The sequence below is a fragment of the Serratia sp. 2723 genome, from assembly GCF_050434425.1.
Taxonomy (GTDB): Bacteria; Pseudomonadota; Gammaproteobacteria; order Enterobacterales; family Enterobacteriaceae; genus Chania.
Genome location: NZ_JBNDIN010000006.1, coordinates 1 through 57671 on the forward strand (window position 1 = coordinate 1; position 57671 = coordinate 57671).

Genomic DNA, 57671 nt, shown 5'->3' on the forward strand with positions numbered 1-57671 from the left:
CACATTTGGCAATAAAGAGATAATCTCAGCAAACTTGATCGCCCACTCATCCAAAGTGCGCCACCGAATTTGCAAACCCACTCGAACGGTCCCCTCAACCACAGGGAGAGGGAGCTGATAGTCCCTGCACATTTGGCAATAAAGAGATAATCTCAGCAAACTTGATCGCCCACTCATCCAAAGTGCGCCACCGAATTTGCAAACCCACTCGAACGGTCCCCTGTGGGAGAGGGTTAGGGCATTTCGTTTGGCGTTAGCGCATAGCTCCGTATTTGCTTAGCAACGCCTCTATAATCGCCTCGCTTTCTGCATCTGGCTCACCGCGATAATCGCTGGGCCGGAAATGCATCTGAAACGCCGCTACCAGATTCCGCTGCTGCTTGGTATCCCATGTGGGATCAACGCCATAGCCGTAGCGCGCCAGCTTTTCCAACAGTGATGCCATCGCCACCGGCTCATGCTTATCACGGCCTGCCAGGTAACGTTCCACCTCCCGCTCATCCGGCCAGGCACCAATACCTGCCTGCGCCAGCTGTTGCCATGGGAAGAGTGGACCAGGATCCTGCTTGCGCTGCGGGGCGATATCGCTGTGCCCTACCACGTCCGTCGGTTGCAGCGCGTAACGCTGCACAATATCGCGGCCAAGTTGGATCAGTAACGCAATTTGCTCTGGCGTATAAGGCTGCCAGTCTGTCTCCAACAAGTTACGCGTAAAGCCCCGATTGACGATCTCAATACCGATCGAGGTATCGTTCAAATTGGTACGCCCACGCCAATTACTGGCCCCGGCATGCCAGGCACGCAGCGTTTCGGGCACCAGTTGATACGCCACCGGTTTACCACCCTGCTGTGGCGGATGGGCGGGCAGCAAGTAATGGGCGCTGACGTGCTCGTCCGTCAGCGTTTTCAGCGAGGAGTGAAAGTCTTCTGCGGTGTAATGCATCACCAGGAAGCGAATACGCTGATCGGCCCCCGGTGCCTGATGCAGGGTTTCCAACTGATAGCTACCGTGATCCACCAGCGTGCTGGTGGATTGCTGTTGGCACCCCGTCAAAACTCCAATGGCGGCGATCCACAACCACTTGGCCACAATATGCTCCTTTCCGCAGTGATGCGCCGCCATCAGGGGATGACCGAGTCTGGTACAGTCTCAGCCGCTTGCAAGGTTTGCATCAGCTTGCGTCTATCGTAATAACACTTGCCCCACGACGCCAGGCAGGACGCCCCTAGCGCGCCTTCAATCGAATCATAAATGGGATCGAACTCGCCGCTAAAGAAACTAAACAACACTCTTCCTAGCGTGGCGGCTCCCCCAATCAGCAACCAGGTCATCAACTGGGTTAGTTGGCTGATTTTCAGTTGCCGTTCACTGCTTCCCTGCTCGGTATTTTTCATTTCACTTCCTGGTTATCTCACGTTATTCCCGTTTAGCGGCTGACTTTTACCGCGGTGCCACTGACGCTGACCATCAGCATGGTGCTGTCTTTACCCACGGTTTGATAATCGATATCGATGCCGACTACCGCGTTAGCACCCAATTCTTTGGCCTGCTCCTGCATCTCCTTAAAGGCCAACTGGCGCGCCTTGCGCAGCTCTTTCTCGTAGGCACCGGAACGACCACCAACGATATCACGCACGCCAGCAAAAAAATCGCGGAAAATATTGGCACCCAGAATCGCTTCGCCGGTGACTACGCCGAAATATTCGGTGATGGTAAACCCTTCCAGGGTGTGGGTAGTGGACAATTGCATCAAGAACTCCTTATAAAATCAAATCATTGCTGCATTATGACAGCTAATTTAAGCGGATGTTCTGTGGCACTTATTCTCTAAGTAAAAACGGATAGATTACGATGGTGGGGTACCATTGCCGTAAACAATTGAAACTGGTGTAATCAGGCAGGCCGAACGATGTTGAACTTTCGGCCCGTATAAGGAAGGCAACCCCTTGGTCATATGGAAACTAGCCAATATTTACCGAACCACCGCCAATCAGTACACCACCACAGCTAACTGCATCACCCGTTCGCGCCGCGGGTTGCCCATCGATAAAGACACTGGATGATCCCCCGCTGATATTTCGGTCATGCCCATGTGAAGCCAAAACGTCGCCTTTCCGAGCTAATGGCAGACCATCAACCTTCACCGTTGTGGAGCCAGTGATGACGGGTGTAGGTGGATGACTACCGTGGCCGGTATCTTTATCACCCAGTTTAACGGTATTGCCCATAGTTTGAGTTCCCTCTTAACTAGTTTTATGACTACATTGTAGCCATCCAATGAATTACCACAATCACTTATTCGTGACTATCTGACGATAACGACTTTCTCATCAATGATGGAAAAGTAGGGGTTATATGAATAAACTATTCTTTTCTCTTCATTCCTTAGACGTAAGGGTGAATTTAGTTAATTCATTTTATTTATATTAGGATTTGTGGTGCTATTTAAAATTACCACAAACCCTATTAAATCTTATCTGACCAATGTCACTTTCCCATCTATTATTGAAAAATACGGGTTGTAACTAAAAGCAGCTTCGCCTTCCGTTTCTACAAACCGGAGTGGAGAGTCCTGATAATAACCTGTAGTTAAACGGAAAAGCCTCCCATCACAGTAAGTCTTTAATCTATAATCATCCCAAACAGTAGGCTCGATAGTGAATTTTTTGTCAACAACGTGTTGAGGGAAATCCGTGGAGATAAACATCAATTCCGGTGAGACTCCTTCTGCTGCCCCCATTTCCTCACTCGATATTTTTGTAATTTTCTTCAAACCTTCAATATTCTGATTTTTAATCAATACCATCATGTTTTCATAGGCTTTCCTGATCTCTGGTAGATCATTTTCTGAAACAGGTCTGGCTTTAACCCAACTCCACGCAGGTAATCCATCCAAAATTAGCAAGCTTGTAGCTTTATACAACCCATAATCATCTTCATTATTTGTATAACCTTCAATGATTTTTGAGTTAAAAGCCCCTCCATTATAATGTGAAGAATTAGCAGCTGACATTTCCCCTTTCTCATTAACGCTTAATTTAAACCGTGCAATCTCAACACTAGAATCCTTGCTATCTTTGTTTACAACCACTTCACAAGAGGAGTCTTGAAAAAGTGTTTTCGGATCTCTTGGATTTCTAGGGCCCGCTAAAAGTTCAATTTTATTCACACCATTAGCTAAAAACGCGGTTAAATTAAACCCTGCAGACATAGTTCGTTGATCCGCCGAAGCACTGTCAGCTGCAGGAAGATTATTTACCCGTAAAATACAAGCACTTTTGTTTGATTTGAAAGAAAATAGATACTTTTCACTACTCATATCTTTAGCCTTAACAGAAAAAGAACCAATAAAACAGAAACATATCACCATACTAGCCAAGGTTGATTCGATACTTTGAGTCTTTCTTTTCCAATTTGTCATGAATAATCCACTCCTTTTCAGTGTTGTTGCCTTGGTCAGCTTTTTTACTACTTGAGTTCTCTTCTGGGAAAGAGCCTGTTGGCCTGTCAGATTTTTTAGATTTCCTAGATATCCCAACCGTATAACTAACATATACCTTAGCCGTTATCCCATTATGATAAAGCACCAATTCCATTTTATCTTTAGTCGGATTATCTAAACCTAAGCACCCTTCTGCAACCGCTTTCCCTCCAATAGTTAATGCACCATTGGCGATATAGAAACGAACACCAGCACGCACATTTGCTTCCAGAGTCAAGCTAAGCTTGGCTTCTACACTATCCGTTTTTTCCCATTCCCATTCATTTTTCGCATCTGACTTAAAAGCAAGTTTAAGATCGATCGCACCTTCAGCAACCAGTTCAAACTTCATTCCAATAAATGCCGCATTCCCACCTTCGTTATAGGCCTGCTCTTTCGACATTAATCCTTCTCGAACGGCTGCTAACAGCACATCCATCTTATACCATGCTGCAAAAGCCTGGAGCAGATCCAGCGTCATTTTTAAGCCTATAAGTGGAGCCAGCCCTAATGACACTTGTCTTTCAATATAGACAAGTCCGGAGGACGCATCTTCTTTTAACTCCCCCCCACCTTTGATTTCCAGCTTTGGACAAATAATTTCCGTATATAGTATGGTTATTTTCCCTTCCCCTCCCTTACCTGTTGAAAGGGCTTTTCCAACCACATCAAGGGTCTTTTTAGCTTTATCCAAAAAGGGAAGGTTTGTAGCTTTTTTCTTAAACTCTTGCTTTAACTTCGCTGAGTAATCATGCGTTTTACTTCCTAATTTGCATGATAGTTTTCCCTCAATCTCAAGCGAATCGGTTATTTCATTTTTAGGCAGTCTAGTCCAACCACGATGTCCTCGCTGGGCAACACCATTTTCCGCATTCAATACCCGCTGCTGTTTCTTTAACTCCCTATCTGTAAATTCCTCAATTTCTTTTGCCGTACCTATCACCAAGCTGACTTCCCATTTATACTCAGGGTAAATATTAATATATGTCCACAATGCATCTTTAGGAGCAAAGTTGAACATCTGTGATAGGCCATCCAAGAAATTCAATGATTTATTAACAAAAGGCTCTCCGCGACACTGCCCCACACGTAATGTATATGATGTGGTTGGTAAGAGACTCAGCGTATTTTTCGCCAAAACATAATCTATCAGAAAGTCAATTGAGTCATACTTATCAAAAAAACTGATTTTATCAGGATTATAATGCGCCTGATAATCAGTGAGCCCCTTATTGAATGGCTTCAGAGACCCAGCCTCAGCATTATTGTATATCGCTCCCTGAGGGCAAAGTGGATTGTGTGAAACACATTGCTTACCAACTAATGAAAGTGAGAGAGGAACGGTTTTCTGTCCTTCTGCGATAGCATTGACCACGCTAACAAAGCCATTTTGTTTATAGGTAAATGTTCTGTCCTTAACTTTGAGAGTAAAGGAGTGAATACAAGTATCCGGGTTTTTACAATTACATTTTGGTGAACCTGCTGGCAAACTGGTCATAAAACATCCTTATTATTATAGGGGAACGTCACCCAATTCCTGGATCAGCAGCGTTTCGGCTTTAAATCCGCCTTCTTCGCCAGCGGCGCAGAGAACATGTCTGAAATTGCTGGGAATAGTTTCCAACGCCAGACAGCCCCGCTGGTAGAACAAAGAAAACAGCCCACGGATACTCCGATCGTCCACAATCCCTTGCTGTTTCAGCCAGCGGAAGGTTTCCGCTATCGTTGCGGCTTCGATTTTCCTATCGTGCCCACTCCAGGCTTCGATCTTCTCAACCAACCCGTCGATATACCTTTGCTCAAACAACAAACTCAACTCATCTAGCTGTTCACGGGATATCCGCATCATTTTACGACGAGAGCTACTCCCTGATGGAAACTGTTCCCTCAGGGCGGTAAAACGCTCATCACGCAACTCTCCTTTCAAGTGGGTTGCTATCGCATCCACCGGCCCCAGAAATGTATGTTGCTCCCAAGGAGAAAGTACCTTCAGTAACGCCCAGATATTACGCGGATCGTAAAAACGGAAAAAAACCGGTTTTTCCTCATCCGGGATTTGTACATGGAGATATTTACGCAAATGTTGGCGCAACGCTTTCATCTCGGCTTTGCTTTCCAGCCAGATCCCCCAGGGGGTGTCCCGATTCATCAACCACTGGCGGCTACCTTCATTCATTTGCACCAGATAAGGGGCTAAACGCCCAATATCTTCTGCAATGGGCTCCGCATACAAACTGGCGTTAGGCGGATCATAGAGCTCCAACATGGCAAATAATTCTGGTTCCGCTGCGGCATCAACAATCGCCCAGTTCATTGCCTCGTTCATCCTTGTTTATCCTCCTGCGGGCAATGCGCAACAAATAACGTCCCCTGAGCGGCTGCCGCTTTCAAAATTGCCGGGTCCGCCGGTATCGCCAGCTCCCCAGGGCTGGCACCAGAGTTAAGGTTAATGGACGGCCCTTTAATATCGACTCCACCAGCATGTACTACCACCAAACTGCCGCCAACCCGCAGCGTCAATTTGCTACTGCTCTGCAACGTCAGATCGCCATTGCTGTCCACGCTGAATACGCCACTGATTTTCTGCGCCAGATCGCCCTTTACCTGTACACCTAAGTCACCTTCCGTCATCGCCAGGCTGTTGCCGGTGATTTTCTGATGCTGATTACCTTCTACCGTGACTTTACGATCGTTGGCAACGGCCAGTTCTTCATCATGTCCGATACTGCTGCTTCGGTTGTATTCCACCCGCTCATCTTTAGAATTGAGCACCCGTATTGCCATGTTCTTTTGTGCATGAATGAAAACTTCTTCTTTATCTTTCTCATCCTCAAAACGCAGTTCGTTAAAACCCTCACCCTTATGGGTTTGTGAACGGATCGACATCTGTGTTTTGGTTGCCGGTAAATTACCCGGGGGTAGGTTGTTAGCGTGATAGGTGCGCCCGATAATCACTGGCTGGTCCGGATCGCCATTCAGAAACTCGACTATCACCTCATGGCCAATACGGGGAATGGCTGACATTCCCCACCTTGGACCCGCCCAAGGATGTGATACCCGAACCCAACAAGAGCTTGTGTCATCGGTTCTTCCTGAAAGATCCCAGAGAAAACGAACCTTGACCCGGCCATAGGGATCACAAAAAATCTCCTCACTCTCGGGCCCAGTGACAACCGCGATCTGCGCGCCATCAATGCGCGGTTTCGGCAGTGAAAGTGGACGCCAGGTCTGATTATTGGGGATAAACGCAAACTGGCTCGTAACGGTAGTACCCTGTCCCCCAGATGCGGTTTCCAATGCTTGAGGTTGTTGCCCAATATGGGTGGCCTGGGTGATTTGCCAACGTGTATTCAGGGTGTCTAACGGATGGTTTTCCAAGGTAAAACGCACTCCGGGCTGCAGTGCCGCGCAATTACTCGCCCCCTCCCCCTGATGCGCATCGTTACGCAGCGCATGTAATCGCCAACGTGCAAAGGACTCCCCTGGGTCTGCCTTATAGCGACCAGGATAGTCATAATGAAAGTATCGGCCTGGCTGATGCTCATCATCTCGAGCACGATCGCGATATTCTGCCGACCAAAGGGGATTTTTAAAGGTGTAGTCTTTTAACAATACATCAGAAGGTCGCAGACTCTCCCGGTGCTTAAACGTGGTAACACAGAGCTCATCGAATGAGCTTTGTTGTTGATTCGGGTAATAGGGCAATGTCGGCCCATCATTCAGCGCGGCACAATCATCGGAAAAGACTAGCGTGTGTGCGCCATCGTTATGCTCAAAGAAATAGTAAATGCCTTCTTCAGCAGCCAGACGATTGATGAACTCCAGATCGCTTTCATTATATTGGACGCAAAACTCCCGCACGGCATGAGGGAAGCGCAAAGCATGGGCATAGTCGTTAATTCTATTTTTCTTTAACAAGGTTTCCAGGATTTGCAGAAAATCTTGTTGCTGGAAGATACGTGAATTTCGCCCTAAACCAGCTCGCCAGAGTGCGGGGCGGATGCTGAGCCGATAACGTGTTTGATGCAGTCCTGCATCCCCTTGTTCAATAGAGGTGACAATCCCATTGACGATGCGCTGTACTTCGGTATCACGCCAAATAGTCAGGGTAGCGACATTATCCAGAACTGAGCGAAACTCCACACAGGGCTTGGCACTGGCGGCGTCAAGTTCGAGAGTAAAAAGGCTGGAGAATTGCTCATGTAGAGTAAATCCCGATACGACGAATGTTTCGGCTGGCAGATCACCGACATTTAGGGTAAATCGCAGACCTGTTGCATCCTTGCTTGTATTCAACATATGATTTCCCTTTATAGAAAACGCGACAGCATCAAACGCGAAATAGCCTGGCATTTCCCACAGGCAGAAGATAATATACGAAGCAAAACAGTAGGGTAACGAGGAGCGAATAACAGGTCAATGACTCACCGCCCCCTCATAACCTGCCAGAAAAGCCGTATATATTATAATTTTCGTTAAACTGTATTTTTACACTAATAGGAAGGAGGAAAAACGAATTTTACTCTGGTTTAACGCCGTAGCAAAATTCCACTTTCTTTAAATAACAGCACGTTAATTTATGATCATCAAAAAATATCTATTTTGCGACACCGATCTGTGTGTGCTGCATATTTTTCAACCAGCACAACCTTGCTTTCTCTACTCAACTCACCCACAGTTGACAACTGCATCAAGAACTCCCCATAAAATCAATCCATTGCGATACCATGAAAAACCATTTAAGCGGATGTTCTGTGGCACAATGGCACACAGCACCAATGCAAGGACCAAAAACGCCTTTATACTGTAGGCTAGTTCCGTGGTTTTCGGTCTTCATGGTTGAGAGACTTTTACATAAGGTTATGAGATGAAAACAAAAACGCTTGCTGTTGTTTTACCCTTGGCCCTGTTCTTAAGCGCCTGTACTACCGTCGATCCGGCCTTTAAGGATGTTGGCGTTCACACTGGCGCCTGCGTGGAAGGTGGTCCGGATACGGTGGCCCAGAAATTCTATGACCTGCGCATTCAGCAAGGCCCAAGCACCGCGCTACCGGACAGCAGCCGTCTGGCACAGTTGCAACCTTACCTGAGCCAGGTGCTGTATCAGGATCTGGTCAGTGCTGCTCAGCACCCTGGCAAACACACCATCACTGGCGATCTGTTCTCTGGCAATGCCCAGGGACCAACCAGCGCAACGGTTGCCAGCGCTTCCACCATTCCTAACACCGATGCCAAAAATATCCCGCTGCGTGTGCAGCTGACCCACCAAAAAGAGGGTGCCAGTGCAATCAACTGGCAGGACGAAGTGCTGATGGTCCGTGAAGGCACCTGCTGGGTAGTTGACGACATCCGCTTCCTCAACATCCCGGCACATGCCGCCAGCGGTACGCTGCGTCAGGTGCTTGAGAACCAGTAACACCAAAATGGCAGCCGGGTATAGTACCTTCCCGGTTGCCAGTTCCCCCTCAGTAGCGCTCAAAACTCCATCACCTTGAGAAAAATAGCTAGCTATCTCACAGAGTGCGCGACAAATCCGCCATTCAGACAGCGCTCACGGTATCTTCTGCTATTATTTAGTCATTCTGCGACGTACTAATAAATTTTAACTCACAAAGATTGCATAAGTATTCTGTGGAAGTTACCATTCCCGGCATCAATGTCTATTCAATTTCAGCGCATGAGTATTCAACTAAAAGATATCAACTGCTTTTACGGCGCACATCAGGCGCTGTTTAACATTACACTGGATTGCCCTGCCGGCGAGACTCTGGTGCTGCTTGGTCCAAGCGGCGCGGGTAAGAGTTCACTGCTGCGGGTGCTTAACCTGCTCGAAATGCCACGCTCTGGCCACCTGCAAATCGCCGGTAATCAGTTCGACTTTAAACAGTCACCGGGGGAGAAATCCATCCGCGAACTGCGCCAAAACGTAGGCATGGTCTTCCAGCAGTACAATCTCTGGCCACATCTGACCGTGGTGCAAAACCTGATCGAAGCGCCCTGCCGCGTACTTGGCCTGAGCAAGGCACAAGCGATGGCGCGTGCCGACAAGTTGCTGACCCGGTTACGCCTGACTGATTTTGCCGATCGTTTCCCGCTGCATCTCTCCGGTGGCCAACAACAGCGCGTAGCCATTGCCCGTGCGCTGATGATGGAGCCTCAGGTTCTGCTGTTCGATGAGCCTACGGCCGCGCTGGATCCGGAAATTACCGCACAGATCGTCAGCATCATTCGCGAGTTGGCGGGCACCGGTATTACTCAGGTGATCGTCACCCATGAGGTTGAAGTCGCGCGTAAAACCGCCAGCCGCGTGGTGTATATGGAAAATGGCCATATCGTCGAGCAGGGCGATGCCAGCCACTTTGCACAACCGCAAACCGTAGAGTTTGCCAATTACTTATCACACTAATAGCGATATTTGCTGTTCTCAGGGAGTTTGCGATGAAAAAACTACTAATCGCCGCCGTTCTGGCTGGCATCAGCGTTTCTGCCTCAGCAGCCGAAACTATCCGTTTCGCTACCGAAGCTTCCTACCCTCCGTTCGAATTTGTCGCGGCGGATAACAAGATCCAGGGCTTCGACGTCGATCTGGCCAACGCTCTGTGTAAAGAGATGCAGGCTGAGTGTACCTTTACCAACCAGGGCTTCGACAGCCTGATCCCAAGCCTGAAGTTCAAGCGTTTCGATGCCGTGATGGCCGGTATGGATATCACCCCTGAGCGCGAAAAGCAGGTGCTGTTCAGCAAGCCTTACTACGATAACTCGGCCCTGTTTATTGCCGAGAAAGGTAAAGTGGCCGACGTGGCCGCACTGAAAGGCAAACGCGTTGGCGTGCAAAACGGCACCACGCACCAAAAATTCCTTACCGATAAACACCCGGAAATCACCACCGTGGGTTACGACAGCTACCAAAACGCCATCCTGGATCTGAAAAATGGCCGTGTTGATGCGGTATTCGGTGATACCGCCGTGGTTAACGAGTGGCTGAAAGAAAACGCTGCACTGACCGCAGTGGGCGATAAAGTGACGGATAAAGACTACTTCGGTAGCGGTCTGGGCATTGCCATGCGCCTGCAAAATACCGAACTGCAGGGCAAATTCAACGCCGCCCTGGATAAAATCAAGCAGGATGGGACTTACGAAACCATCTACAAAAAATGGTTCCAGCAGTAATCATTATCCATGAATGAAATCCAACCTTTAGCTAGCGCCGCCGGGATGACCGTCGGCCTTGCCGTTTGTGCCCTGGTCCTCGGCCTGATCCTGGCGATGCTGTTTGCCGTCTGGGAGTCATCCCGCTGGAAAGCGGTCAGTTGGCTCGGTACCGCCTGGGTGACCCTGCTGCGCGGCTTGCCAGAAATTCTGGTGGTGCTGTTTATCTATTTCGGCTCTTCACAACTGCTGATGGTATTGTCCGACGGCTTCGTCCTGAACTTCGGCCTGTTCCAGCTGCCGGTGCAGCTGTCCATCGATAATTTCGAAGTCAGCCCGTTCCTGTGCGGCGTTATCGCCCTGGCCCTGCTCTATTCTGCCTACGCATCCCAAACGCTGCGTGGGGCGCTGAAAGCGGTGCCACAGGGCCAGTGGGAGTCCGGCCAGGCTCTGGGACTAAGCAAGGTAGCCATCTTCTTCCGCTTGATCATGCCGCAAATGTGGCGTCACGCGCTACCGGGGCTGGGCAACCAGTGGCTGGTGCTGCTGAAAGATACCGCGCTGGTGTCGTTGATCAGCGTTAACGATTTGATGTTGCAGACCAAAAGCATTGCCACCCGCACCCAGGAACCCTTTACCTGGTATGTGATTGCGGCGGCGATCTATTTGGTTGTCACCCTGCTGAGCCAGTACATCCTTAAGCGGATCGAACTGCGGACAACGCGTTTTGAGCGGGGGCCAGCCTGATGCTTGAATTCATCCCCGAGATCATCAAAGGCTTGCATACCAGCCTGTCGCTAACGGTCGTCGCACTGATTGTTGCCTTGCTGATGTCGCTAGTGCTGACGGTGATCCTGACGTTAAAAACCCCGGTGTTGACGCAGTTGGTGAAGGTCTACATTACGCTGTTCACCGGTACGCCGTTGCTGGTGCAGATCTTCCTGATTTACTACGGCCCTGGCCAGTTCCCGGCAATCCGTGAATATCCCTGGTTGTGGAACCTGCTGTCGCAACCCTGGCTCTGCGCGATGATTGCATTGGCGCTGAACAGTGCGGCCTACACCACCCTGCTGTTCCATGGAGCGGTACGCGCTATCCCGGCGGGCCAGTGGCAATCCTGTGAAGCGCTGGGCATGTCGCGCCAGCAAACACTGCGTATTCTGCTGCCGTATGCCTTCAAACGTGCCTTGTCATCCTACTCCAACGAAGTGGTGCTGGTATTCAAGAGTACCTCGCTTGCCTATACCATTACGCTGATGGAAGTGATGGGTTACAGCCAATTGATGTATGGCCGGACTTATGACGTGATGGTCTTCGGTGCCGCTGGCATTGTGTACCTGTGCGTCAATGGACTGCTGACATTATTGATGCGTATGGTTGAACGCCGCGCCTTAGCGTTTGAACGTCGTAACTGAGCCACGCCTCGCTTAACCAGCCCTGCCATGTGCGGGGCTTTTTTATGGCCAAAAATAATTTTCTAGTCATTTATATTGAATAGTAATTCACTAAATGGCATTGTTATCGGCATAGCCACTCACAATGCCATTGAGTCATTGTCAGAAAAAAAGGTGGCGAGACAACAATCAAATTTACGACAGGAGCCGTACCGATGAAAAAGCTGTTACTTGCCGCCACCATTCTCGCCGGGATCACCTTTAACGCTGCCGCCGCAGACACTATCCGTTTCGCCTCTTCAGCGACCTACCCGCCGTTTGAATCTCTGGATGCCAATAACCAGATCGTCGGTTTCGATATCGATTTGGCCAAAGCCTTGTGCCAACAGATGCAGGCCGACTGTACCTTTACCAACCAGGCATTTGACAGCCTGATCGCCGCGCTGAAATTCAAAAAATATGACGCGGTGATTTCCGGTATGGATATCACCCCCGAGCGCAGTAAGCAGGTAACCTTTACCCAGCCCTATTATGCCAACTCGGCCATTGTCATCGCTCAAAAAGGCAAGTTCACTTCGCTGGCGGATTTGAAAGGCAAAAAACTGGGGATGGAAAACGGCACCACGCATCAAAAATACATGCAGGACAAGCACCCAGAAATCAATACCGTGTCTTATGACAGCTACCAAAACGCCGTGCTGGAGCTGAAGAATGGCCGTATTGATGGCGTGTTCGGTGACACGGCGGTGGTTAATGAGTGGCTGAAGAATAACCCGGAACTGGCTGCCGTAGGTGAACACGTAACCGATGCGCAGTACTTTGGTACCGGCCTGGGCATTGCCGTACGCCCGGACAATCAGGCACTACTGGCCAAGCTGAATGCTGCGCTGGACGCGATCAAGGCGGATGGGACCTACAAGGCGATCAACGATAAGTGGTTCCCACAGTAATCCCCTCACCCCAACCCTCTCCCACAGGGAGAGGGAGCTGATAGCCCCTGCTTTTTTGCAAGTAAAGAGCCCATCTCAGCAAACTCGCTCGCCCCTCATTCAAGGCAAGTCACTACTATTGAAACACACTGGATCAGCTCTTTTTGCAAGTAAAGAGCCCATCTCAACAAACTCGATCGCCCCTCATTCAAGGCAAGTCACTACTATTGAAACACACTGGATCAGCTCTTTTTGCAAGTAAAGAGCCCATCTCAGCAAACTCGCTCGCCCCTCATTCAAGGCAAGTCACTACAATTTGAAACACACTCGATCGGTCCCCTCTCCCTGTGGGAGAGGGTTAGGGTGAGGGGCCGTTATTTCCGGACCAGCAGCGTCATCACTTCATAATGGGCAGTATGCGGGAACATATCAAACAGCTGCACACGTTCAACACGGTAATCCGGCAGCATCGCCAAATCCTTCGCCATACTTAGCGCATTACAGCTGGAATAAAGAATATAGCCCGGTGCCATGCGGTTGAGATAATCACACAGCTCGTTGCCAATCCCCCGGCGCGGCGGGTTCACCAAAACCAACTCAGGCACTTCCCCTTCAGCGGTGGCAAATCGGGTCGAATCCAGTGCCTGGAAATCCACCTGCTGCAAGCCGAGAGTTTGCGCCGACTGTCTGGCACAGGCAATCGCCTCTGCGCTGATTTCAATGCCGGTCAGCCTGGTTTGCGGCTGTGCGCAATGCAACCCGAAGCCGCCAACGCCACAGAACAGATCCCACATGCTGGCGATACCCAGAGCCCGTACCCAATCCCGTGCGGTAGCATATAGTTGGCTGGCCACCTGTGGATTGGTTTGAAAAAAGCTCTGCGGACGAATGTACAACGGCACCTGGTTGAATTGCTCTTCCAGCGCCTGCTGTTCGGTCAGCGGGATTTCATGCTCGCCTTCCATGATCGCCATGTGTACGGGTTGAATATTGACGGAGATCACCTTCAACTGCGGCAACTGCTGCTGTAACCAGGGCAAAGCCGCGCGTAGTTGCGCCAGCTTGCTTTCGGAACGCAGCACAAAGCGCAGCATCAGGCCGCTGCTGTAGGTGCTTTCCGTCAATAGTAAATATTTCAGCTCGCCACGTTTGCGTGCCACGTTATAAGGCGTTAACCCGGCGCGGGGGATAAAGTCTTTCAATACCGCGAAAATCGGGACAAAGCTGGCCGGATACAACGGACAATCACACAGATCTACCGGCGTGCCATCACGATGCAACATGCCAAGCAACGGGCGCTCAACGCTACCGCTGACCACCATTTTCGCCTTGTTGCGAAAGGCGCTCTGTTCACCCGTCACCGGTTCCAACCACTGCGCGACATCACGATCCGCCAGCAAGGATTGCAGATGATGTTGTTTTTCTTCCAGTTGCTGGGGATAAGGCTTTTCCAGCCACTGACAGGAACGGCAGGTGCCCGCCGAGTACAAAGCGCAATGCATGAATAGTAACCGTTAAATCAGGATGACCAATGAGGGCGCAGATTGTACCACCCAACGCAGACAAAAACTTATTTACCAGGCCAGCAGAAGATAAAACGCCGCCCGGTCAGGCGGCGTTTGAGGCTCGATTAATCGTCAACAGCATCAGCCACGAGCGGCCCTTTGCAGCTCACGCGCACGCTGTTTTTCCGCCCGTGCCATAAACCACCAGGCAATAAACCCGATAATCCCCACCACCAGCAGGATTAGCGTTGCCAAGGCGTTGATCTCCGGGTTAACCCCCATACGCACGCTGGAGAATACCAGCATTGGCAAGGTGGTGGCACCAGGCCCGGCCACGAAGCTGGCAATCACCAGATCGTCCAACGAGAGAGTAAATGCCAGCATCCAGCCCGAGATCAGCGCGGGGGCAATCATCGGCAAGGTGATCACGGAAAACACTTTCAGCGGTGTCGCGCCCAGATCCATCGCCGCCTCTTCGATCGAACGATCCAGCTCACGCAGGCGCGAACTGATGACGACCGACACATAGGCGGTACAGAAGGTGACGTGCGCCAACCAGATGGTGAACATCCCGCGCTCGGAAGGCCAACCAAAGGTATGCCCCATCGCCACAAATAGCAGCAACAGCGACAAACCGGTGATCACGTCTGGCATAACCAGCGGGGCAGTGAGCATAAAGGCAAACCCGGTCGAACCCCGGAAACGCCCAAAGCGCACCATCACCATCGCGGCAATGGTGCCGAGGATCACCGCCGCCGTGGCGGAAGCCGCCGCAATGGTCAAACTCAGGCCGACCGCGCTGATCATCGCTGAATCGTGGAACAGCTCGATATACCAGCGGAACGACCATCCCGCCCAGACGGTAACCAGCTTGGAACTGTTGAACGAGTAGATCACCAGCATCAGCATCGGTGCATAAAGGAAGGTGAAACCGACCACCAGAATCGCTATGCGCCACGGTGAACGCACTACCGGCAAGTTATTCATCCCTGCCCTCCCATTTCCTTGTTCTGGTGCTTGTGGAACCAGAGAATTGGTACAATCAGCAACAGCAGCATCACGGTAGCAACCGCCGAGGCGACCGGCCAGTCACGGTTATTGAAGAACTCCTGCCAGAGCACGCGGCCAATCATGATGCTGTCTGGCCCGCCGAGCAGTTCCGGGATCACAAACTCCCCCACCGCCGGGATAAACACCAGCATCGAGCCGGCAATAATGCCGCCACGCGTTAACGGCATGATCACGCTGAAGAAGGTTTTCAACGGCTTGGCCCCCAGATCCAGCGAGGCTTCAACCAGCGAGTAATCAAGCCGCGTCAGCGCGGTATAAATCGGCAACACCATAAACGGCAGATAGGAATAAACGATACCGATATACACCGCCAGATTGGTATGCAGGATCACCAGCGGCTGATCGATCACCCCCAACCACATCAGGAAGTTGTTCAACACCCCGTTATTCTTCAGTATCCCCATCCAGGCATACACACGGATCAGGAACGACGTCCAGGAAGGCAGGATCACCAACAGTAGCAGAATGTTACGGGTCGACGGTTTACTATGTGCCACCGCCCACGCCAGCGGATAGCCGATCACCAGGCAGCACAGCGTTGAAACCGCTGCGATCTGCAAGGATTGCAGATAGGCATCGATGTATAGCGGGTCATCGGTCAACTGCAGGTAGTTGGCAAAGTTCAGCGCAATATCGAGTTTGCCGTCTGCCCAACTCATCAGATCGGTATAAGGCGGTACCGCCAAGGCCAGCTCAGAGAGGCTGATCTTGAACACGATCAGGAACGGCAGCATAAACAACAGCAGCAGCCACAGCAGCGGCATCGCTATCACCAGCTTGCGGCCATGGGCCATCTGCAAACGTTGGATAAACGCCTTAATCGGGCCGGGGACTCTTGCCGGAGGCTCCGGCGAACGTTCAGAAAGCAATGTCATGGTGTTACTCCTCACTTTCTCAACTACACCGTCAGAACCACACAGCTGTCGGTTTCCCAACACAGGCGCACTTCATCACCCCAGGTCGGCATCCCTTTGCGGAAGCGATGACCGTTCTGCAACTGCGCACTGATCATCTGCCCACTAAGCAACTTGACATGGTAGATCGACAGATCGCCCAGATAGGCAATGTTCACCACCTCACCCACTGCGAAGTTGCAGCCGTCTTCCGGCACTTCCTCACACAGCATGATCTTTTCCGGGCGGAGTGCGACCTGAATGGGTACGCCGTCTACCACCGATGAATCAGGATCGACCTTAAGCGCATGCCGTAAACCCGGGCTTTGCAGTATCAATGCATCGTCCCGCCGCTCCTGCAACACGCAATCGAACACGTTGACCGAACCGATAAACTCGGCGCTGAAACGGCTGTTCGGGTGCTCGTAAATCTCTTCCGGCTCACCGATCTGCACAAACTTGCCGCGGTTCATGATGGCGATACGGCCAGCCATGGTCATCGCTTCTTCCTGATCGTGGGTCACCATGACACAGGTTGCGCCCACGCGTTCCAGGATATCCACCACCTCCAGCTGCATGCGATCGCGCAGTTTCTTATCCAGTGCGCCCATCGGTTCGTCCAGCAGCAACAGCTTTGGCCGTTTGGCCAGGCTACGTGCCAGTGCCACACGCTGGCGTTGACCTCCGGAAAGCTGATGTGGTTTACGCTTGGCGTATTCCTGCATATGCACCAGCGTAAGCATTTCAGTGACGCGCTCGTTAATTTCCGCGCGCGGCATCTTGTCCTGTTTGAGGCCAAACGCGATGTTCTGCTCCACCGTCATATGGGGGAACAGCGCATAGGATTGGAACATCATATTGACCGGGCGCTGGTATGGCGGCACGTGTGACATGTCCTGACCATCGAGGACAATTTGCCCTTCCGTCGGCTGTTCAAAACCGGCCAACATGCGCAGCAACGTAGATTTTCCGCAGCCGGAAGGCCCCAGCAGCGCAAAGATTTCGCCCTTGTAGATCGTCAGGCTGACGTCTTCTACCGCGTTCTGGCCGTCAAAGGTTTTGGTGAGGTTACGGATTTCCAGCAGAGGGGTGAAAACCTTCTGCGATTTGGTTTGCGGACGAGGGATAACGTCGTTCAATCGGGGTGCTCTCCGGCTAAAGCAGTACGAACAACCACAGCAATTGCCATGGCCCAAAATGGTAATGCAGGCGGGTTAGCCCCGCCTGCTTATCACCAGAATCGGGAGATCACTTCCCGCTTTTAACTTTAGTCCATGCCCGGGTAATAACACGGTCAAGTTTCGGTGACTGCACGTTCAACGTGAACAGCTTGGCACGAATATCTGCCGGTGGATAGACGTTCGGATTATCGCGCACCTCCGCGTTCACCAACGGCGTGGCGTCTTTCACCGCGTTGGCATAAAACACGTGGTTGCTGATATCCGCGATCACTTCTGGCTTGAGCAGGAAGTTCAGGAACTGGTAGGCCGCATCTTTATTTTTGGCATCAGCCGGCATCGCAAACATGTCAAAGTAGGTCAGCGCCCCTTCTTTTGGGATTGAGTAAGCCACATTGACGCCGTTTTTGGCTTCCTTGGCACGGTTAGCGGCCTGCATGATGTCGCCAGACCAGCCAATGGCCACGCAAATATCCCCGTTAGCCAGATCGTTAATGTACTGGGACGAGTGGAAATAGCGGATATTCGGGCGCAGCTTCATCAACAGATCGTTGGCCGCACCGGTGTAATCTTCCGCACTGGTGCTGTTAGGATCTTTGCCCAGATAGTGCAAGACGGTGGCATACACTTCGCTTGGCGCATCCAGGAAGGAAACACCACAGCTTTTCAGCTTTTCCAGGTTTTCCGGCTTGAGGATCAGATCCCAACTATCGACCGGGGCATCTTTACCCAGCACCGCTTTGACCTTATCGACGTTATAACCGATGCCGGTGGTCACCATCATGTAAGGGATACCGTACTTGTTATCCTTGTCGTTATGCGCCACCAGTTGCAGCATCTCGGGATCAAGGTTTTTGTAGTTAGGTATCTTGCTCTTGTCCAGCGCTTCGAAAATACCGGCTTTGGACTGGCGCTCAAGGAAGTTGGAGGAAGGAACCACCAGATCATAACCGGTGCTGCCCGCCATCAGTTTGCCTTCCAGAACCTCGTTGGAATCAAAGACGTCATACACCACCTTAATGCCGGTTTCTTTCTGGAATTTGGCCAGGGTATCCGGCGCAATGTAGTCGGACCAATTGTAGATGTGCAGCGTATTGTCTGCGGCCGACGCGGTGAGGCAAGCCGTCATCAGCAAGCCGCCAACCACACCCGATAACCACTTTTTACGTTGGGTGACCATCCGTAACTTCCTCCAAAACAAGGGGTAAATTTGTATCCTGAAATGATACAACGCCTTTGATTAGCCGAGCGCGATCGTTGCGATCGCGAGTGAATAGCTATGCAGTTGATTGCATGCAACTTTCTCACCTGCCAGCTCACGAGGTCACAAACAGGAGCGTGAGCCTTTAGCAAGATCAGCAGCATAACCGGAGTTGCCAGACGGTGCCAGCCTCCAGGGTAAAAAACGCCTTTTATCGATTAATTATGCACAGGTTCTGTATGTGATGCGGCAATAACGCCCTAAAAGACGAGAAATATCTGGCAATAAGGGAAGAAACGCAGAATATCTGTTTGTGGGGGAAAATCTGGGCTGCGTGCCGCCAGATCTGCGGCACACATAATGTACAGCGGAGATTAATGTAGCATCGGTTGACTGGCTACGGTAGCCGGGTTCTCTTCTTCATCACCCATAAACAGCAGATCGTTCGCCCTGGCTTCCAGGATCACCATTGAGATCTGTTCTTCGCCCTGTTGCATAAAGTGGGCAAACTGCTCATAGGCCACGCCCACGGCAATGCTCAATGGCTGACAAACGATCAGCTTTGGCAAGTTATCGTCTTGAATATCAACAAAGGCCTTGATGGTCAGCGAACTGGCATTGATTTGACTGAGATCGGCCACCAGCGGGATCAGGGCGGTTGGCTTGACTTCGGCCAACGCGGAAAACAGGATCACGTTATCCACCAGATCGAGCTTGGCATCAAATACACCGTCAAAGTTTTGCATGTGCGGCAGGTGTAACGCCTGGCAAGAGTCACATTCAAAAAACGAGATCCCCAACTGATCCAACCAACGTCGTAATAACGCCAAATCGGGGACGATGAGTGAATCCATAAATTACCAGCCTCACAGGGTTCAAAGACATGAAAAGGCGCATAGCTTACGGAATATTCAATCGAGATGCCACGATCAAAGCCGCTTAATTCACTAATACGACAACATCGCACGGCATATCCGCACCTGCTATCCCCCGTATACGCCTGGCGCGACAGAGGAAAGCGCCATTTATCACCCGCCAGATTTCAGACGAAACCCTGGCCGGGCTCGTTGCTCAATGTACTCGATCATCATGCCTGCAATATCCAACCCGGTGGTGGTTTCAACGCCTTCCAACCCCGGCGATGCATTCACTTCCATCACCAGCGGGCCACGATCGGCACGCAGGATATCAACCCCGGCAACATCCAGCCCCAGCGTCTCCACGGCCTTGATCGCCGTAGCGCGTTCCTTGCCGGTGATATGCACTTTACGGGCCGTGCCGCCACGGTGCAGGTTAGAACGAAACTCCCCAGGCTTTGCCTGGCGTTCAATCGCTGCAACTACCCTACCGCCAACAACCAGGCAGCGAATGTCACAGCCGTTGGCTTCGCGGATATACTCCTGCACCAGGATATGGGCGTTCAGGCCACGAAAGGCGTCGATCACGCTCTCCGCCGCCTGGCGAGTTTCGGCCAATACCACGCCGATCCCCTGTGTCCCTTCAACCAGTTTCACCACCAGCGGTGCGCCGCCCACCAGTTCGATCAAATCACCGGTATCATCCGGCGAATGCGCAAAGCCGGTAATGGGCAGGTCAATCCCCTGGCGCGCCAGCAGTTGCAGCGAACGCAGCTTGTCACGCGCCCGGGTAATGGCCACAGACTCATTGAGCGGATAGCTGCCGAGCAGTTCAAACTGACGCAGCACGGCGGTGCCATAAAACGTAATAGCGGAACCAATACGCGGGATCACCGCGTCATAGCGTTCCAACTGGCGGCCACGATAATGAATGCTCGGTGCCGCCGGGTTGATATTCATATAACAAGACTGCGGATCGATAACATCGATACGGTGCCCACGCTGCTCTGCGGCCTCGCGCAGTCTTTTACATGAGTACAGCGAACCATCGCGCGAAAGAATGGCAATTCTCACTCGTCACCCCTAAAGGCGTTGTTCACCTGCATTGGCAGGCATTCCCCATAGCCGCGTTTAGTCTTGCGGTCCCTGGTCTTGTTTATCTTTTGGCGGAGTACGCCGATCGTTCTGCGGCGGCAGGCCACCGCGCAGGAGCGGGCTGAACCCTTGAACTACGCGCCAGACCAAAAACGCGGCAGCAGGAACCATCATGAAAACGCCTAGAAAGATCATGCCAACCGCGGCCTGTTGCGAAGCAAGCATGCCCGGCAAACGGACATAGTCATGAATACTCAGATAAGAGAGTATCAACAGCACCATGCCCAGCCCTTCAAGTACCAGCACGGAACGCGGTAAGTCACCGAATGAACGCATTTTTTTCTCCAGACTCACTGTACCCAGTGTAGTAAATTCGCCATCGCAGCAACAGCCCCTGTTGATTAATCGGTTCTATAAATCAGACCAAGAGGCAGATCCTGCTTTTTTTTAGCTCAGCCAACGAGCATAGTAAGCGGCAGACGTGAGTGATAGCGCAACTGAAGTCTTTTTATAATGGAAGGAATGTCGTTACAATAACGGTTAATTATTAATAACAGACTAGGAGTGTTACATGTTTGCTGTAATCTTCGGGCGTCCGGGCTGTCCTTATTGTGTCCGTGCTAAAGAACTGGCAGAGAAATTGACTGAAGAGCGTGACGATTTCAACTTCCGTTATGTTGATATCCACGCAGAAGGCATCAGCAAGGCCGATTTGGAAAAAACCGTGGGCAAACCGGTAGAAACCGTACCGCAGATCTTTATCGATCAGACCCACATTGGCGGCTGCACCGACTTTGAAGCCTACGCCAAAGAAAATCTGAACCTGTTCCAGTAAACTTCAAGCTCGAACAAAAAAGCCACCGAATACAGGTGGCTTTTTTACGATTAGGGTTTTTGCCGCCGATAGAACTGTTGCAACGCATGCAACATCATGCGCATTAATAAATACAGCATCCCACCCAACACACACCAGAATACGGCGCTGACCGCATAAGCCAACTCCTGCCAAAACGAATGGCCTGGCGTCAACCAAAAGTGGCGAATGAGCAAACACAGCGGTACCGCACACAGTGCGCCAAGTAAAGGACACAGGATTCTCTGCCTGCTCGACAAATAGCTGGCGATAAAACCGGGAATAATAAACAACAGCAGACCAGTTTCACCATGATGCTCGGATTCTGTCACACCGACGGCACCGCTCTTCTGGCCCAGAAAAACCAGGCTAAACAGCAGAAAACAGCTGAAAATGCCCACCCAGTATCGATAACTCACCATCCACCTCTCCCCTCCATACCCGAAAAACGACGGATATCGCGATGTGACCGCTGACGACATCGTAAAACACAGCCTATCGCACAGACCTTGCGACACACAGCCGAAATCGGCTGGCTGGCTGAACTTTTTCCTTGGTCAAAAAGGGTTAAATACGTATACCGACACAGCTTTATGCTGGCTGTCATACGTGATAGCGACTAGAATAAGCACCGCCATTCGATGGTTCGGATCGCCTTCCGATGGTTGGTTGTTATATAAGTTTTATCCATATACTCTATGGCTGAATCTAACTCTTATAGTGTTCTTTATCAAGAACTTACTGGTAAACAATAAGTTATCCCCCGTGAACATAAACGTCGCTAGTTTGTTAAACGGTAACTACATCCTGTTACTGTTTGTGGTACTCGCCCTGGGGCTCTGCCTCGGAAAGGTTCGTCTTGGCTCCGTTCAACTCGGTAATTCCATTGGCGTTTTAGTGGTCTCGCTATTGCTTGGCCAGCAACACTTTGCCATTAACACCGAAGCGTTAAGCCTCGGTTTCATGCTGTTTATTTTTTGCGTCGGCGTTGAAGCTGGCCCCAATTTCTTCTCGATTTTTTTCCGCGACGGTAAAAACTACTTCATGCTGGCGCTGGTGATGGTCGGTTCAGCGATGGTGATCGCTATCGGTCTGGGTAAGCTGTTCCACTGGGATATCGGCCTTACCGCCGGCATGCTCGCCGGTTCGATGACCTCCACACCAGTGTTGGTGGGGGCAGGTGATACGCTGCGTAATACCATCACCAACGGCCCGGCACTGCTTGCTGCCCAAGACCATCTGAGCCTGGGCTACGCCCTGACCTACCTGATTGGCTTGGTCAGCCTGATTTTCGGCGCTCGTTATCTGCCAAAACTGCAGCATCAGGACCTCTCTACCTCTGCCCAACAGATCGCCCGTGAACGTGGCCTGGATACCGATAGCCAGCGCAAGGTTTATTTGCCGGTGATCCGCGCCTATCGCGTTGGCCAGGAACTGGTTGCCTGGGCAGACGGCAAGAACCTGCGCGAGCTGGGCATTTACCGCCAAACCGGATGCTACATCGAACGCATTCGCCGCAACGGCATTCTCGCCAACCCGGACGGAGATGCGGTATTACAGGTCGGGGATGAGATCTCACTGGTCGGCTACCCTGATGCTCACGCACGCCTGGATCCCAGCTTCCGTAACGGTAAGGAAGTGTTCGATCGCGATCTCTTGGATATGCGCATCGTGACCGAAGAAATCGTGGTAAAAAACAGCAATGCGGTAGGCAAGCGCCTGAGCCAGTTGAAGCTGACCGATCATGGCTGCTTCCTGAACCGCGTGATCCGCAGCCAGATTGAAATGCCGATCGATGACAGCATCGTGTTGAACAAAGGCGATGTGCTGCAGGTTAGCGGCGATGCCCGCCGGGTAAAAAGCGTGGCAGAGAAGATCGGCTTTATCTCCATTCATAGCCAGGTCACCGATCTGCTGGCGTTCTGCGCTTTCTTTATCATCGGCCTGCTGATTGGCCAAATCACCATTCAGTTCAGCAGCAGCTTCTCCTTTGGTATCGGCAACGCCGCAGGGCTATTGATGTCCGGCATCATGCTGGGCTTCCTGCGTGCCAACCACCCGACCTTCGGTTATATCCCTCAGGGCGCGTTGAACATGGTGAAAGAGTTCGGCCTGATGGTATTTATGGCCGGTGTGGGCCTGAGCGCGGGGGCCGGTATCGGCAATACCCTTGGCGCAGTAGGTGGCCAGATGCTCATCGCAGGCTTGATCGTCAGCCTGGTACCGGTGGTGATCTGCTTCCTGTTCGGAGCCTACATTCTGCGCATGAACCGTGCCCTGCTGTTCGGTGCCATTATGGGGGCACGTACCTGCGCCCCGGCGATGGAAATCATTAGCGACACTGCACGTAGTAATATTCCTGCGTTGGGATATGCAGGCACCTACGCCATCGCTAACGTGTTGTTAACCTTGGCAGGTTCTCTCATCGTGGTGATATGGCCAGGTATAATGGGGTAGCAAGGCGGCCCGAGAAGTGATGCCATGACGAAATATTTTTTGATTTTTCTAGCAACAGGCAGAACTTTTCGAACGGGGCATAGTCTGAATTAGTGCCACTGCTTTTCTTTGATGTCCCCATTTTGTGGAGCCCGTTAGTCCCGCCTTTTTAGGTTCAAGATTAGCGGGTTTTTTGTTGCCTGAAATCCCCCCTTTGATACAGCAGGTACTTGCTTCGTTGTGAGTAGGCTCGGCTCATAGCTACACACGATGGCAGCCAGCAAGCCGACCAGACGACAAACTCAAAACATGAAAGAAGACAAGTCCGGGGATCCGATCGTTTTCACCGATCAATATCGTGTTATTGATCTAGCTAATCGATTGGACGGTTTTTAGCCATTCCTTTAAGGTTAATGGGCTTCTTGTGGCAACACCAGGGAAACGCCACAACCCCAAGAGCCCGCATAAAATGCGGGCTTTATTATGGATGCTTATGTTACATTCAGCTGGCTCACTTAATGATATAAACCTCTACGCTTCGTGGCACCAAGTCACATTGTTATTATAAGGATATTGAATAATGGCTAACGTAATCTATGCAACATTGAAAGGTAAACAGCAGGGACTTATTTCTGCCGGATGTTCCTCTATGGATTCCATTGGTAATAAAGGGCAAACCGGTCATTTAGACCAAATCCTGATTAATAGCCTGAACTATGCGATGAGTAGGGAACAACATGTCAGCCATCACCCTGTCGTGTTTACCAAACCTATCGATAAATCTTCACCTTTGCTGGGTGTGGCTATTTCCAGCAATGAATCACTTGAAGTCCTGTTTGAGTTCTACAGAACCAATGCGTCCGGTGCGCAAGAGCTTTACTTCACCATCTTACTCACTGATGCCACCATTTCCGATATCTCAGGCTCACACCCTCACTCAATTACGCACAGCGGTGCGCAACCGCAAGAAACCATCTCGCTGAAATACAAGAGCATTACCTGGAACCATATGATTGCGGGCACCAGTGGTTACAGCATTTGGGATGACAGAGTCTATTGATATAAAGGGGGGATGGTTAATGCCATCCCTCACAAGTTCACTTACCCTTACTATTAAAGGCGGCCATACTAACGAACGTCACCAATAAACCAAAGAAATAAGGGGCATAAGACATAAACTCATTATCTTCAGGAACAGAGATCCCTAGTATAGGGATGGTTTTCATATGAAATATATGCAAATGAAAAACCATAAAGGCCCCTACTACGACAATCGCACCAAACCGAGTGTAAGGGTAGTGTGATGATGATAACTTTCTGACCCAGATAAAAAACGGGTAAAGTGTTAAGATGGAAAATATTGAATATATATAGCTCACTTTCTACCTTTTCCGTGAGCCAACATACTGACAACAATACACAAGAAGGCATATATTAGCGGACCATAATACATAAAATCATCTTCTTCTGAGACGTGGACACCCAAAATAGGGATCACATGGGCTCTCAAAACTATCATATGGAAAAGCACAAACAAGAAGGAAATTATGATTCCAAAAAAATTATGCAAAGGGTAGTAAGATGATGTCAATTTTCTATTTACAAAATATAAAATAACAAGACCAATGATAGAGAAAATAGAGTATATATAGCTCATAGCATCATTTAATAACTTTATTAACAGCAGGGACAGAGAGATTCTACCTGCAATCTTCCCTGCCATTGGTTAGTTTTTACTCTTATTGTGAGCTACTGCACAGACGGCAGCGGTCAACAATCCATACAAATATGGGGCATATGACATGAACTCGTTATCATCTGGCACAGCGATACCAAGGATCGGAATTGATTGAAAGTTAAAGGCATAGATATGAAACAGCATAAATAATGATGCGACCAGGATAGCGAAGGATCTGGTATATGGGTAACAAGATGACGTCAACTGCTTTATAATTAAGTACAAAGGCCATAAGGAAACCATTGAGAATAGTGAATACAGATAGCTCATCTTCCCTCCCTAATCTAGCTTTTAGGATCCCCCCCATCGACCCTATCTATACATTCTCCTGGCAATCATATAAGGCAAACCAGTTAAGTATCCGAATGCTAATGAGAGATAGATCATTGGTTCGTTTTCAGAAATATCTATATCGAAAAAAGGTATTTCTCTGAAGTTCAGAACATAAAAGTGAAATAATGCAGGTGCAACTGAAATGAGTATTGCGTAAACATGTGCGTATAGGTCTTCAGAAAGCAATAACTTCTTTAAATAAACGAAATTTACAACCATCACCAACATCGACAATAATATATATATAGTAATCATTAGTAACTTCTCTTTTGACTATATATCGTATTTATATCACCAAGAACCTCTACAATAATATCCATAGAACTCATACTATTAATACCCATCTCTTTAAGTCCCCACAATAGATCCGCGTTTACATAGCGATATAGACGCGCAGAATCCTCTGTCAATTTATAGCCAAGCATTCCATTTACGGATAAAGCAATATCGACAACCGTATACACAACATCAGAGTCTCGCTTGCTTAATCCAAGTTGCTCCCCAATACCTTCATAAACAAATTTTACGGGCCCTGTGTAATCTTTCCTGTATAAAAGATAATAACCATTTTCAACAACCCCATTGACTCCATGTGCAATCAAGAGAGCCCCAGACATCGTTCCAACAACACTCCCTACCATTCCTGCACCAACAACCACCTGCAAACCCGACGTAACAAAACCTATGCCAGCAATAGTTAGCTTTATGTTTCCCTCTATCCTATCGTTAATATTTCTCCTCTTATCATCCACGCTAGCTTTAACAAGGATTACCTGTTGTATACTTTTCCTTGTCATAGCTTCATCTTGCTTTCTTAGATTTGCAATTTCCTGATCTAACGATCTCATCGCTTGATCTTGCGTTATTTCACCCGTATTGACTTTGGATGTAATATCATTGGAGTAGCTAACAACTTCACTAATAAACTTATCCTTTGCCAAGCTCCACTTCATATACTTACCGGCAACGCTGTTCATTACCTGCATAAGTTCATTTTGCTTATAACTGATAATAACGCCAATGACTTTTTGCTCTCCTCGCGCCCTGTCCTCCCGATTGATATACGGATCGCGTTGGATGTCTTCCAACTCGTCATACATTTCCCGCATCAATCTATCCATGATAAAAACACTCTCTAATATATCGTTTATCCCAAGACCGTTTGGTTTATATAATTGATAAGCACACCTTACGCAAGGTATTTCGATTGCCAGGCAGGTCACAGAGCGAGTATTAGGCTGAATAATGGGATATAGCCAGCAGAGCGCCCACTTAGAACCTGGGTATGGCAATGGTGGACTATTGAGACAGCTCCGCGGTGATTCGGCCTCTATAGCCATGGCCATGGCCGAATCACTACTCTGACCTAATGCCTTCTCAATACCACTCAGATTCAACACTCCCCATCAATGTTTTTCGATTGGTACCACCAACATATCAACTACGATATGGTTGATCGTACGGCGTGTACTGGATACCAAACGGCTCCACATATCGTGGTGGTGACCAAAAATCACCAAATCAATGCCCTTTTCACGGATGGTATTGTTCAGCGCTTCGCTTAGTTCACCACGGCCAATGATCACTTCACTGATAGGATAATCCGCCTGCTGCTGGATAGCGTTAAGCATATTCTTCACTCGTTCGGAGAAGGTCTTATCGGTATAGTTGAATTCGCCACTACCAAACTCGCTATAGTGACTGGCTTGCTCATCGATATAAATCAACGACAGCTTGGCCTGCAATACGCCAGCCAATTCACAACCTTTACGCACTAGCAGTTCGGCATCATCACTCAGATCGGTTGCAATAACGATATGTTGATAAGTCATATTGTCGGCCCTCCGTATTACCTTATATCCAGCCTCATAACCTACCTATTAATTCTAGTCTAATCTGCGAGTGGCTGCTTATCCTCTTATCATTCAACTGTTGGAATAATCCATCCCGGCATCAGGCCCTACTACAAAATCTGCATGCAACTAAACTTCTTCATATGCGCAGGACATCCTTGCTACCACAGATAGTCATGTGACGAAAAATCTAACCCATTGATTTATCAAAATGGATCAGTATGCAACGCCCCTACATTAGAGGGCATGTCTGCCATCTCGATTTGCCGGTCTGCATTCAGCCTCCCCCGAACCACGTCTTCCATTACAGAAAAGTTCAGAAAATAAAGAAAATATATGATGGTGTGATATGCCCGGGAACTCCTTATACTCGCCCCTGTCGATAAGAAAACAACGCCTAACCCTATCCCCTCCCATTCGACGCTTACTCTCCGATTAATCCAAACTTCGGCTTAATCATTTACCCATGATTGGCCCTTAGTGTCGGAAACGCCACACGCCATCGTCAGGATAACATAATGTCAATTTCTCCCTCTGCCCGGATCGCAAGCAACAGCTTGATTGATCCTGGGGCGATTATCGGTGCGCGCGTCAGCATTGGCCCCTTCTGCATCATTGCAGCTGGCGTCGAGATTGGTGATGACACGGTGATAGCCTCTCACGTAAACATTAACGGCCTCACCCGTATTGGCTGCGATAACGTCATCGGGCAGTTTTCCACCATTGGCGAAGTGAATCAGGATTTGAAATATGCTGGTGAAGCTACGGATGTGGTGATTGGCGACAGGAACAGGATCGGCAAAAATGCGACCATTCATCGCGGCACCACTCAAGGCTATCGGCGAACGACTATCGGCAATGATAACCTGTTCTTCAACAACGTCCACATTGGCCATGATTGCGTTGTCGGCAATACCACGGTTATCGGTGATAATTCGGGGCTGGCCGGGCATGTTGAACTGGATGATTTTGTGCAGATCGGCAATATGTGCGCGATACATCAGTTTTGTCTGCTGGGTGCCCATGCGCATATCGCTCATCAGTCCGGCGTAGTGCAGGATGTTCCACCTTTTGTCAGTGCCAGTGGCAACCACGCGGCCCCCATCGGTGTTAACGAATCAGCAGCAGCCTTCCAATCGCTGAACGATCAGCAACAGCAGGTGATCCAAACCCTATATAACATGCTGTATCACCATGCGTTGGCGATCGATAAGGTGAAACAGGAAGCGCAGCGCTTGAGCGAAACCTATCCGCTTCTGCAATGGTTTAATTCTTTCTTCTCACGCTCGGCACGCGGCATTATCCGCTAGACTCAACTCCGAGCTAATCCATTGGTTATTCAGATGGGCGCAGCATGCGGCGCCCCTATATAGCGTAGTCTGCAGCCGCTTACTTAGTTACCGCACGGCCCGTATTTTCGCTGGCTGACCAGATACGATAGCGCACCTCGACGTCCTTCGGCACGTAAACCACAATCGGCAAGCGACTGTTATAGCGTTGCATCGCGGCATCCCCCAGATGAGCGGCAACGAACTCCTGACGCTTGGTATTATCCGGGCAAGCCATCATGGTAGAAGCAGGAGCCGAGAGCTTCGCCAGTACAAAATAGTCGTAACCCCAGCCGGCCAGCGTTTTACTCTCCAGGTTGCCCCCCATCATGTGGCGATTGCAATCCACTTCCAGCGTTTGGCCAATCAGCAACTCAACCTTAAAGTTTTCTTCATTCTCCTGCTTGGGTAAATAAATGACCTGCCGGCTCATCCCCGGCTCCGCTTTCGGGAACGGTGCTACTTTTTCCAACGGCTGCATATTGAGATCGTCATTACTTGCGGTGGTTGCAGCAACGGCGCTGACAGACGCGGCCATCAACAGGCTGGTCACTACCATAGAAAGCTTGTTCATTTTTTATCCTTACAATTCATAACCTAAATACCCAACTACGCTAGCATACTTTACGCCGTTAAATTATAGGTCAAATCTGGATATCGCCCCGAATCTCTTGCCATCCATTAAGGTTTTCTTAAGACGGTAGGATTACAGTAGCCCGATCCTGTTACCGCCTATGAGCCTCCATGTGAACCCATCAAACGCCAAACAATCTTCATTAAATCAATCCTCAATGGCTAGCCAAAATCAGACTGATGCCCTTTACTCCTTGCCCGCATCCTTTTACCTTTGGCAAGCCTTTGGGCTGATAGTAGCTGCGCTGTTGTTTATCTGGCTGTCACGCAATGAACAGTTGGATTGGGCGGTCAGTAATTATTGGTATGACGTCGCCAACCAGCGTTTTCCTTGGCAGAACAACTACTGGCTGGATCTGATCAACCATCGGTTGTTAAAGATTTCAGTGATAACCGGAGCGGTGCTGGGGCTGTTTTGGGGAATTTATCGCCGTAATCCGAAGCTGATCGTCGCCATGCTATTGATCGGCATTGGGCCGTTGGTGGTGGGGATCCTGAAAGCCACCAGCGCGCACTCCTGCCCTTGGGATCTGCTGGAGTACGGTGGTAAGGCGATGTCGTTTCCCCTGTTTGGCACCACGCCAGCGTTTCCGGGGCCTGGCCGTTGCTTCCCCGGTGGCCACGCTTCCAGCGGCTTCGCCGTGATGGCTCTGTTCTTTCTGTTTTATCCGCAACGCCCGCGCCTGGCTTACTGGTGCTGGCTTGGCGGCATCACGCTTGGCATGCTTATGGGCTTTGGCCAGATCATGCGAGGCGCACATTTTCTTTCCCATAACCTGTGGGCCGGGTGGTGGGTTTGGTTCAGCCAGGTGGCTGTTTATTGGTGTATTAGCGGCTATTTTCGCCGCAAGACGAGGTAATACTTAATGGAGCAGTTGAACTATCTTCTTTTCGCCTGGATCGATGCCACTCCGGCCAGCCCGGAATGGTTGATCGATCTTGCCACTTTCATTGCACGGGATCTGATCGCCATTATCCCGCTGCTGATTGTCGGCCTGTGGTTCTGGGGGGCGCATAGCCAACTGGCAGCACAGCGAGAAGTGGTAGCCAAAACGTCCATTGCCCTGCTATTTGCCATGAGCTCTTCGGCCACTATTGGCGCATTGTTGCCCCATGAACGCCCGTTTGTCGCCGGTATCGGCTATACCTTCCTGGCACATGCTCCTGACAGTTCTTTCCCCAGCGATCATGGCACTGCCATCTTCACTTTCGCCCTCGCTTTCCTGTGCTGGCACCGCGCCTGGTCCGGTTTTTTGCTGATAGTCGTGGCAGTCGCCATTGCCTGGTCCCGCGTATTCCTTGGCGTGCACTGGCCGCTGGATATGGTGGGTGGTTTCCTGCTGGGCGGTGTGGGTTGTCTGTTTGCCCAATTGGTATGGAACCTGTTTGGCGATGCCATCGCCCAACGTCTGACACGCCTGTACCATTTCCTGTTCGCCTTCCCGATCCGCAAAGGATGGGTGAAAGAATAATACCTGTCCGCAGGGGGCTGCCCCCCTGCCAGCTATAACACCCCGGTCGTCACGCGGAACTCTCGCTTCTCCCCTGCTTTTAACATCGCGGCAACCTCTGGGCTGCAACTGGCCGGCTGGATAAACGCCGCCGCTCGGGAGTTGGCTCGTGGCCGCTGTAAAACGGCAAAGTTGAATTGACCAGTGGCAAAACGGGTCACATACCTTCTTCCGCACGGTGCCAACATAAAAAACTCGGCCTGATCGACATACAGCGAGAGATTGTCTGAGCAAATGACCTGCTGCGGATTATCACGAATATTGAGCGCACAACCCGGCAGATTTTGGCGGAAAACGGCCCCCTCCTCACAGGCATAGTTCATGTGGCACATATAACTCAATGGCTGATCCTGCTCGCCCAGGTTGTTGATCACCATCTCAATACCGAACTGTGTGCTGTTGGAAGCTAACTGGACGGCCGGTTGGGTGCGGCAAGGGCCGTCGGCAGTACGGGCTCGTACCGTGATCGCTTCCTCTTCTACCTCCAGCCAGACATCAATTATCGGACCATGATTAGCAGGCAAACCTTGGTGGGATGCAAAGCAACCACTGGCGTCATTACGCCGAGGCTGCGTGTGACCCGTCTTTGATTTGAGGGAGTGGCCGTCAAATACTGCATCCCAAATCATCAAATCCTGGTAAGGCAACAACGTTAAGGTACCCCGCTGGTTTTGCAGCGCCAATGCGGCGATCTCACCAGAAAACATAAACGTGGTCACCGTAAAATCAGTGCCGCGATACACCTCATTCGGCTGTCTGCCGAACAATCCAGGGTTCAGGTTAATGATCGTCTTCATCTTCTTTCCTCAGGGGCTGCCGTTGCACGGTGAACGGATTTGTCAATGTACAATCTATGTTATTTAAATAACATTTTCCAGAAATTCTTGTGGCACATGATGCTCAACAACCCCGCATTAACTAAAAAAACACTGGTAATACAACTTGAAATGGAAATGTTAGAATGTTAGGATTATAACATCACTAACACCCCAAAACGTTTTTACACCCATAGAGGAAATTACCATGACTACTGAACAGATTGATTACGCTCGCTATATCGACCATACCCTGCTGGCTATGGACACCACAGAAAGCCAGATCAAACAACTGTGCGAAGAAGCGCGTCAGCATAACTTCTATTCCGTCTGCGTTAACTCGGGTTATGTGCCGTTGGCCGCCCACCTGTTGCAGGAAAGCAACGTTAAAGTTTGCTCGGTTATCGGCTTCCCTATGGGGACAGGTTTGACCGTATCCAAGGCTTTCGAAGCCAAAGCTGCCATTGCCGCCGGTGCCCAGGAAATCGATATGGTGATCAACGTCGGTTGGCTGAAAAGCGGCCTGAATGACGAAGTGAAGGCCGATATTGCCGCAGTGCGTGAAGTTTGCGCGGCTACCCCGTTGAAGGTAATATTGGAAACCTGTCTGCTCAGCGATGAAGAAATCGTTGTGGTTTGTGAGATGTGTCGTGAACTGGATGTCGCCTTTGTTAAAACCTCTACCGGTTTCAGCACCGACGGCGCTCGTGAAGAACACGTCAAACTGATGCGTGCTACCGTAGGCAGCGAGATGGGCGTCAAAGCCTCTGGCGCAGTGCGCGATCGCGCTACCGCAAGGAAAATGATTGCCGCTGGTGCAACACGTATCGGCTCCAGCTCGGGCGTTTCGATCGTTTCTGGCGATGCGGCTGACACCGGTAGCTACTGATTTTCGCTAGCTCTATCTAGTTTTAACAACAAAGATACCCTATGGATTTCGAGCTGCAGCCAGATGAGTAAGTGCAGGTAACAGCGCTGCAGCTTGAAAGACAACGGGTATAATGCGGGGTTGTGCCCTTATGGCACGACTCCGCATTATTGTGTTGGAGCGAACGAAAAAGACTTTTGGCTCCTTTATCCCCTTCGGCCACACTTGAGAACCTGGGGTATTAACCTGTAGGAATAACTGATGGAAACCCGGCGCGACGAACGTATCAACCGGTTGGTTCAGGCTCTAAAGCGTTCTGACAAGATCCACTTAAAAGAAGCAGCCGCACTGCTCGGCGTCTCGGAAATGACCATCCGGCGCGATCTCAGTGCCGAACCTGCTGCGGTAGTCTTGCTTGGGGGTTATGTCGTAGCCGATCCGCGTACCAACGGGGTGACCAATTACTTTGTCTCCGATCAGAAAGCCAAACAGGTGGCAGAAAAGCGCCGTATTGGCATGCTGGCGGCACCGCTGGTCAACGAAAATGACACGGTGTTCTTTGACTGTGGCACCACCACCCCGGCCATTATCGACGCCATTGCCGATGAACTCCCCTTTACCGCCATCTGCCACTCACTCAACACCTTCCTGGCGCTGCAGGACAAGCCCAACTGCAAGGTGATCCTGTGCGGCGGCGAATTCAAAGCGAGCAACTATATTTTCACCGCCATTGGTCAGCATAACGAGTTGGACCACATCTGCCCTAACGTGGCCTTTATCTCTGCGGCAGGCATCACTTTGCAGCACGGCGCAACCTGCTTCAACTTTGATGAGCTAGCGATGAAACACAAAGTATTGGACAAAGCGCAGCAAAAGATCCTGGTCGCCGACCACAGCAAATTTGCCCAAACCAAGCCTGCCTGCATCGGGCCGCTGGCATTGTTCGATAAAGTGATCACCGATCGCCAACCTGAACCCGAGTTCATCGACTTTTTCAACCAACACGCGGTCACTTTGCGTTTCTGATCTTGGCTTCACTGCCGATTTTATGCCGTGTCCCCGGTGCCACTGAGGGACGCGGTTGCCAATTCCTCGTTAAACTCAGGCTTTTTTTTAAGCAATTAAACTTAAAATATTCCTAATGACCGATAATTACAGGTTAATGGATTGCAACAACTTGCCAGCGTTATTATTCCGCGCAGAACATTATTGCGGTCATTTGCATCAAAACTCCCCCAGATAAAATGGCTCCAAGCCTCAACCCACGCCATTTGACCATCTTTTAGCGAAAAATTATCAGCTATTTAAAATCAATTTATCAGGATTTATCCTTATTCATGTGATGATTGAAATCGTTTTATTACGCTCGTCACCTTCTGGCCATTTTGATAACAAAAATCAGTAAATAACTTTAAAAACAATCAGATAATATTTTCACCCTCAATAACCAAACGTGATCTATATCACTAAAACAGCTTAATCCGGCTTTTTCGCTAGATCCAAACCAGCACATAAAATATATTGCTCGCCCTGCCACACAAGGCAGGTTTTTATCTGGTCAAACATTACTTAAACCGGATAAAGGCTGTGGGTTTAGTGAGAGCGGTTGCAGCATGATGTTTCGCACAAATGCGCAACATTTGCATGAAAATTTACAATAAAAGCACTTAACCGCACACATCACGCATTTGGGAGCAAGATCACGGTTGTTTCTGCTGTAAATCGTTATCTTGCCGCCAACAAAATCGGTGGGCAGTTGCTCCTCCGGCAGAAACATCGGCGTTGGGCCCTTTAACAGCAGAAACCATTTTAGACAGGTTAGCAAAATCATTAGCCTGATAAACAATACAGAGGCGCATTCAGCCTCTAGTTGTAACAACGGATTTTACCATTGGTGACATAACAACTTATTTCACCAGCGGATTTTAAACTTAAGTTTTTCTTTTTATTTTAAATTATCGTGTTCACCTCGGAGATATTTATGGACACTACACAGACCGGTACTATCGCCTCTGCAGCCTCAGGTTCCAGCACGGCCTGGCGCAAATCAGATACCATGTGGATGTTGGGCCTTTACGGCACCGCCATCGGCGCTGGCGTCTTGTTCTTGCCAATCAACGCCGGTATCGGTGGTTTGATCCCGCTGATCATCATGGCCATCATCGCCTTCCCGATGACCTTCTTCGCCCACCGTGGCCTGTGCCGTTTCGTTTTGTCCGGCAAAAACCCAGGTGAAGACATCACCGAAGTGGTAGAAGAACACTTTGGCATCAGCGCGGGTAAACTGATTACCCTGCTCTACTTCTTCGCCATTTACCCAATCCTGCTGGTTTATAGCGTCGCGATCACCAACACCGTGGACAGCTTCATCACCCACCAGTTGGGTATGACCTCGCCACCGCGCGCCATCCTGTCGCTGATCCTGATCGTTGGCCTGATGGGCATCGTGCGTTTCGGTGAACAGGCGATCGTGAAGACCATGAGTATCCTGGTATTCCCGTTTGTTGCGGTGCTGATGCTGCTGGCGCTCTATCTGATCCCTAACTGGAGCAGTGCCATCTTCGAAAACGTCTCACTGGCCGGTTCTGGCGGCAGCCTGGGCCACGGCCTGGTGATCACCCTGTGGCTGGCAATCCCGGTTATGGTGTTCTCGTTCAACCACTCACCGATCATCTCCGCCTTTGCAGTCGCAAAACGCGAAGAGTACGGCGTGGACGCCGAGAAGAAATGTTCCCGCATCCTGGGCTACGCACACATCATGATGGTGCTGACCGTGATGTTCTTTGTTTTCAGCTGTGTGCTGAGCCTGTCCCCGGCGGATCTGGCCGAAGCCAAAGCTCAAAACATCTCCATCCTGTCTTACCTGGCTAACCACTTTAACAACCCGGTGATCGAGTACATTGCTCCAGTCATCGCCTTTATCGCCATCACCAAATCCTTCCTGGGTCACTATCTCGGTGCTCGTGAGGGCTTTAACGGCATGATTGCCAAGTCGATGAGAAGCCGTGGCAAAACCATCACCACTCACAAGCTGAACCGCATCACTGCTATCTTCATGCTGGTGACCACCTGGATCGTTGCCACACTGAACCCAAGCATTCTGGGCATGATCGAGAACCTGGGTGGCCCAATCATCGCGATGCTGCTGTTCCTGATGCCGATGTATGCGATCCGTAAAGTGCCTGCCATGCGCAAGTACAGCGGCCACATCAGCAACGTATTTGTGGTCGTGATGGGCCTGATTGCCATCTCTGCCATCCTGTACACGCTGTTCGGTTAATTGCGCTCAGCCGGTGCCCAATGGCACCGGCTATCTCGAATCTCCCCCTCCTATCCCGCCGCGAACTCAAGCATTACCCATATGCCCCCTAAACGGCAGGCTGAGGGAATTAACTTCAAGAAGGAAGCGAGACTATGGTCAGCGTTTTCGATATTTTCAAAATTGGCATCGGCCCTTCCAGTTCCCACACCGTCGGCCCGATGAAAGCCGGTAAACAGTTTGTCGATGATTTGCTGGCCGCTGGGCAACTCCACGATACAACGCGGGTGGCGGTTGACGTCTATGGCTCGCTGTCATTGACGGGTAAAGGGCACCATACCGACATCGCGATTATTATGGGTCTGGCAGGCAATCTGCCCCATGACGTGAACATCGACAGCATCGCCGGCTTTATTCGTGATGTAGAACAGCGTGGCCGCCTGTTGTTGGCAAAGGGTGAGCACGAGGTCGATTTTCCACAGCCTGGTGGCATGAACTTCCACAGCACTAACCTGCCGCTGCACGAAAACGGCATGTCGATCAGCGCCTATGCTGGCGATCAGTTACTGCACAGCAAAACCTATTACTCCATCGGCGGCGGATTTATCGTTGATGAAGAAAACTTCGGCCAATCGGCCAACAATAGCGTCGCGGTCCCCTATCCTTATCGTTCAGCGCTGGATTTGCAGCAGCACTGCAAAGATACCGGGCTTTCACTTTCCGGGTTGGTGATGCAGAACGAACTGGCATTGCGCAGCAAAGCAGAGATCGAAGCGCACTTTGCCGACGTCTGGCAGGTGATGCGTGCCGGTATCGAACGCGGTATGAATACCGAAGGGTTGCTGCCTGGCCCGATGAAGGTACAACGCCGTGCCGCTGCCCTGCGTCGCATTCTGGTAACCGGTGACAAGAACAATATCGACCCGATGAACGTGGTGGATTGGATCAATATGTTCGCGTTTGCGGTCAACGAAGAGAACGCTGCGGGTGGCCGGGTGGTGACGGCCCCCACCAACGGGGCCTGCGGTATCATTCCAGCGGTGCTGGCCTATTACGACCAATTTATCCGCCCGGTGAACACCAACTCCTACAGCCGTTACTTCCTGACTGCCGGAGTGATCGGTTCGTTGTACAAGATGAATGCTTCAATCTCCGGCGCCGAAGTGGGTTGCCAAGGGGAAGTCGGCGTTGCCTGCTCTATGGCGGCAGCTGGTCTGGCAGAGCTGATGGGGGGTAGCCCGGCGCAGGTTTGCATCGCCGCAGAGATTGCCATGGAGCACCATCTTGGGTTGACCTGTGATCCACTGGCCGGACAGGTTCAGGTGCCTTGTATCGAACGTAACGCGATTTCCGCCGTGAAGGCGGTCAACGCCGCACGTATGGCACTGCGTCGCACCAGCGAGCCGCGCGTTTGCCTGGATAAGGTGATCGAGACCATGTACGAAACCGGCAAGGACATGAATTCCAAATACCGTGAGACATCACAGGGCGGATTGGCCATCAAGGTTGTGGCGTGTAATTGATGTTTGCCCACATCGGTAATCGCGGTTTCCCCTCACCCCAACCCTCTCCCACAGGGAGAGGGAGCTGTACGGAGCTGCATTCAGGTACAGGAGTAAGTCTGTGGCACTGCGTAGAGGCGTTACATGTGAGGTCAAACACGAGAGTTTATTTGTAGCACGGTAAGTCCCCTCTCCCTGTGGGAGAGGGTTAGGGTGAGGGGCATATTGGCGTTGTTCAGCCGAAAATACCGCCAAACCACTGGGTCAGCTTCATCATCACAAAGTCCCACATACGGCTAAAGAAGTTCCCTTCCTTCACTTCCTGCATCACCACCAGCGGGTGCTGTTCGATAGTTTTGCCATCCAGTTGGAAATCGATGGTGCCTACCACCTGATTTTTCGCCAGCGGCGCTTCCAACGTTGGTTGGTTAAGCTTGTAGCTGGCCTTCAGGTTTTTCATCTGCCCTTTCGGAATGGTGACGGCGGCATCCTTCGCCACGCCCAGCGGCACCTCACCCACGTCGCCAAACCACACTTTCTGCGTCACAAAGGCTTTGTCGGCCTTGATCGGCGTCGCGGTTTCATAGAAACGGAAGCCCCAGGTCAGCAACTTCTCGCTTTCGCTAAAGCGCACACGGTCACTCGGTGCCCCTAGCACCACCGAAATCAGGCGCATTGGGCCATCGGTCGCCGAGGCGACCAGGTTATGCCCGGCCCCGCTGGTGTAGCCGGTTTTGATACCATCCACATTCAGGTTGGTGCTCCACAGCAGGCGGTTACGGTTTATCTGGCGGATCTTGTTGAAGGTAAACTCTTTTTCTTTATGCAACGCGTACTCATCCGGCACGTCGCGGATCAGCGCCTGGCTCAGCAACGCCATATCGCGTGCGGTGCTGTACTGCCCTTCGGCATCCAGACCATGCACGGTCAGGAAGTGGGTATTTTGCAGGCCCAGTGACTTGCCGTAATTGTTCATCAAGCCCACGAACGAATCCTGGCTACCCGCCACGAAGTCCGCCAAGGCGATGCTGGCGTCGTTACCTGACTGGATAACGATGCCTTTATTGAGTTCCGACACCGGCACCTGGTCGCCGGGTTTGATAAACATCAGGGAGGAGCCCCGCAGCACCGGGTTGCCGGTTGCCCAGGCATCTTTGCCCACGGTGACCAGATCGTCCGGTTTGATTTTACCGGCTTTCATCGCCTGGCCAATCACATAGCTGGACATGATTTTAGTCAGGCTAGCAGGATCCAGACGGGTATCCGCGTTGCCTTCCGCCAGGATCTTGCCACTGTTGTAATCCATCAATACATAGGCTTTCGCATCGACCTGCGGTGCGGCCGGGGCCTCTGCGGCCTGTACGGTAGGCACAACCAACAACATGACACCTACGCTGAGGGCCAATTTACCAAGAGGAGTAGAGCGGTTATTTTTCATCATGACGTCGCCAGAGTGTCCATTCAAACCATTGAAATAGCGTTAACTTTCAAACATGTTCACGTTTTCAGCCAACCAGCGAAAGTGGCACAGGGCCGCGCTGCCAACCGAGAAATAATCAGCGGCTCCCATTTGGGCCAACGCGGCACCAAAAGTGCCCTCATTGTGAGTTTATTAGATTGCTCTTGTTTTTGCAGGGTTTAGGCTGATTTTTCTGCATTTTTACATAACTGTACGTAACCATAGAGAAATTGGTTGGAAATCACGCTATGCGCCAGGTTAAGTAAACCTTCAACAAACCGTCGCCACACTGTCATCAAAGTTACTTATGCTGTGCGCATTTCACCGCGGCAACTGGCTGGCAGCCGTGCGTATCCGTTATCCTGTAGTCCGAGAGCATTCCTTGCCGGAGAAATATTGATGGATTTAGCCCTGTTCGACCTGGATGAAACCCTGATTGATGATGACAGCGCCAGCCTGTGGGTTCGCTGGCTGGTGGCCGAAGGGTTTGCCCCGCCAGAGTTGGAACACCAAGAGCAACTGTTGATGCAATCTTACTATCAGGGCCAGTTGTCGATGGAAGATTATATGCAGGCAACGCTGGCTCCGCTGGCTGGCCTGAGTATCCAGACCGTCGCTGGTTGGGTGCAGCGCTATATTCGCCGGGATATCCTGCCCCGCGTCTACCCCGCGGCACGCGAACGCATGCAATGGCATCGCGAACGGGGCGACTGTATTCTGGTGATTTCAGCAACCGGTGAGCACCTGGTTGCCCCCATCGCCGAACAACTGGGGGCCGATGGCGCGCTGGCTATCGGTGTCGAAGTGGCAGAGGGCCGCTTTACCGGCAATACCTACGGCACCATGACCTATCAACAGGGTAAGGTCATCCGCCTGCAACAATGGCTGCAGCAACACCCTGAACTGCAATTTGCCCATAGCCACGGCTATAGCGACTCCATTAACGACAAAACTATGCTGGAATACGTCGACAGTGCCACCGTCATCAACCCGAATAGCGATCTTGGTGCGCTGGCTGAACAGCACGGTTGGGAAATCTGCCACTGGGAACGCTGATTTCAAGGTGACAAAACCGGGTTTGTAGCGTAGGTATGATGGTTACTGTTATCCGTTGATGAGGAGGTGCTTTGTGCTGACCATTTGGGGCCGTGAAAATTCCAACAACGTCAAAAAAGTGCGCTGGTGTGCCGCAGAGTTAGGGCTGAATTATACCCATATCAACGCCGGGGGGGCCTACGGCAAGGTTAACGAAGAACCTTACCGATCGCTTAACCCCAACGGCCTGGTACCGCTGTTGCAGGATGGAGATTTCGTGTTGTGGGAATCCAATACCATCGTGCGTTATCTGGCGGCCAAGTTCGGCCAGACGCCATTCTACCCGCAGGATCTCCAGGCTCGTGCTGCGGCAGAAAAATGGATGGATTGGAATACCTCAACCATTGTCGCCCCCTTCCGCACCGTGTTCTGGGGCATGGTTCGCACCCTGCCCGAAAAGCGTGATATGGCTCTGATTGAGGCCGCCATTGCCGAACTGGAGCAACACTTTGCTATCATCGAACGGACGTTGGCTGAGCAACCCTACCTTTCAGGCCAAGAGTTCGGTATCGGCGATATTCCACTCGGCAGCTTTGTTTACGCCTGGTTTTCCATGCCGATCGAGCGCCAGCCCAGCCCGCATATGGAACGCTGGTATCAGCGGTTATGCGCACGCCCTGCTTACCAACACGCAGTAATGATACCGCTCACCTGATTGCCACAGTGCCCCTGAGGGGGGACTTCGTACAACGGAGGTACGAATAGGTATGTCATTATTTTATTTACAGGTACGCCGTAACCATCTGACGCTGAAAAGCATCGACACTCAGAATACCGCCGCAGGAACAGCCGATTTCAGCACTCAGCGGTTGCTGATCGGCCAGTTCTTTATTGCCGAATACTGCCTGTATAATCTGGTACCACAGTTCTTTCCTGGCTTTCTCAACCAGCTTAAACGCCGACATTTTCGTCATGACATCGTGATCCATGCAATGGAAATGTTGGAAGGCGGCGTAAGCCAGGTGGAGCAGCGGATCCTGCAGGAAATTACCGTTGCAGGCTTTCCCAAAGGATATCACTCAGTTTATGCAGACCCGCATCCCCTGAATGATGACACGGTAAAACGCATTTTCTTAATGAATTCCGACCAGGTGCTTACCGCAGCCGACCTCAAACACACCTAAATTTCAATATGTTGCATTTTTTCTTTGCTGTGCTTAAGTTAGTTGAACCACTCAGGAGGCACTATGAAGATCACCGTAACAGACGCACTACAGCCAGAAGATACCGAAGAGATTCGCAATCATTTAAAAACTTTTAACCGCAAATTTGTCGGCGATATTCTGAACAAAAACATCGGGGTTTTTGTCCTGGATGATCAGGGCAATAAGCTCGCCGGGTTAACCGGCAGCACCGTAGGCAGTTGGTTAAGCATCGATCTGTTATGGGTATCTGAGACATTACGCGGCGAAGGTGTAGGCAGTAAGCTCATCAAGAAAGCAGAACAGCAGGCAATGGCGGATGGCTGCAAATTTGCACGTGTAGATACTTTCAGTTTTCAGGCTCGTCCTTTCTACGAAAAACAGGGTTACCAATTGCAAATGACATTGCACAATGCGCCGGTAGAACACGAACGCTATTTCTTCACCAAAACCCTCACTGACTGACAGGTAACGCGATGGAAACCCAAGCAATGGTAATCAACTGCGTGGCGTACAAGGCCGGTAAACGGCTGACTGACGTGACGATTGAGGACATCAGTGAAGTGGTCAAGGAGCCGGACACCTTTATCTGGCTGGGCTTGTGGCAACCGGAAGACGCGTTCATGCGCAAGATCCAGGAGGAGTTCGGCCTGCACGATCTGGCGATCGAAGACGCCTTATGCGCCCATCAACGGCCCAAAATCGAGACCTACGGTGATTCGCTGTTCATCGTGGTGAAAACCGCACAGTGGGTTAAAGAAGAAGTCGAATACGGTGAGACCCACTTTTTCGTTGGCAAAAATTTCCTGATCAGCGTGCGCCACGGTGCTTCTTCAAGCTATGCCCCTATCCGCGCCAAGGCAGAGGAAAACCCCAAGCAGCTGTGCCACGGGCCTGGCTTTGCGCTGTATTCGGTATTGGATTTTATCGTCGACAACTATCGCCATATCGTCGGCAAGTTCGAAACGATGATCGAAGACATCGAGTCCAACATGTTCAGATCGGAGTTTGACGAAACCGCCATCGAAAACGTCTACAGCCTGCGCCGCCACCTGCTCGGTCTGCGCAATGCCGCTCTGCCGATGGATGAAATCTGCAACCAGCTGATCCATCTGCATGAGGATGTGATCCCCAAAGAGCTGCGGGCCTACGTTCGCGACGTGCAAGACCATACCCGGCAAGTGGCCAGCACGCTAGACGATATGCGCGAAATGCTGACCAACGCCATGCACGTCAATCTGGCATTGGTGACCGTCAAGCAAAACGAAGTGGTTAAGCGATTGGCTGGCTGGGGGGCTATCCTGGCAATTCCAACGGTGATCTTCAGCCTGTATGGGATGAACTTCGCCGATATGCCAGAATTGAAGTTTCCCTGGGCTTACCACACCACGCTGGGCGTCACCGTCGCCGGTTGCTGCTTCCTGTACCAAAAACTCAAGCGTTCCGGCTGGTTATAGTTCATCAGCAAAACGGCCTATACTTATCGGGCCGTTTTGTTTACACCATTCATAGATAACGGTGTAATTTCCCGTTGCCCAAGTGTAAAATCCGCCCGTTTTCTATTTTGGATTGAGCTATGTCACAAACTATGACCCCAAAAGCCCCCCGTGTCGGCTTTGTCTCACTAGGTTGCCCGAAAAACCTGGTTGATTCTGAACGGATCCTGACTGAACTGCGTAACGAAGGTTACCAGGTAGTACCCCGCTATGATGATGCAGAGCTGGTGATCGTGAACACCTGCGGCTTTATCGACAGCGCCGTTCAAGAATCGCTGGAAGCCATCGGTGAAGCCTTGAACGAGAATGGCAAGGTGATTGTGACCGGCTGCCTGGGTGCCAAAGAAAACCAAATCCGTGAGGTGCACCCGAAGGTCCTGGAAATTACCGGGCCGCACAGCTATGAACAGGTTTTGTCCCACGTTCACCAATATGTGCCGAAACCGGAACATAACCCCTTTACCAGCCTGACCCCGGCGCAGGGCGTGAAGCTGACGCCAAAGCACTACGCCTACCTGAAGATTTCCGAAGGCTGTAACCATCGCTGCACCTTCTGCATCATCCCATCGATGCGTGGCGATCTGGACAGCCGCCCGATCGGTTCCGTGCTGGATGAAGCCAAACGCCTGGTGGAGTCTGGGGTGAAAGAGCTGCTGGTGATCTCACAAGACACCTCGGCCTACGGCGTCGATGTCAAACATCGCACCGGTTTCTGGAACGGCCAGCCGGTAAAAACCAGCATGGTCAGCCTGTGTGAACAGCTTTCCAGCCTGGGTGCCTGGGTGCGTCTGCACTACGTTTACCCTTACCCGCACGTGGACGACGTGATCCCGCTGATGGCAGCAGGCAAGATCCTGCCTTATCTGGATATTCCACTGCAGCACGCCAGCCCGAAAATCCTCAAGCTGATGAAACGCCCTGGCGCGGTAGAACGCACGCTGGAGCGCATCAAACGCTGGCGCGAAATCTGCCCGGAGCTGACACTGCGTTCCACCTTTATCGTTGGCTTCCCAGGGGAAACCGAAGAAGACTTCCAGATGCTGCTCGACTTCCTGACCGAAGCCAAGCTGGATCGCGTTGGCTGCTTCAAGTTCAGCCCGGTAGAAGGTGCTGCCGCTAATGAACTGGCCGATCCGGTGCCAGAAGAGGTGAAGGAAGAACGCTTCCATCGCTTTATGCAGTTGCAGCAACAAATCTCTGCCCAACGCTTGCAAGACAAGATTGGCCGCGAAGTGCTGGTGCTGATCGACGAAGTGGATGAGGAAGGTGCCATTGGCCGCAGCATGGCGGACGCACCAGAAATCGACGGTGCGGTATACCTTAACGGTGAAGCCAATGTCAAAGTCGGCGACATCGTCAAAGTGAAGATTGAGAACGCCGACGAGTACGATCTCTGGGGTTCCAAGGTCTGACTTAGACCACCGCGAATAACAATAAAGGGGTTAGCAGCAATGCTAACCCCTTTATTTATTGGTGAACTAGCAGCTAGTTACTTGTCGTCCGGCAGAGCATAAGCAATGACATAGTCACCCCGCTCTGCGGCCTGACGAGCACCACCAGCGCTGATAATAATGTATTGCTTGCCGTTCTTCGGTGACACAAAGGTCATTGGGCCGGACTGGCTGCCCACTGGCAGACGCTCTTTCCAGATCTCTTTCCCGGTTGCCGTATCGAAGGCACGCAGGTAGAAATCCTGAGTACCAGCAAAGAACAGCAGACCGGATTGAGTTGACAAGCTCGCACCCAGCGTTGGCATGCCCACTTCCATCGGCATACGCATTTTAATGCCCAGCGGCCCTGTATCCTGCACTGTACCTACCGGAACCTGCCACACCAGTTTGCCCGACTTCAGGTCTACCGCTGACATGGTGCCAAACGGTGGCTTCTGGCATGGAATGCCCAGTGGGGAGAGGAAGCGTTCACGGATCGCACCGAACGGCGTACCGTCCATCGGAACCAGACCCATTTCGATTCCACTGGCGCCGGTCGGCACCTTGCTGCGTGGCACCATCGAGTTGGCTAGCCCCAAACGCATATCGTTAACAAACATGATGGCATTGTTCGGATCCACCGAGACGCTGCCCCAGTTCATCCCGCCCAACGAGCCAGGATATTGTAAAGCACGGTCGATACCCGGTGGTGTATAGACGCCCTGGTGACGCATCCCTTTGAACTCGATGCGGCACAGCAGTTGATCGAGCGGCGTTGCGCCCCACATGTCGGACTCGGTCAGCGTCTCGTTGCCAATATTCGGCATTCCCACCGAGAACGGCTGGGTTTTGGAGTAACGTTCGCCAGGCACATTGCCCTGCGGTACTTCACGTTCTTCCACTTTCGCCACTGGCTGACCGTTCTCACGGTTGAGCATAAAGATCATGCCCTGCTTACTGGTTTGCACCAGCACGGGTGTCGTACCCCCCTTACCATCTGGCAGATCGTACAGTAACGGCTGGGAAGGCAGGTCAAAGTCCCACAGGTCATGGTGCGTGGTTTGGAAATGCCAACGCACTTTGCCGCTGGTGGCATCAACAGCCACGATGGAAGAACTGTATTTATCATCCAGCTCGGTACGCTCGCCGCCAAAGAAGTCAGGCGTGGCGTTACCGGTCGGCAAATAGATCAGATTCAGTTTGGCGTCGTAGGACATTGCGGACCATACGTTCGGCGTACCGCGCGTATAGGTTTCACCCGCTGGTGGCAGCTTGGTAATGGCCGGATTACCCGGATCCCATGCCCAGGCAAGTTCACCAGTATGCACATCATAAGCACGCACCACACCAGGAGGTTCTCCGGTAGAGAAGTTATCCGCCACGCGGCCACCGACCACCACCAGGTTACCCGCCACCAATGGGGTTGAGGTTTGCTGGTAATAACCCGGTTTAACTTCGCCCATGCCCACTTTCAGATCGACAGTGCCGTTATCGCCGAAGTCGGCGCAAGGTTTGCCGGTATCGGCATCAATGGCAATCAAACGCGCATCGATGGTTGGCAGGAACAGGCGGCGTTCGCACATGGCCGGTGCCGAAGCGCTAGTGGCAACCACTGGCGATGAGGCTGGCTGAGCCGCATTGTCGTAATAACCCAGGCCACGGCAACGCTGCCAGTTAGGTGCAGAGGCTTTAGGATCGTAGGACCACAACTCTTTGCCGGTATCGGCTTCCAACGACAGCACTTTGCCGTAAGCGGTACAGACATACAGGGTGTTGCCGATCTGCAGCGGGGTATTCTGGTCTTCAGCGCCAGAGCCGTTGCTTTGTGGAATATCGCCGGTATGGGCAATCCACGCCACCTTCAGCTTGCTGACGTTAGACTTGTTGATCTGATCCAGCGCGGCAAAACGGTCACCATGGGTAGTATTCCCCCAATGTTCCCAGTTTTTCTGCTCACTACCGGCAGCCACAGGTTTAACCGGAATATCTTCCTTGGCCGCCACCAGTGGCGTAGGCACAAAGGTGTAACCAAATCCGGCCACCAGCGCAACCGCCAGCAACCCTGCCAATGAATAGCTGACGGCGCCGCGAACCGGATGACCGGCACGTTTCTTCAACCATGGATAGGCCAACGCGGCCAGGAAGGCCAGCACGCCGAACATAAACAAGCGTGAGAACAACGGCCAGAAATCCAGGCCAACATCCCACAACGCCCAAATCAGGGTGAACACAAAGGCCAGCGCATACACCCATATGCCTGCAGGTTTGAGCTTGATCACCAGTACCGCAGCGATCAGCATCACCACCCCCATCAGCCCAAAATAGAGACTCCCTCCCAATGAAGCCAGGTAAACGCCGCCGATTGCCAGCGCGAGGCCGATGACGCCCATCAGCCCCCCCAGCAGCCACATCAGGTAATTCCCTATACTTCGTTTATTGCCTGTCTTTGCCATATTCACTTTCTCCCACCGCTAGCAACGCGCAAACTTTGGCGTAACTGCGGTCGCAATAAATAACCATCCCAAGATAACCACTCAACGGGGATAGGTTCCCCGCTGTACTACTGCTTATTATTCAAATGAATAAGCAACGCTCATGCCCCCACCCCAGTTTCTGCCTGGAGCGGGTTCGAAATAGCGGCCATTGCCTTCGTTGACAATCACCGAGCCGACATACTGGCGATCAAACAGATTGTCCACCCGACCAAAAACGGTAAATTGCCAGTTCCCTACCGGGTAGCGATAGCCGGTATTCAGCGCCGCCACGGTGTAGGACGGTGCCTGCTGTGAATTCTGATCGTTGGTCTGGATATCGCTCATGTAGCGCAGTTCAGCACCGGCGAACCAACCCTGAGGAGGCGACCAGGCCAGCGAGGCGTACCCCATATTGCGGGCAATCCCCGGTAGTCGGTTGCCCTTAGGCACCTGCTTTGCGGCAGAACAGATGCTGTCGCCGCAGACATCATCGCGGTAAGTGGCATCCAGCAGCGTCCAGGCCATTTGCAGACGCCAGTCGTAGTTGAACTGTTGATCCAGCGCTAACTCCACCCCACGGCGACGGGTTTGCCCCGCGTTCTTATAGCTGGTGCGCCCGTTGCTGCTCTCATCGACGACAATTTCGTTTTTGGTATCGGTTTGGAACAGCGCCGCGCTGAACAGGCCGTTGCCGATACGGGTCTTGCTGCCCAATTCAACGGTATCGCTGGTAGCAGGTTTTAGATCGAGATTGAGCCCCGCCACGCCTCCTGGGCGATAAGAGAGTTCATTGATGGTAGGGGTTTCAAAACCACGCCCGGCGGAAACATACACATTCCAGGTCTTGGTCAACGCATAGTTGAGCGAGCCTACTGGCAACCACTGGTGGTAGCGGGCGTCGCCACTGTCGTCGCCATTGTTGCCGGTAATATAGCGATCGTTGGAGTCAAAATTGACGGTGCTGAAGCGCACTCCGGCATCCAGCGTCAAACGTGGAGTCAGGTTCCAGGAGGTTTGCAGATAGGGATCCACATTCCACATCAGGTTGCGTTCATCCCGCCGAAGATTACCCTTGGTCCCCAATTCGTTAACGCCGTTGACTACCGTGAAATTCTCGTAGCCTTTACGCTGCTCGGTCATGGTTTCGTAGTCGAGTCCCCCCGTCAGACTGAACGGCAACGTAGCGACTTCACCACGATGAGTCCAGCGAGTATCGATACCCTGGTAATGACGTGCCAGAGAGATCACTCCGCCGGGATGTTGTTCACTACGCTGCTGTACGGCCACTGGAATTGACTGATACTGTGTGGTTTCCCGTTCACCGGCGTAAGTCATGATGCTCAGATCGTCATTGGCGCTCATCTGACGTTCATAGCGCAACCCGGCCTGGGTTTGCGAGATGGTTTTACGCGTGTTGTATTGATCTGCTCTTGGGGCCTGGCGCGGATTGTCGTGCCATTCGGCTTCGGTTAAACCACCGGGATCGTCGGCATTAATGTCGACCGAGTTAAACAACAGCGTCAGCGTGCTGACATCATCAATGCGCACACCCAAACGCGCGTTACCCAGATTCTTGCGTGCCCCACTGTGGTCGCGGAACCCTTCAGTGGTAAAACGAGTCGCGGAGACGGCGTAGTTCACGTCACCGGCGTGCGTGCCATCGCCGGTTGCACCGCTGGCTTTCATGCCGTAGCGCCAGGTGCCGTTACTGCCGCTATACATGCCCGCTTCTATCTTGTCCGGTTGTTGGCCAGTTGCGGTCTCTACATTGATGACACCACCGGAAGCGTTGCCATACAGCGCGGAAAACGGCCCGCGCAAAACCTCCACCTTATCCACTGAATTGAGATCGATATTCGACGTTTGCCCTTGGCCATCCGGCATGGTGGCAGGAATACCATCCACATAAATGCGTACGCCGCGTACGCCGTACATTGAGCGCGAGCCAAACCCACGGATTGACAGTTGCAAATCTTGCGCATAATTCTGGCGATTTTGAATTTGCAGCCCCGGCACACTGCCCAGCCCTTCGGAGATATTAATCTGCGGCCTGGCCTGACGAAGTTCATCACCATTAAGCACGCTAACCGCAGCCGGAGTACTCAATTCTGAAAGACCGCTGCGCTTGGCCGTGACCACCATGGAAGATTGGTCCACTGCCCGATCGCTGGCTTGTACGTTTACCGCCATACACAGAGCGCAAGGTAACAGCGCAGAAATGGCGATAGGTGAGATCGCTGTATTTTTTTTATTAATAAAATTCATGTAAAAACTGCCATTAGACGCTTGAGAAGATAGGTACCTTTTAGAAAAAACCGAGCGTATGTTAATACTTATCGCAACAGTTTGAAAATAGCGGAGAGAAACTCAAACTTCTATTAACTCGAATTTTACACAAATGATAAATATAAATGATGAGTCTTAAATGGGGGAATGTGAAGGATTTAGATTATTGCTATCAATATCAATGCGTAAAATTAATTTCCTTATAATTTAGTCATGTTTAATAATCAAACTGAGAGAGTAAAAAATAAGTAAGATTTTGGGAGGAGTACTGCCCCGCACAAGCTGCGGGACAGTTTGATTTGGTTAACTGATCGGCATGCGAGTCGGGTCTGGGTATTGATATTCAAACCCCAGCTCGTTACAGATACGGCTGCCGTCCACCAGCCGCCCTTGTTGTTCATCTTGTTGCGCAAACTGCGGAGGTTGCAATTGCAGTTGCTCGGCCAGCGCCGGGTAGAAATCACGTTTGAGCGGATGGCCTGGCGCACAAAGATTGTAGGTATGCCCACCCTTCGGCAGCTTCAGCAGCAGTTGAATGGCCGCGATCACGTCATCCTGATGCACCAGATTGACCCCGTGCGAACCGCCCTTGACGTCAACCTTACCCGCCAGGAAACGGCCTGGATGACGATCCCCACCCACCAGCCCTGCCAAGCGTAAAATGTCCACCGACGTGTTGGGCAATTGATGTAGCCAAAGCTCCAATTCCTCCAGCACTCGGCCAGCCGATGTCACCGGCTTGAGCGGCGAATCTTCTCGAACGATGCCGGTGGTTTCACCGTAAACCGATGTGGAGCTGGTAAAGATGATATGCGGTACGCCAAACGCCATCGCGCTGTCGACCAGCATACGTACGGCATCAAAGTAACTTGCGCTCCCCTCGACGGTTCGGCTGGCAGGCAGAGTGATCACCAACGCATCCGTATACAGCAGTTGTTCCAGATCGTGAGCTTCGCAAATCAGCTCCGGCGTCAGTTCCAGGCGATAACATTCAATACCACTCATCCGCGCGGCTTCGACCCCATCCGGCGTAGTTTTACTGCCAATCACTTCATACCCGTGGCCCATTAACGATAAAGCCAGCGGCATCCCTAACCAACCCAACCCCACAATGGCGACTTTTTTCATCAGCATGCCCCCTAAGAATCGACTAACAAGCCCAACTTCACCGTTGCAGAAGGCCACCAGCCACACCGCAGGCGAGAGTGAGAAACTCCCCTAGGCTACGCCACCGTGCTGGTGGTTACAATCGGTTAACCTTAAGGTTGGGTAAACCACGTATGGCTAATAACTCAGGCGCTTTCATTAAATTAAATTCATAACCACAAAAAAGGGTTGCAAGTTATACAACGGATAGTTTAGCTTAATTAGCAACTCGGCACTGGCTGACCCAATTTTAAAGAGAAACGACATGACTCGCGTTCAGTTCAACCACCATCATCACCATCATCCTGACTAGTCTTTCAGGCGATGTGTGCTGGAAGACGATTCTCGAATCTTCCAGTGGCGCGTAGAACGAACCAAACGCAAGAAAGAGCCCTCGGAAGATATCTTCCGAGGGTTTTTTTTTGGCTCCGGACAGACAGAAAATAATTTTAATAATAAATTCATAAAATTACAGATTAAACAGAGGTTACCATGTTGGACAAAACACGTTTACGTATCGCCATGCAGAAATCAGGCCGCTTGAGCGAAGAGTCTCAGGAATTGCTGGCCCGCTGCGGCATCAAGATCAACCTGCAACAGCAACGTCTGATTGCCTTCGCCGAGAATATGCCGATCGATATCCTGCGCGTGCGTGATGACGATATCCCTGGCCTGGTGATGGATGGCGTGGTGGATCTGGGCATCATCGGTGAGAACGTGCTGGAAGAGGAACTGCTCAACCGCCGTGCTCAGGGCGAAGACCCGCGTTACTTCACGCTGCGCCGCCTAGACTTCGGGGGTTGCCGCCTGTCGCTGGCCACCTCGCTGGATAGCGAATACTCTGGCCCGCAAAGCCTGCAAGACTCCCGCATTGCGACTTCTTACCCGCACCTGCTCAAACAGTACCTCGATAAACAAGGCGTGCGTTTTAAATCCTGCCTGCTGAACGGCTCGGTGGAAGTGGCTCCGCGTGCAGGCTTGGCAGACGCTATCTGTGATCTGGTGTCTACCGGTGCCACCCTGGAAGCCAACGGCCTGCGTGAAGTGGAAGTGATTTACCGCTCGAAAGCCTGCCTGATCCAGCGTGACGGCGAAATGCCGGAAGCCAAACAACAGCTGATCGACCGCCTGATGACCCGCATCCAAGGGGTGATCCAGGCGCGTGAATCCAAATACATCATGCTGCACGCGCCAAGCGAACGCCTGGATGAAATCATCGCGCTGCTGCCGGGTGCCGAACGCCCGACCATTCTGCCGCTGGCAGGCTCTCAGAACCGCGTAGCGATGCACATGGTCAGCAGTGAGACCCTGTTCTGGGAAACCATGGAAAAACTGAAGGCCCTGGGTGCCAGCTCCATTCTGGTGCTGCCAATTGAGAAGATGATGGAGTAACGCCATGCCAAACTTCAATACCGTCGTCAATTGGGGCAGTTGCAGCGCGGAGCAGCGTGCAGAGTTGCTGATGCGCCCGGCCATTTCCGCTTCGGACAGCATCACCCGCACGGTGCGCGAGATCCTCGATAACGTGAAAGCCAACGGTGACAGCGCGCTACGTGAATACAGCGCCAGGTTTGATAAAACCGAAGTCACGGCATTACGCGTAACGACAGAGCAGATTGACCAAGCCTGTGCCCGTCTGGGCGACGAGATCAAACAGGCGATGGCCGTAGCCGTCGCCAACGTGGAAACCTTCCACAATGCACAACAACTGCCAGCGGTGGACGTAGAAACCCTGCCCGGCGTACGCTGCCAACAGGTAACCCGCCCAATCGATTCGGTGGGTCTGTACATCCCTGGTGGCTCCGCACCGCTGTTCTCCACGGTATTGATGCTGGCGACCCCGGCACGCATCGCCGGTTGCCGCCGCGTGGTGCTTTGCTCACCACCGCCGATTGCCGATGAGATCCTGTATGCCGCCAAACTCTGTGGCGTGCAGGAAGTGTTCCAGGTCGGCGGCGCGCAGGCGATTGCCGCCATGGCATTTGGCACGGATTCGGTACCACGGGTAGCGAAAATCTTCGGGCCGGGCAACGCCTTTGTCACCGAAGCCAAACGTCAGATCAGCCAACGGTTGGACGGTGCGGCCATCGATATGCCTGCTGGCCCTTCCGAGGTGTTGGTGATCGCAGACAGCGTCGCAACCCCGGCATTTGTCGCTTCCGATTTGCTGTCTCAGGCCGAGCATGGCCCGGATTCGCAGGTCATTCTGTTAACGCCAGACGCCGCCATGGCCGAAGCGGTCGCAGTAGCGGTTGAGCAACAACTGGCACAACTGCCACGGGCAGAAACCGCTCGCCAGGCTCTGGCCAGCAGCCGCCTGATTGTGGCGAAGGACTTGGCCGAGTGTGTCGCCATCAGCAACCAGTACGGCCCTGAGCACCTGATTATTCAGACCCGCAACGCGCGCGATCTGGTAGACAGCATTACCAGTGCCGGTTCGGTGTTCCTCGGCGACTGGTCGCCGGAATCTGCCGGGGATTATGCTTCCGGCACCAACCACGTGCTGCCAACCTATGGTTATACCGCCACCTGCTCCAGTTTGGGACTGGCGGATTTCCAAAAGCGCATGACGGTACAGGAACTGACGCCACAGGGCTTTATGACCCTGGCCCCGACCATTGAAATCCTGGCTGCCGCCGAACAGCTGGTCGCCCACAAAAATGCCGTGACCCTACGCATCGCCGCACTGAAGGAGCAAGCATGAGCATCGAAGAATTAGCACGTAAAAACGTGCGCGAGCTGACCCCGTATCAGTCGGCCCGCCGCCTGGGTGGCAAGGGTGACGTCTGGCTGAATGCCAACGAATACCCGCTGGCACCAGAGTTCCAACTGACCGCACAGACCTTCAACCGTTATCCGGAATGCCAACCTGCTCTGGTGATTGAGCGCTACGCCACCTACGCCGGAGTGAATAAAGAACAGGTGTTGGTCAGCCGTGGTGCCGATGAAGGCATCGAATTACTGATCCGCGCCTTTTGCGAGCCAGGTAAAGACGCCATCCTGTTTTGCCCACCAACTTATGGCATGTACGCCGTCAGCGCCGAGACGTTTGGCGTAGAGCGCCGCACGGTCGCTGCCAAAGAAGACTGGCAGCTCGATCTGCCTGCAATTGCCGCCAGCCTGGATAACGTCAAGCTGATCTACGCCTGCAGCCCAAATAACCCGACCGGAAACCTGCTGGATCCCAACGATCTGCGCAACCTGCTGGAACTGGCCAAAGGTAAGGCCATCGTCGCCATCGATGAAGCCTATATCGAATTCTGCCCGCAGGCGTCGGTGGCTAGCTGGCTGAGCGATTACCCGCACCTGGTAGTTTTACGCACGCTGTCCAAAGCCTTCGCCCTGGCTGGCCTGCGCTGTGGTTTTACCCTGGCCAATGAGGACGTGATCGCCCTGCTACTGAAAGTGATTGCCCCGTATCCGCTCTCGACCCCGGTGGCCGACATCGCCGCCCAGGCGCTGAGCACCGAGGGGATCCGCGTTATGCGCCAGCGCGTCACCGAGATTGCCAGCAACCGCAGTTGGCTTCAGCAGGCGTTACAAGACTGCGCCTGCGTGGAGCAGGTCTTCACCAGTGACAGCAATTACCTGCTGGTTCGCTTTACCGCCTCAAGTCATGTCTTTAAAACCTTATGGGATCAGGGCATTATCTTGCGAGACCAAAATAAACAGCCTGGCCTGTCCGGTTGCCTGCGTATTACCATCGGCACCCGTAACGAATGCCAGCGCGTCGTTGACGCACTCAATACCCTGCCCGGCGCATAGGAGCCAACGTGAGCCAAAAATATCTTTTTATTGACCGTGACGGCACGCTGATTGCTGAACCCCCTGAAGATTTCCAGGTTGACCGCCTGGATAAACTGGCGCTGGAGCCGGAAGTGATCCCTGCCCTGCTGGCCTTGCAGCAAGCCGGTTTCACCCTGGTGATGATCACCAATCAGGACGGCCTCGGCACCGCCAGCTTCCCGCAGGAAACCTTCGATCCGCCGCACAACCTGATGATGCAGATCCTCAGCTCTCAGGGCGTCAAATTCGACGATATCCTGATCTGCCCGCACAAGCCGGAAGATCATTGCGAATGTCGTAAACCGAAGGTCGCCATGGTCAAAGGCTATCTGGAGCCAGGCGTGATAGACGTGGCCAACAGCTATGTGATTGGCGATCGGCAAACCGATATCCAACTGGCGGCCAATATGGGTATTCAGGGGCTGCTGTATCAGCGCCAGACGCTGGGCTGGCAGGCCATCACCCAACAGTTGACCAAGCGCGATCGCTATGCGCACGTTAACCGCGTGACCAAAGAGACACAGATTGACGTGAAGGTCTGGCTGGATCGCGAAGGTGGCAGCAAGATCAAAACCGGCGTCGGCTTCTTCGACCACATGCTGGATCAGATCGCCACCCACGGCGGCTTCCGGATGGATATTCAGGTGAACGGCGATCTCTACATCGACGATCACCACACAGTAGAAGACACCGGGTTGGCGCTGGGCGAAGCTCTGAGTAAAGCCCTGGGCGACAAACGCGGCATCGCACGCTTCGGCTTCGTGTTGCCGATGGATGAATGCCTGGCCCGTTGCGCACTGGATATCTCCGGCCGCCCGCACCTGGAATATAAAGCCGAGTTCAACTACCAACGCGTAGGCGATCTCAGCACCGAGATGATCGAGCACTTCTTCCGCTCGCTGTCTTACACCATGGGCTGCACCCTGCACCTGCGCACCAAAGGCAAAAACGACCATCACCGCGTCGAAAGCCTGTTCAAGGTGTTTGGCCGCACGCTGCGCCAGGCGATCCGCGTTGAGGGCAATACGCTGCCCAGCTCGAAAGGAGTGCTGTGATGAACGTGGTGATCCTGGACACCGGCTGCGCCAACCTCGCCTCGGTCAACTATGCGGTGCAGCGCCTGGGCTATCAGCCACAGGTGAGCCGCGATCCGGAGATCGTGCTGCGCGCCGACAAACTGTTCCTGCCTGGTGTGGGTACTGCACAGGCGGCAATGGACCAGTTGGAACAGCGCGACCTGATCGATCTGATCAAGGCCTGTACCCAGCCGGTGCTGGGGATCTGCCTGGGTATGCAGTTGCTGGCAGCCAGCAGTGAAGAAAATGGGGGTATCAAAACGCTAGGGATTATCGATACTCCGGTAACACAGATGACCGATTTTGGCCTGCCTTTGCCCCATATGGGCTGGAACCAGGTTACGGCGCAGGCCGGCAATCATCTGTTCCGCGGCATCGAGGATGGTGCTTACTTTTACTTCGTTCACAGTTATGCGATGCCGATATGCTCAAGCACCATCGCTCAGGCGAACTACGGCGAGCCCTTCACCGCCGCCGTACAAAAAGACAACTTCTTTGGCGTGCAGTTTCATCCAGAGCGATCTGGCAACGCCGGGGCGCAACTGTTGAAGAACTTTCTGGAGATGTAGGCAGCATGATTATTCCCGCTTTGGATTTGATCGACGGTAACGTAGTGCGCCTGCATCAGGGCGATTACGGCCAACAGCGCGACTACGGCAACGATCCGCTGCTACGTCTGCAAGACTATCAGCAGCAAGGGGCGCAAGTTTTACACCTGGTTGATTTGACCGGCGCCAAAGATCCGGCGGCCCGCCAGATCCCTCTGCTGCGTACACTGCTGGCCGGGGTAAGCGTACCGGTACAGGTTGGCGGCGGTATCCGCAACGAACAAGACGTTGCCGCGCTGCTGGAGGCCGGAGCCACGCGCGTGGTCATCGGCTCCACCGCAGTCAAGCAGCCAGAGATGGTACAGGGTTGGTTTGAACGCTACGGTGCCGACGCCATGGTGCTGGCGCTGGACGTACGCATCGACGCCGCTGGCCGTAAGAACGTGGCAATCAGTGGCTGGCAGGAAAACTCGGAGGCCACGCTGGAACAGGTGGTTGAACAATATCTGCCGTTTGGCTTGAAACACGTGTTGTGTACCGATATCTCACGCGACGGTACGTTGAAAGGCTCCAACGTGGGGCTGTATCAGGAAGTGTGCCAACGCTATCCGCAGATCGCCTTCCAGGCTTCTGGCGGCATCGGCAACCTGGACGATATCGCCCAGCTGCGTGGCAGTGGTGTGGAAGGGGTGATCGTCGGGCGTGCCCTGTTGGACGGTAAATTCAGCGTTGAGGAGGCTATCGCATGCTGGCAAAACGGATAATCCCTTGTCTGGACGTCAAGGACGGGCAAGTGGTCAAGGGCGTGCAGTTCCGTAACCACGAAATCATTGGCGATATCGTGCCGTTAGCCCAGCGCTACGCGCAGGAAGGCGCCGACGAACTGGTCTTTTACGATATCACCGCCTCCAGCGATGGCCGGGTGGTAGATAAAAGCTGGGTATCACGCGTTGCGGAAGTGATCGATATTCCGTTCTGCGTGGCCGGGGGCATCAAGAGTGCCGAAGACGCCAGCCAGATCCTCTCCTTTGGGGCGGACAAGATCTCTGTCAACTCCCCGGCGCTGGCCGACCCAACGCTGATCAGCCGCCTGGCAGACCGCTTTGGCGTACAGTGCATCGTGGTCGGGATCGACACCTGGTATGAAGCCGCAACCGGCAAGTACCACGTCAACCAATATACCGGGGATGAAAGCCGCACCCGAGTCACCGAGTGGCAAACCCTCGATTGGGTGCAGGAAGTGCAAAAGCGCGGCGCTGGGGAGATTGTGCTCAACATGATGAACCAGGATGGCGTACGCAACGGTTACGATCTGGAACAGCTGAAGCGGGTACGTGAGGTGTGCAAGGTGCCGCTGATCGCCTCCGGCGGTGCCGGTACCATGGAACACTTCCTGGAAGCCTTCCGCGATGCCGATGTTGACGGCGCGCTGGCGGCTTCGGTATTCCATAAGCAAATCATCAATATCAGCGAACTGAAACGGTTCCTGGCAGAGAAAGGCGTGGAGATACGCGTGTGTTAACAGAACAACAGAAAGCTAAGCTGGATTGGGCAAAAACCGACAACCTGATGCCGGCAATCGTACAACATGCCGTTTCCGGCGAAGTGCTGATGCTGGGCTATATGGATCAGGCCGCCCTGGACGTGACCGAGCAAACCGGCAAGGTGACGTTCTTCTCACGCACCAAGCAGCGCCTGTGGACCAAGGGCGAAAGCTCAGGCAACTTCCTTAACGTGGTCAGCATTACGCCAGACTGCGATAACGATACCCTGCTGATCCTGGCCAACCCGATCGGCCCAACCTGCCATTTGGGTAACGACAGTTGCTTCCATCCGGCAAGCAGCGACTG

The 57671-nt window shown here is 52.1% G+C and carries 56 protein-coding genes and 1 other annotated feature (1 of these 57 running past the window's edge); of the genes, 31 read left to right on the forward strand and 25 right to left on the reverse strand.

All coding sequences use genetic code 11. The annotated features are described in order from the left end of the window. Positions 1-253: 253 nt before the first annotated feature. The 8 genes from ABIE29_RS10695 to tssI form a co-directional block, all read right to left on the reverse strand. On the reverse strand, positions 254-1090 hold the full coding sequence (locus ABIE29_RS10695; RefSeq protein WP_429618619.1) for an N-acetylmuramoyl-L-alanine amidase: 837 nt from the start codon (positions 1088-1090) through the stop codon (positions 254-256). A gap of 32 nt (positions 1091-1122) precedes the next feature. Continuing rightward, positions 1123-1395 (reverse strand): hypothetical protein, encoded by a 273-nt coding sequence (locus ABIE29_RS10700; protein WP_429618620.1) that lies wholly within the window; start codon positions 1393-1395, stop codon positions 1123-1125. Positions 1396-1427: 32 nt separating this feature from the next. After that, entirely contained in the window at positions 1428-1751 is a 324-nt protein-coding gene (locus ABIE29_RS10705) for a heavy metal-binding domain-containing protein (protein WP_429618623.1), read from the reverse strand. Between the two features lie 211 nt (positions 1752-1962). Continuing rightward, positions 1963-2229 (reverse strand): type VI secretion system PAAR protein, encoded by a 267-nt coding sequence (locus ABIE29_RS10710; RefSeq protein WP_429618626.1) that lies wholly within the window; start codon positions 2227-2229, stop codon positions 1963-1965. 245 nt (positions 2230-2474) lie between these two features. Continuing rightward, positions 2475-3422 carry an IdsF gene (locus tag ABIE29_RS10715; protein WP_429618628.1) on the reverse strand — a complete coding sequence of 316 codons (948 nt, stop codon included), beginning with the start codon at positions 3420-3422 and terminating at the stop codon, positions 2475-2477. Beyond that, complete coding sequence (locus ABIE29_RS10720; protein WP_429618630.1) at positions 3373-4980, reverse strand: hypothetical protein; 1608 nt, start codon at positions 4978-4980, stop codon at positions 3373-3375. The genes ABIE29_RS10715 and ABIE29_RS10720 overlap by 50 nt, the downstream gene beginning before the upstream one ends. A gap of 15 nt (positions 4981-4995) precedes the next feature. Beyond that, complete coding sequence (locus ABIE29_RS10725) at positions 4996-5808, reverse strand: DUF4123 domain-containing protein (protein WP_429618632.1); 813 nt, start codon at positions 5806-5808, stop codon at positions 4996-4998. Then, complete coding sequence (tssI, locus tag ABIE29_RS10730) at positions 5805-7781, reverse strand: type VI secretion system tip protein TssI/VgrG (RefSeq protein ID WP_429618634.1); 1977 nt, start codon at positions 7779-7781, stop codon at positions 5805-5807. The genes ABIE29_RS10725 and tssI overlap by 4 nt, the downstream gene beginning before the upstream one ends. A gap of 568 nt (positions 7782-8349) precedes the next feature. Here tssI and ABIE29_RS10735 point away from each other — a divergent pair. From ABIE29_RS10735 to artJ (ABIE29_RS10760), 6 genes are all read left to right on the forward strand, one after another. Then, positions 8350-8898, forward strand: a complete 549-nt coding sequence (locus tag ABIE29_RS10735) for a lipoprotein (protein WP_429618635.1) — start codon at positions 8350-8352, stop codon at positions 8896-8898. Positions 8899-9159: 261 nt separating this feature from the next. After that, the gene (gene artP, locus ABIE29_RS10740) at positions 9160-9888 is read left to right on the forward strand and encodes an arginine ABC transporter ATP-binding protein ArtP (protein ID WP_098931676.1); all 729 of its coding nucleotides are present in this window, start codon (positions 9160-9162) and stop codon (positions 9886-9888) included. Between the two features lie 32 nt (positions 9889-9920). Then, positions 9921-10652, forward strand: coding sequence for an arginine ABC transporter substrate-binding protein (gene artJ / locus ABIE29_RS10745; protein WP_021804969.1), 732 nt, complete (start codon positions 9921-9923; stop codon positions 10650-10652). 9 nt (positions 10653-10661) lie between these two features. Continuing rightward, on the forward strand, positions 10662-11378 hold the full coding sequence (artQ, locus tag ABIE29_RS10750) for an arginine ABC transporter permease ArtQ (protein ID WP_429618637.1): 717 nt from the start codon (positions 10662-10664) through the stop codon (positions 11376-11378). After that, positions 11378-12046, forward strand: a complete 669-nt coding sequence (gene artM / locus ABIE29_RS10755) for an arginine ABC transporter permease ArtM (protein ID WP_429618639.1) — start codon at positions 11378-11380, stop codon at positions 12044-12046. Before artQ ends, artM begins: the two co-directional genes overlap by 1 nt. Before the next feature lie 194 nt (positions 12047-12240). Beyond that, positions 12241-12975 carry an arginine ABC transporter substrate-binding protein gene (artJ, locus tag ABIE29_RS10760; RefSeq protein ID WP_429618641.1) on the forward strand — a complete coding sequence of 245 codons (735 nt, stop codon included), beginning with the start codon at positions 12241-12243 and terminating at the stop codon, positions 12973-12975. A gap of 353 nt (positions 12976-13328) precedes the next feature. On the opposite strand, the gene rlmC is transcribed toward artJ (ABIE29_RS10760), so the two are convergent. The 8 genes from rlmC to ABIE29_RS10800 all read right to left on the reverse strand — a co-directional run bounded on the left by rlmC (position 13329) and on the right by ABIE29_RS10800 (position 21090). Next, positions 13329-14456 (reverse strand): 23S rRNA (uracil(747)-C(5))-methyltransferase RlmC, encoded by a 1128-nt coding sequence (gene rlmC / locus ABIE29_RS10765; protein ID WP_429618644.1) that lies wholly within the window; start codon positions 14454-14456, stop codon positions 13329-13331. Between the two features lie 144 nt (positions 14457-14600). After that, positions 14601-15446 (reverse strand): putrescine ABC transporter permease PotI, encoded by an 846-nt coding sequence (potI, locus tag ABIE29_RS10770; RefSeq protein ID WP_021804974.1) that lies wholly within the window; start codon positions 15444-15446, stop codon positions 14601-14603. After that, positions 15443-16405 carry a putrescine ABC transporter permease PotH gene (gene potH, locus ABIE29_RS10775; protein ID WP_429618646.1) on the reverse strand — a complete coding sequence of 321 codons (963 nt, stop codon included), beginning with the start codon at positions 16403-16405 and terminating at the stop codon, positions 15443-15445. The genes potI and potH overlap by 4 nt, the downstream gene beginning before the upstream one ends. A gap of 23 nt (positions 16406-16428) precedes the next feature. After that, entirely contained in the window at positions 16429-17562 is a 1134-nt protein-coding gene (gene potG / locus ABIE29_RS10780; protein WP_429618648.1) for a putrescine ABC transporter ATP-binding subunit PotG, read from the reverse strand. Between the two features lie 109 nt (positions 17563-17671). Then, positions 17672-18781, reverse strand: a complete 1110-nt coding sequence (gene potF / locus ABIE29_RS10785; protein ID WP_429618651.1) for a spermidine/putrescine ABC transporter substrate-binding protein PotF — start codon at positions 18779-18781, stop codon at positions 17672-17674. A 395-nt stretch (positions 18782-19176) separates the two neighbouring features. After that, on the reverse strand, positions 19177-19656 hold the full coding sequence (locus tag ABIE29_RS10790; protein WP_429618653.1) for a YbjN domain-containing protein: 480 nt from the start codon (positions 19654-19656) through the stop codon (positions 19177-19179). Between the two features lie 174 nt (positions 19657-19830). Beyond that, positions 19831-20733 carry a 30S ribosomal protein S6--L-glutamate ligase gene (gene rimK, locus ABIE29_RS10795; RefSeq protein ID WP_429618654.1) on the reverse strand — a complete coding sequence of 301 codons (903 nt, stop codon included), beginning with the start codon at positions 20731-20733 and terminating at the stop codon, positions 19831-19833. A gap of 57 nt (positions 20734-20790) precedes the next feature. Next, positions 20791-21090, reverse strand: a complete 300-nt coding sequence (locus ABIE29_RS10800) for a YbjC family protein (RefSeq protein ID WP_411752662.1) — start codon at positions 21088-21090, stop codon at positions 20791-20793. 235 nt (positions 21091-21325) lie between these two features. Between ABIE29_RS10800 and ABIE29_RS10805 the strand changes: the two genes are divergently transcribed. Further along, the gene (locus tag ABIE29_RS10805; RefSeq protein WP_065685364.1) at positions 21326-21589 is read left to right on the forward strand and encodes a GrxA family glutaredoxin; all 264 of its coding nucleotides are present in this window, start codon (positions 21326-21328) and stop codon (positions 21587-21589) included. Positions 21590-21639: 50 nt separating this feature from the next. Here the strand turns inward: ABIE29_RS10805 and ABIE29_RS10810 are convergent, their stop codons facing one another. Next, positions 21640-22029, reverse strand: a complete 390-nt coding sequence (locus tag ABIE29_RS10810; RefSeq protein WP_429618657.1) for an inner membrane protein YbjM — start codon at positions 22027-22029, stop codon at positions 21640-21642. 343 nt (positions 22030-22372) lie between these two features. On the opposite strand from ABIE29_RS10810, the gene ABIE29_RS10815 reads away from it, so the two are divergent. Further along, positions 22373-24064 carry an aspartate:alanine antiporter gene (locus tag ABIE29_RS10815; RefSeq protein ID WP_429618658.1) on the forward strand — a complete coding sequence of 564 codons (1692 nt, stop codon included), beginning with the start codon at positions 22373-22375 and terminating at the stop codon, positions 24062-24064. Positions 24065-24623: 559 nt separating this feature from the next. Next, positions 24624-25103, forward strand: coding sequence for an Hcp family type VI secretion system effector (locus ABIE29_RS10820; protein ID WP_429618659.1), 480 nt, complete (start codon positions 24624-24626; stop codon positions 25101-25103). A gap of 1265 nt (positions 25104-26368) precedes the next feature. Here the strand turns inward: ABIE29_RS10820 and ABIE29_RS10825 are convergent. Then, positions 26369-27226 carry a DUF4225 domain-containing protein gene (locus ABIE29_RS10825; protein ID WP_429619060.1) on the reverse strand — a complete coding sequence of 286 codons (858 nt, stop codon included), beginning with the start codon at positions 27224-27226 and terminating at the stop codon, positions 26369-26371. A 294-nt stretch (positions 27227-27520) separates the two neighbouring features. Beyond that, positions 27521-27946, reverse strand: coding sequence for a universal stress protein (locus ABIE29_RS10830; RefSeq protein ID WP_429618662.1), 426 nt, complete (start codon positions 27944-27946; stop codon positions 27521-27523). Between the two features lie 539 nt (positions 27947-28485). Here ABIE29_RS10830 and lpxA point away from each other — a divergent pair. After that, a complete protein-coding gene (gene lpxA, locus ABIE29_RS10835) occupies positions 28486-29277 on the forward strand; it encodes an acyl-ACP--UDP-N-acetylglucosamine O-acyltransferase (RefSeq protein ID WP_429618665.1) in 792 nt (263 codons plus the stop codon). 79 nt (positions 29278-29356) lie between these two features. Here lpxA and eco read toward each other — a convergent pair whose 3' ends face one another. Beyond that, positions 29357-29869 (reverse strand): serine protease inhibitor ecotin, encoded by a 513-nt coding sequence (gene eco, locus ABIE29_RS10840; RefSeq protein ID WP_429618666.1) that lies wholly within the window; start codon positions 29867-29869, stop codon positions 29357-29359. A 160-nt stretch (positions 29870-30029) separates the two neighbouring features. On the opposite strand from eco, the gene ABIE29_RS10845 reads away from it, so the two are divergent. After that, positions 30030-30788 (forward strand): phosphatase PAP2 family protein, encoded by a 759-nt coding sequence (locus tag ABIE29_RS10845; protein ID WP_429618667.1) that lies wholly within the window; start codon positions 30030-30032, stop codon positions 30786-30788. 6 nt (positions 30789-30794) lie between these two features. Further along, a complete protein-coding gene (ybjG, locus tag ABIE29_RS10850) occupies positions 30795-31400 on the forward strand; it encodes an undecaprenyl-diphosphate phosphatase (protein ID WP_429618668.1) in 606 nt (201 codons plus the stop codon). 32 nt (positions 31401-31432) lie between these two features. Here the strand turns inward: ybjG and ABIE29_RS10855 are convergent, their stop codons facing one another. Beyond that, positions 31433-32236: a hypothetical protein gene (locus ABIE29_RS10855; protein ID WP_429618669.1), complete on the reverse strand. Its 804-nt coding sequence runs from the start codon at positions 32234-32236 to the stop codon at positions 31433-31435. A 226-nt stretch (positions 32237-32462) separates the two neighbouring features. On the opposite strand from ABIE29_RS10855, the gene deoC reads away from it, so the two are divergent. From deoC to ABIE29_RS10875, 4 genes are all read left to right on the forward strand, one after another. Further along, complete coding sequence (deoC, locus tag ABIE29_RS10860) at positions 32463-33143, forward strand: deoxyribose-phosphate aldolase (protein ID WP_429618670.1); 681 nt, start codon at positions 32463-32465, stop codon at positions 33141-33143. Between the two features lie 240 nt (positions 33144-33383). After that, a complete protein-coding gene (gene deoR, locus ABIE29_RS10865) occupies positions 33384-34148 on the forward strand; it encodes a DNA-binding transcriptional repressor DeoR (RefSeq protein WP_429618672.1) in 765 nt (254 codons plus the stop codon). Between the two features lie 955 nt (positions 34149-35103). Next, positions 35104-36402, forward strand: coding sequence for an HAAAP family serine/threonine permease (locus tag ABIE29_RS10870; RefSeq protein WP_429618674.1), 1299 nt, complete (start codon positions 35104-35106; stop codon positions 36400-36402). A gap of 134 nt (positions 36403-36536) precedes the next feature. After that, positions 36537-37904, forward strand: coding sequence for an L-serine ammonia-lyase (locus tag ABIE29_RS10875; RefSeq protein WP_429618676.1), 1368 nt, complete (start codon positions 36537-36539; stop codon positions 37902-37904). A gap of 214 nt (positions 37905-38118) precedes the next feature. On the opposite strand, the gene ABIE29_RS10880 is transcribed toward ABIE29_RS10875, so the two are convergent. Further along, complete coding sequence (locus tag ABIE29_RS10880) at positions 38119-39324, reverse strand: serine hydrolase (RefSeq protein WP_429618677.1); 1206 nt, start codon at positions 39322-39324, stop codon at positions 38119-38121. Positions 39325-39741: 417 nt separating this feature from the next. Between ABIE29_RS10880 and ABIE29_RS10885 the strand changes: the two genes are divergently transcribed. The 6 genes from ABIE29_RS10885 (at position 39742) to rimO (ending at position 44487) form a co-directional block, all read left to right on the forward strand. Further along, positions 39742-40398, forward strand: coding sequence for an HAD family hydrolase (locus tag ABIE29_RS10885; RefSeq protein ID WP_429618679.1), 657 nt, complete (start codon positions 39742-39744; stop codon positions 40396-40398). A gap of 73 nt (positions 40399-40471) precedes the next feature. Further along, positions 40472-41092 carry a glutathione S-transferase family protein gene (locus tag ABIE29_RS10890; protein WP_429618680.1) on the forward strand — a complete coding sequence of 207 codons (621 nt, stop codon included), beginning with the start codon at positions 40472-40474 and terminating at the stop codon, positions 41090-41092. Positions 41093-41144: 52 nt separating this feature from the next. Continuing rightward, positions 41145-41561, forward strand: a complete 417-nt coding sequence (locus ABIE29_RS10895) for a YjaA family stress response protein (RefSeq protein WP_429618681.1) — start codon at positions 41145-41147, stop codon at positions 41559-41561. A gap of 63 nt (positions 41562-41624) precedes the next feature. After that, a complete protein-coding gene (locus ABIE29_RS10900; RefSeq protein WP_429618683.1) occupies positions 41625-42044 on the forward strand; it encodes a GNAT family N-acetyltransferase in 420 nt (139 codons plus the stop codon). 11 nt (positions 42045-42055) lie between these two features. Further along, complete coding sequence (locus ABIE29_RS10905) at positions 42056-43036, forward strand: magnesium and cobalt transport protein CorA (RefSeq protein ID WP_429618685.1); 981 nt, start codon at positions 42056-42058, stop codon at positions 43034-43036. 119 nt (positions 43037-43155) lie between these two features. Continuing rightward, positions 43156-44487 carry a 30S ribosomal protein S12 methylthiotransferase RimO gene (gene rimO / locus ABIE29_RS10910; RefSeq protein WP_186530059.1) on the forward strand — a complete coding sequence of 444 codons (1332 nt, stop codon included), beginning with the start codon at positions 43156-43158 and terminating at the stop codon, positions 44485-44487. Between the two features lie 77 nt (positions 44488-44564). Here rimO and ABIE29_RS10915 read toward each other — a convergent pair whose 3' ends face one another. The 3 genes from ABIE29_RS10915 to ABIE29_RS10925 form a co-directional block, all read right to left on the reverse strand. Further along, positions 44565-46958, reverse strand: coding sequence for a glucose/quinate/shikimate family membrane-bound PQQ-dependent dehydrogenase (locus ABIE29_RS10915; RefSeq protein WP_429618688.1), 2394 nt, complete (start codon positions 46956-46958; stop codon positions 44565-44567). Between the two features lie 117 nt (positions 46959-47075). Then, the gene (gene pqqU, locus ABIE29_RS10920; RefSeq protein WP_429618689.1) at positions 47076-49244 is read right to left on the reverse strand and encodes a TonB-dependent receptor PqqU; all 2169 of its coding nucleotides are present in this window, start codon (positions 49242-49244) and stop codon (positions 47076-47078) included. Positions 49245-49568: 324 nt separating this feature from the next. Then, positions 49569-50393: an SDR family oxidoreductase gene (locus ABIE29_RS10925; protein WP_429618690.1), complete on the reverse strand. Its 825-nt coding sequence runs from the start codon at positions 50391-50393 to the stop codon at positions 49569-49571. A 283-nt stretch (positions 50394-50676) separates the two neighbouring features. Here ABIE29_RS10925 and hisL point away from each other — a divergent pair, with 283 nt between their 5' ends. The 9 genes from hisL to hisIE form a co-directional block, all read left to right on the forward strand. Then, positions 50677-50724 carry a his operon leader peptide gene (gene hisL, locus ABIE29_RS10930; protein WP_100396937.1) on the forward strand — a complete coding sequence of 16 codons (48 nt, stop codon included), beginning with the start codon at positions 50677-50679 and terminating at the stop codon, positions 50722-50724. Then, positions 50700-50835 (forward strand) — a sequence feature (His leader region). It overlaps the preceding gene by 25 nt. Before the next feature lie 68 nt (positions 50836-50903). Then, a complete protein-coding gene (gene hisG, locus ABIE29_RS10935; RefSeq protein WP_429618692.1) occupies positions 50904-51803 on the forward strand; it encodes an ATP phosphoribosyltransferase in 900 nt (299 codons plus the stop codon). Positions 51804-51807: 4 nt separating this feature from the next. Further along, positions 51808-53115, forward strand: a complete 1308-nt coding sequence (hisD, locus tag ABIE29_RS10940) for a histidinol dehydrogenase (protein WP_429618694.1) — start codon at positions 51808-51810, stop codon at positions 53113-53115. Beyond that, entirely contained in the window at positions 53112-54176 is a 1065-nt protein-coding gene (gene hisC, locus ABIE29_RS10945) for a histidinol-phosphate transaminase (protein WP_429618695.1), read from the forward strand. Before hisD ends, hisC begins: the two co-directional genes overlap by 4 nt. A gap of 8 nt (positions 54177-54184) precedes the next feature. Next, complete coding sequence (gene hisB, locus ABIE29_RS10950; protein ID WP_429618697.1) at positions 54185-55252, forward strand: bifunctional histidinol-phosphatase/imidazoleglycerol-phosphate dehydratase HisB; 1068 nt, start codon at positions 54185-54187, stop codon at positions 55250-55252. After that, positions 55252-55842 (forward strand): imidazole glycerol phosphate synthase subunit HisH, encoded by a 591-nt coding sequence (hisH, locus tag ABIE29_RS10955; protein WP_429618699.1) that lies wholly within the window; start codon positions 55252-55254, stop codon positions 55840-55842. Before hisB ends, hisH begins: the two co-directional genes overlap by 1 nt. A 5-nt stretch (positions 55843-55847) precedes the next feature. Then, the gene (gene hisA, locus ABIE29_RS10960; protein ID WP_429618700.1) at positions 55848-56585 is read left to right on the forward strand and encodes a 1-(5-phosphoribosyl)-5-[(5-phosphoribosylamino)methylideneamino]imidazole-4-carboxamide isomerase; all 738 of its coding nucleotides are present in this window, start codon (positions 55848-55850) and stop codon (positions 56583-56585) included. After that, the gene (gene hisF / locus ABIE29_RS10965; protein WP_429618703.1) at positions 56567-57343 is read left to right on the forward strand and encodes an imidazole glycerol phosphate synthase subunit HisF; all 777 of its coding nucleotides are present in this window, start codon (positions 56567-56569) and stop codon (positions 57341-57343) included. The genes hisA and hisF overlap by 19 nt, the downstream gene beginning before the upstream one ends. Next, on the forward strand, positions 57337-57671 hold the 5' portion of the coding sequence (gene hisIE, locus ABIE29_RS10970) for a bifunctional phosphoribosyl-AMP cyclohydrolase/phosphoribosyl-ATP diphosphatase HisIE (RefSeq protein ID WP_021805010.1). Its footprint extends 283 nt past the window's final position; only the first 335 of its 618 coding nucleotides appear in the window; the start codon lies at positions 57337-57339; the stop codon falls past the right edge of the window. Before hisF ends, hisIE begins: the two co-directional genes overlap by 7 nt.

Bases quoted from the DNA above. Each gene is read 5' to 3' on its own strand.
- ABIE29_RS10700 (WP_429618620.1), bottom strand. From the start codon at position 1,395: ATGAAAAATACCGAGCAGGGAAGCAGTGAACGGCAACTGAAAATCAGC.
- pqqU (WP_429618689.1), bottom strand. From the start codon at position 49,244: ATGAATTTTATTAATAAAAAAAATACAGCGATCTCACCTATCGCCATT.
- artJ (WP_429618641.1), top strand. From the start codon at position 12,241: ATGAAAAAGCTGTTACTTGCCGCCACCATTCTCGCCGGGATCACCTTT.
- potH (WP_429618646.1), bottom strand. From the start codon at position 16,405: ATGACATTGCTTTCTGAACGTTCGCCGGAGCCTCCGGCAAGAGTCCCC.
- hisD (WP_429618694.1), top strand. From the start codon at position 51,808: ATGCCAAACTTCAATACCGTCGTCAATTGGGGCAGTTGCAGCGCGGAG.
- ABIE29_RS10885 (WP_429618679.1), top strand. From the start codon at position 39,742: ATGGATTTAGCCCTGTTCGACCTGGATGAAACCCTGATTGATGATGAC.
- artJ (WP_021804969.1), top strand. From the start codon at position 9,921: ATGAAAAAACTACTAATCGCCGCCGTTCTGGCTGGCATCAGCGTTTCT.
- ABIE29_RS10900 (WP_429618683.1), top strand. From the start codon at position 41,625: ATGAAGATCACCGTAACAGACGCACTACAGCCAGAAGATACCGAAGAG.
- ABIE29_RS10720 (WP_429618630.1), bottom strand. From the start codon at position 4,980: ATGACCAGTTTGCCAGCAGGTTCACCAAAATGTAATTGTAAAAACCCG.
- ABIE29_RS10710 (WP_429618626.1), bottom strand. From the start codon at position 2,229: ATGGGCAATACCGTTAAACTGGGTGATAAAGATACCGGCCACGGTAGT.
- potF (WP_429618651.1), bottom strand. From the start codon at position 18,781: ATGGTCACCCAACGTAAAAAGTGGTTATCGGGTGTGGTTGGCGGCTTG.
- ABIE29_RS10830 (WP_429618662.1), bottom strand. From the start codon at position 27,946: ATGACTTATCAACATATCGTTATTGCAACCGATCTGAGTGATGATGCC.
- rlmC (WP_429618644.1), bottom strand. From the start codon at position 14,456: ATGCATTGCGCTTTGTACTCGGCGGGCACCTGCCGTTCCTGTCAGTGG.
- artM (WP_429618639.1), top strand. From the start codon at position 11,378: ATGCTTGAATTCATCCCCGAGATCATCAAAGGCTTGCATACCAGCCTG.
- ABIE29_RS10790 (WP_429618653.1), bottom strand. From the start codon at position 19,656: ATGGATTCACTCATCGTCCCCGATTTGGCGTTATTACGACGTTGGTTG.
- hisA (WP_429618700.1), top strand. From the start codon at position 55,848: ATGATTATTCCCGCTTTGGATTTGATCGACGGTAACGTAGTGCGCCTG.
- ABIE29_RS10895 (WP_429618681.1), top strand. From the start codon at position 41,145: ATGTCATTATTTTATTTACAGGTACGCCGTAACCATCTGACGCTGAAA.
- artQ (WP_429618637.1), top strand. From the start codon at position 10,662: ATGAATGAAATCCAACCTTTAGCTAGCGCCGCCGGGATGACCGTCGGC.
- ABIE29_RS10925 (WP_429618690.1), bottom strand. From the start codon at position 50,393: ATGAAAAAAGTCGCCATTGTGGGGTTGGGTTGGTTAGGGATGCCGCTG.
- ABIE29_RS10735 (WP_429618635.1), top strand. From the start codon at position 8,350: ATGAAAACAAAAACGCTTGCTGTTGTTTTACCCTTGGCCCTGTTCTTA.
- hisC (WP_429618695.1), top strand. From the start codon at position 53,112: ATGAGCATCGAAGAATTAGCACGTAAAAACGTGCGCGAGCTGACCCCG.
- lpxA (WP_429618665.1), top strand. From the start codon at position 28,486: ATGTCAATTTCTCCCTCTGCCCGGATCGCAAGCAACAGCTTGATTGAT.
- deoC (WP_429618670.1), top strand. From the start codon at position 32,463: ATGACTACTGAACAGATTGATTACGCTCGCTATATCGACCATACCCTG.
- ABIE29_RS10870 (WP_429618674.1), top strand. From the start codon at position 35,104: ATGGACACTACACAGACCGGTACTATCGCCTCTGCAGCCTCAGGTTCC.
- rimO (WP_186530059.1), top strand. From the start codon at position 43,156: ATGTCACAAACTATGACCCCAAAAGCCCCCCGTGTCGGCTTTGTCTCA.
- ybjG (WP_429618668.1), top strand. From the start codon at position 30,795: ATGGAGCAGTTGAACTATCTTCTTTTCGCCTGGATCGATGCCACTCCG.
- ABIE29_RS10905 (WP_429618685.1), top strand. From the start codon at position 42,056: ATGGAAACCCAAGCAATGGTAATCAACTGCGTGGCGTACAAGGCCGGT.
- artP (WP_098931676.1), top strand. From the start codon at position 9,160: ATGAGTATTCAACTAAAAGATATCAACTGCTTTTACGGCGCACATCAG.
- ABIE29_RS10800 (WP_411752662.1), bottom strand. From the start codon at position 21,090: ATGCGTTCATTCGGTGACTTACCGCGTTCCGTGCTGGTACTTGAAGGG.
- ABIE29_RS10845 (WP_429618667.1), top strand. From the start codon at position 30,030: ATGAGCCTCCATGTGAACCCATCAAACGCCAAACAATCTTCATTAAAT.
- eco (WP_429618666.1), bottom strand. From the start codon at position 29,869: ATGAACAAGCTTTCTATGGTAGTGACCAGCCTGTTGATGGCCGCGTCT.
- ABIE29_RS10705 (WP_429618623.1), bottom strand. From the start codon at position 1,751: ATGCAATTGTCCACTACCCACACCCTGGAAGGGTTTACCATCACCGAA.
- deoR (WP_429618672.1), top strand. From the start codon at position 33,384: ATGGAAACCCGGCGCGACGAACGTATCAACCGGTTGGTTCAGGCTCTA.
- ABIE29_RS10810 (WP_429618657.1), bottom strand. From the start codon at position 22,029: ATGGTGAGTTATCGATACTGGGTGGGCATTTTCAGCTGTTTTCTGCTG.
- ABIE29_RS10805 (WP_065685364.1), top strand. From the start codon at position 21,326: ATGTTTGCTGTAATCTTCGGGCGTCCGGGCTGTCCTTATTGTGTCCGT.
- ABIE29_RS10875 (WP_429618676.1), top strand. From the start codon at position 36,537: ATGGTCAGCGTTTTCGATATTTTCAAAATTGGCATCGGCCCTTCCAGT.
- ABIE29_RS10725 (WP_429618632.1), bottom strand. From the start codon at position 5,808: ATGAACGAGGCAATGAACTGGGCGATTGTTGATGCCGCAGCGGAACCA.
- ABIE29_RS10915 (WP_429618688.1), bottom strand. From the start codon at position 46,958: ATGGCAAAGACAGGCAATAAACGAAGTATAGGGAATTACCTGATGTGG.
- ABIE29_RS10855 (WP_429618669.1), bottom strand. From the start codon at position 32,236: ATGAAGACGATCATTAACCTGAACCCTGGATTGTTCGGCAGACAGCCG.
- ABIE29_RS10715 (WP_429618628.1), bottom strand. From the start codon at position 3,422: ATGACAAATTGGAAAAGAAAGACTCAAAGTATCGAATCAACCTTGGCT.
- tssI (WP_429618634.1), bottom strand. From the start codon at position 7,781: ATGTTGAATACAAGCAAGGATGCAACAGGTCTGCGATTTACCCTAAAT.
- hisF (WP_429618703.1), top strand. From the start codon at position 56,567: ATGCTGGCAAAACGGATAATCCCTTGTCTGGACGTCAAGGACGGGCAA.
- ABIE29_RS10880 (WP_429618677.1), bottom strand. From the start codon at position 39,324: ATGATGAAAAATAACCGCTCTACTCCTCTTGGTAAATTGGCCCTCAGC.
- hisG (WP_429618692.1), top strand. From the start codon at position 50,904: ATGTTGGACAAAACACGTTTACGTATCGCCATGCAGAAATCAGGCCGC.
- hisH (WP_429618699.1), top strand. From the start codon at position 55,252: ATGAACGTGGTGATCCTGGACACCGGCTGCGCCAACCTCGCCTCGGTC.
- potI (WP_021804974.1), bottom strand. From the start codon at position 15,446: ATGAATAACTTGCCGGTAGTGCGTTCACCGTGGCGCATAGCGATTCTG.
- ABIE29_RS10820 (WP_429618659.1), top strand. From the start codon at position 24,624: ATGGCTAACGTAATCTATGCAACATTGAAAGGTAAACAGCAGGGACTT.